This window comes from Streptomyces rhizoryzae (assembly GCF_023155275.1).
Taxonomy (GTDB): Bacteria; Actinomycetota; Actinomycetes; order Streptomycetales; family Streptomycetaceae; genus Streptomyces; species Streptomyces rhizoryzae.
Genome location: NZ_JALMUV010000028.1, coordinates 1 through 57,230, shown reverse-complemented (window position 1 = coordinate 57,230; position 57,230 = coordinate 1). Strand labels below are relative to the sequence as shown.

Sequence of the window (57,230 nt, the reverse complement as noted above, 5' to 3'; positions counted from 1 at the left end):
GCACGACTACCTCGTCGAGCGGCTGACCGGCCAGGCCGTCACCGACCGCGGCGACGCCTCCGGCACCGGCTGGTGGGCGTCCGCCACCGGGGCGTACGACGCGGAAGCCCTGGAACTGGCCGGGCTGTCCGCCGGGATGCTGCCCCGGGTGGCGCTCCCCGGCGAGGCGGCCGGCACCGTACGGTCCGGTGAACTCCCGCTCCCGCACGGCGCGTTGGTGGCCGCCGGGACGGGCGACAACATGGCGGCCGCGCTCGGCCTGGGCCTGCGCCCCGGCCGGCCGGTGCTGAGCCTGGGCACCTCCGGCACGGTCTTCGCCGTCGCCACCCGCCGGCCCGCCGACCCGACCGGCACCGTCGCCGGCTTCGCCGACGCCCGCGGCGACTGGCTCCCCCTGGCCTGCACCCTGAACTGCACCCTCGCCGTGGACCGCGTCGCGGCGCTGCTCGGCCGCGACCGCGAGGCCGTCGAAGCGGGCGGCAGCGCCGTCCTGCTGCCTTACCTGGACGGCGAGCGCACCCCGAATCTGCCGCACGCCACCGGCCTGCTCCATGGGCTGCGCCACGACACCACTCCCGGCCAGCTGCTCCAAGCCGCCTACGACGGCGCGGTGTTCACCCTGCTGCGGGCGCTGGACCAGGTGCTGGCCGGCGAGGCCGCGCCGGACGCGCCGCTGGTCCTGATCGGCGGCGGGGCGCGCGGCGCCGCCTGGCGGGAGACCGTACGGCGGCTCTCCGGCCGCCCGGTGCTCGTCCCCGAGGCGGACGAACTGACCGCGCTGGGGGCGGCGGCGCAGGCGGCCGGGCTGCTGCTGGGCGAGGATCCGGCGGCGGTGGCCCGCCGCTGGGGCACCGACCGCGGCGCGCACCACCCGGCCCGGGAGCGGGACGACGCGGCGTGGGAGCGGCTGGCGGCGACGCTCACGGACGGCGCGGCCCTCCTGGGAGGCTGACCCGCCCGGCCCTCCCCGGCCACGGCCCACCCTGCCCGCCACCGGAAAGCGCTAAACCCTTTCCATGGAAAGTTAATTCCATGCCACCCCATCGAGCGATTGTGCCGATAAAAACAGCGCCACTATCTTCGGTGCGGCGGCGAGCTGCCGGCGGACATTCCCGTGTCCGCCCGGGCGTTCACCCGCCGCAGCCTCCACGAGATAGGTGACATGGTGACGATTGCCGGCGAGACTCTGCCCGGAAGCGCCGAGGAAAGCCAGAATTCCAGCCTGACGACCGCGGCCGCGCGGAATCTGGCGACGACCACCAAGACCGCGCCGCAGATGCAGGGGATCACCTCCCGCTGGCTGCTGCGGCTGCTGCCCTGGGTCCAGGTCTCGGGCGGTACGTACCGGGTCAACCGCCGGCTGGCGTACACCGTCGGCGACGGGCGGATCGACTTCGCCATCGACGGCAGCTCGGTCGCCATCATCCCCGAGGAACTCCGGGAACTCCCCGCGCTGTGGGAATTCACCGACACCGAGGTGCTCGCCGCCCTCGGCGAAAGGTTTACCCAGCACGAGTACGCCCCCGGTGAACTGATCGCCCGGGCCGGCACCCCGCACGACCGGGTGGTGCTGATCGCGCACGGCCGGGTCGACCGGATCGGCACCGGCAAGTACGGCGACGACACCGTCCTGGCGGCGCTGGCCGGCGGCGACCACCTCGGCGACGCCCCGCTGGCCGCCGCCGACGGGCACTGGGAGTTCAGCTACCGCGCGGTGACCCGGGTGACGGCGCTGACCCTGACCCGCCAGGACGCGCACGAGGTCATCGGCCGCTCCCCCGCCCTGCGCGACCACCTCGCGGCAGGCGCCCAGACCACCGGGCGGCCGGCCAACGCCAGCGGCGAGGCCGCCGTCGCGGTCGCCTCCGGCCACCACGGCGAACCCTCCCTGCCCGGCACCTTCGTCGACTACGAGCGGTCCCCGCGCGAGTACGAACTCAGCGTCGCCCAGACCGTCCTGCGCACCCACACCCGGGTCGGCGACCTCTACAGCGACCCGATGAACCAGGTCGAGGAGCAGCTGCGGCTCACGGTGCACGCCCTGCGCGAGCGCCAGGAGCACGAAATGATCAACAACCGCGAGTTCGGCCTGCTGCACAACGCCGACCTCAAGCAGCGCATCCCCACCCGCAGCGGCCCGCCCACCCCCGACGACCTCGACGAACTCCTCGCCACGGTCTGGAAGGACCCCGGCTTCCTGCTGGCCCACCCCAAGGCGATCGCCGCGATCGGCCGCGAGTGCAGCGCCCGCGGGCTCTACCCGGCCGCGGTGGACGTCATGGGCCACTCGGTGCCGTCCTGGCGCGGGGTGCCCCTCTTCCCCTGCAACAAGATCCCGGTGACGAAGGAGGGCACCAGCTCCATTCTGCTGCTGCGCACCGGAGAGGAGAAGCAGGGCGTCGTCGGACTGCACCGCAGCGGAATTCCCGATGAATACGAACCGAGCCTTTCGGTGCGCTTCATGGGAATCGACGACCAGGCCATCGCGAACTACCTCGTCAGCGCCTACTATTCGGCGGCGATTCTCGTCCCCGACGCCCTGGGCGTCCTGGAGGACGTGGAAATCGGACACTGAGCGGAAACGCCCCGAATTCCCCTCCCTCCGCCCCGCATCCCCATCCTTTCACGCAATGGCGCCCCGCGATGGCCTTCTCGCCACGCCGTTCACGCACCGCCGTTCACGTAAAGCGACGTCCGCGTACAACGACGTCCACGTACAACGACGTTCACGTACCAACCGGAACAGGTGACCCTCCGTCATGACCACATCCGTGGACCCCACGTCCGGCCCGCAGACCGAAGGCACCGAGCCACAGCGCTCCAGCCTGGACACCGGGGCCGCCCGCAATCTGGCGACCACGACCAAGACCCCGCCGCAGATGCAGGGCATCTCCTCGCGGTGGCTGCTGCGCGTCCTGCCCTGGACGCAGGTCTCCGGCGGCACCTACCGCGTCAACCGGCGGCTGACCCACACCCTGGGTGACGGGCGGGTGGAGTTCGTCACCGAGGGCGCCGACGTCCGCGTCATCCCCCAGGAGTTGCGGGAACTGGCCCCGCTGCGCGGCTTCACCGACGACCCCACACTGCGGGAACTGGCCGGCCGGTTCGCCCAGCGGGACGTCGTCCCCGGTGACGTCATCGCCGAGCAGGGCACCCGCGCCGACCGCGTCATCCTCATCGCCCACGGCAAGTTCGAACGGCTCGGCACCGGCAAGTACGGCGACGAGACGGTGACCGGGGTACTGGCCGACGGCGACGCGGCCGGCGAGGCGGCCCTGCTCGGGCCGGACGCAGAGTGGGAGCACACCGTACGGGCGGTGACCCGCGGCACCGTCCTGACCCTCTCCCGCGCCGACTACGAGGAGGTGCTGGGCCGTTCCGAGGCCCTCCGCGCCCACCTCGACGCCTTCCGCACCGCACTCGTCCCGGCGCAGAACAAGCACGGCGAGGCGGCCATCGAACTCGCCGCGGGCCACGTCGGCGAACCGGAGCTGCCGGGCACCTTCGTCGACTACGAGCGGTCCCCGCGGGAGTACGAACTCAGCGTCGCGCAGACCGTACTGAAGATCCACTCGCGGGTCGCCGACCTCTACAACGACCCGATGAACCAGCTGGACCAGCAGCTGCGGCTCACCGTGGAGGCGCTGCGCGAGCGCCAGGAACACGAAATGATCAACAACCGCGAGTTCGGGCTGCTGCACAACGCCGACCTCAAGCAGCGCATCCACACCCGCAGCGGCCCGCCCACCCCCGACGACCTCGACGAGCTGATCTCCCGCCGCCGGAAGACCCAGTACCTGCTGGCCCACCCGCGGACCATCGCCGCCATCGGGCGCGAGTGGAACGCGCGCGGCATCTACCCCACGCCCGTCGAGATCGACGGCACCCCGGTGCGCGCCTGGCGCGGCATCCCGCTGCTGCCCTGCAACAAGATCCCGGTCAACCCCGACCAGACCAGCTCGATCCTCGCGATGCGGGTCGGCGAGGAGAACCAGGGCGTCGTCGGCCTGCACCAGACCGGCATCCCCGACGAGTACCGCCCCGGCCTCTCGGTGCGCTTCATGGGCATCAACGACCAGGCCGTCATCAAGTACCTGGTCAGCGCCTACTACTCGGCGGCGGTCCTGGTACCGGACGCCCTGGGCGTCCTGGAGGACGTCGAGATCGGCCACTGAGGCGAACGGGGGCGGGGGATGAGGGAGGGGGCGAGGTCGGCGGAGCGGGCGGGAGGCTCGGTCGGCCGCCCGCTCCGCCGGCTCCTCAGGGGCCGGCGGCTTCTCAGGGGCCGCCAGCTCCTCAGGGGCCGGAGCGTGGCACCCGGGTGACGCCCATACGGGCCCTTGTGTCCCCCGCCGCCCCTCCCCCGGGAACCTCTCCGCCGGCGTCCCGCACGCCTCTCCCCTGCGCAATCAGGGGAGTTGGACGGCCCGCTCCCCTCCCGGTCCTTCTTTGGTCAAGCCATTGACACAACGGCCATTCCCTTGGCAGGGCGCGCACCGTTGCGCATGATGAACGCACCGGCCTGTGCGTGACATGTACGCGACCACCCCCTCGGTCCTTGTCAGGAGTTCACATGGAGCCCGACCAGCACTCCCCGGCCCGTCGGCGGCTGCTCACCGGCGCCGCCGCCCTCGCCGCGGCCGCCGCCCTCACCCCCCTCACCCCGGCTGCCGCCTCGTCCCGACGCAAGCGGACCGCGAGAGCCAGACGGGCCGCGAGCTACCCGCCCGTCCACTGGGACCCGGCCAGTTCCGCCAACTACACCGCCGCCAACCGGCCGACCCAGTACGCCATCGACACGGTCGTCATCCATGTGACCCAGGAGACCTTCGCGGACACCCTGCGGCTCTTCCAGGACCCCGCGCACAAGGCGGCCGCGCACTACGTCGTCCGCTCCTCCGACGGCTACACCTCCCAGTGCGTCCGGGAACGCGACGTCGCCTGGCACGCCGGCAACTGGAGCTACAACACCCGCAGCATCGGCATCGAGCACGAGGGCTGGATCGACGACCCGAAGTGGTTCACCGAGGCGATGTACACCCGGTCCGCCCTGCTCACCGCCGCCATCTGCGACCGCTACGGCATCCCCAAGGACCGCCGGCACATCATCGGCCATGTCGAGGTCCCCGGAACCGACCACACCGACCCCGGCCAGTACTGGGACTGGGCCTTCTACATGGACCTGGTCAAGGGCGCCTCCCTCTGGGGCGGAGGCGGCTCCCTGAACTGGTGACCCCCTGCCGGGTACTCGTGGCCCCCTGCGGAGTCGGGCCTGCTGAGCGGGACTGCTGAGTCGGGGCCGCCGAGCCGGGGCGGATCCGGGAATCGGGGCCGCGCCCCACACAGCGCGGCCCCGACTTCCGGCCACCCGCCTCTCTCCCCCCGACGCACCCGACCCCGACAGGGACGCGATGCACACGCCCGGCCGCAGCCGGGGCGCACAGAGCCCCACGCACACAGCCCCACCCCTGCCACTTCCGCGACAGATGCCACCGCCTGGCGCGTAGCGCATGACACGCCCGGGACCGCATGACACGGCACGGACCGAACCGGACGACGCTGCGGCGGGCCGGGGCGGATGACGCCACGCCGGCCGGGTGACGCGCGCGGGCCGGGCGACACGGCACCGCCCCGTTCCACGGGTGTTCGGAATCCCGCCACCGGCGGGTCATAGTGAGCGCCGCCCCACCTGTCAGAGTTGACGCGACGTCAGGAGGCTGCCGTGAAGCAGCGGTTGGGTTCAGTGCGGACGGCCGCGGTGGCGGTGGTCGCGTGGGGCGTCCTGGTGGGCGGCGGCGCGGCGGGCACCGCCCGGGCGGCGGCCGACGACGGCTTCGAGCGCTCCGCGCCGGTGCGGCTGGCGCCCGGGGTGTCCTACGGCGAGTTCCGGATGGCGCTGCCCCGCGGCACCGTCCACGGCCACCTGCTGACCATCGACCTGTCCGCCCCGTCCGTCTCGGTGGACCTGCTCGGCCCCGGTGCCGTCGCCGCCCGCGCCCCGGTGTCCGAGCTGGCCGGGAACCGGCGCGCGGTCGGCGCGGTCAACGGCGACTTCTTCAACATCAGCGAGGCCCAGCACCCGGGCGTCGAGGTCACCGGCTCCTCGGTCGGGCCCGCGGTGTCCTCGGGCCGGGACCTGAAGGGCCCGGTGCCGGACGGGCAGCGGTTCGGCCCGCCGCTGCCGCCCGGCGCGACCACGAACGACGTGCTCACCGTCGGCTACGACCGCCGGGCCCGGCTGGACCGGCTCACCCTGCACGGTACGGTCCGCGGCCCCGCCGGCGCCTGGCCGCTGCGCGGGCTGAACCAGTACGCGCTGCCGGAGGACGGCATCGGCGCCTACACGTCCCGCTGGGGCCAGGTGTCCCGGGAGCGCGCGGTGTGCGGCACCGACACCAACCGGGCCGCGGGCTGCGACACCGACACCGCCGAGGTCACCGTCCGCAACGGGCGGGTGGTGGAGACCGCCGAGCGGCCGGGCGCCGGGGTGATCGAGCCGGGATCGGTGGTGCTGGTCGGCCGCGAGGCCGGCGCCCGGCGGCTGCGCGCGCTCCGCCCCGGCGACCGCGTCCGGGTCAGCCACCGGCTCGCCGCCGGGCTCCCGGGCCGGCTGCGGTGCGCGGTCGGCGGCTTCCCCGTGCTGCGGCACGGGCGCCCGGCCGACGGCCTGGACACGGTCGCGGTGACCATGCGCACCTCGGCCGGGATCGCGAACCGCGGCCGGACCCTGTACCTGATGGCGCTGGACGGTGAGAAGGGCCGGGACCAGACCGGCCTCACCGTGCGCGAGCTGGCCGATCTCATGGCACGGCTCGGGGCCCAGGACGCCCTGAACCTCGACGGCGGCGGCTCCTCGACGTTCGTCACCAGGGGCCGGGACGGCGCGGAGCAGGTGCGCAACCACCCGACGGACGGGAAGGAACGCCCGGTCGCCAACGCCGTCGGCGTCTTCTCGGGCAGGGCCTGGTCGGACGGGTCGGACGGGTCGGACGGGTCGGACGGGGGTGATGGGCCCAGAACGTGACCGGGTGCACGACGGGCGCGCGCCGGGTTCACGACGGGGGCGGGCAGGGCTACGGGCCCAGGCCCCAGGAGCCAGGGCGGGCGAGGCTGCGGGCGCGGGACGCGGGGGCGGCAGACGCGGGCGCTGGAGGGCGCGGGGCGGGGCGCGGGCTGTCCGGCCGTCCGGGCCGGCCGGCTGTCCGGGCGGCCGGGCGCCCGTGCTGCGTGCGCCTGCCAAGGGGGGACACGGGGGGACGCGTGTCCGCCGGGCCGGGCCGTGTGTGTGCCGGGGCCGCTTGCCTTTTGCTTCCTTGTTCGGCAACGATTACGGAGAGTGATTAGTTCCTGGAGTTTCGTAATCGGCAAGGGGGTGCCGGGGGGCGTCAGGGGCGGACGCCGCTCACCACTTCGGCGGCGCCGGCGAGGCCGTGGTGGATGTCGGGGGCGAGACTGCTGCCCGCCAGGTAGAAGCCGAGCAGTCCGCACACGATGGCGTGCGAGATCTTCAGTTTCCCGCTGCGCAGGAAGATCACGACCAGGATCACCAGCAGCAGGATGACCGAGATGGAGACAGCCATGGACACAACACCTCCTCGTCCGCCGCCCGAACGGGCGGTAAGCGGTGGCCAGTTTGGCGCATTGCGGGGGATGTCCGGTTCGCGGCGGGGTGCTCCAAACAGGTGGTCCTGGGGAGAAGGGGGAAAGAGGGAGGAGGGAGGGGCGTGGGGGAGGTGTGCGGGGGCAGTTCCCGGTGTCGGTAAAGAAGTGGCATGGATCACCCCACCCCTCGCAACGCGGCGGGGGCCCTGACCGTCTTAGCGGCCGACATTGCCGCCGCTCCCGCACCATCGACGGAAAGCCGCCCATGAGCCAGAGCCCCGCCCGGTCCTCGCGGCCGTTCCGGCCGTCCCGGTCGCTGTGTGCCGCCTTCGCGCTGATGCCGGTGCTCGGCTTCGGCACGCTGGCGGCGTGCGACGCGGCCAAGGCGTCGGCGTCCCCGGAGCGGCCGGTGAAGGTGGCACTGGGGTCGGCCGGCGGGCACCCGACGGTGCAGGCCGGCGACCAGCTGCGGGTGAGCGCGGACGGCGGGGTGCTGACCGAGGTGACGGTGACCGATCCGCGGGGCCGGCAGCTGGTCGGCGGGTTCAGCCGGGGCGGGACGGTGTGGACGTCGCGGGCCAAGGCCGCGCCGGACACCAAGTACTCGGTGCTCGCCCTGACCCGGGACCCCGGCGGCGCCCGCAGTGCGGCCAAGGAGTCGCTGACCACCGGGAAGGTGGCCAAGCGGAACCGGCTGACGTTCACCCCCCGCCCGGGCGGCGCGGTGGTGCGGGCCGGCGATCCGATCACGCTCACCTTCGCGTTCCCGGTACGGGACCGGGCGGCGGTGGAGCGGCGGCTGGAGGTGGTCACCGACAACCGGACCGAGGGCGCGTGGAGCTGGGAGTCCGCCGGTGGCCGGGACCGGATCGTCTGGCGGCCGGAGGGCGGCTGGAAGCCGGGGACGAAGGTGATGCTGCGGGCCGAGCTGAACGGCGTGGACTCCGGCGGCGGGCGGTTCTTCACCAAGGATTACGGGTTGCGGTTCACCGTGGGCCGCGGTCCGGCCGTCAAGGCGGACCTCGATGCTGACGCGTACATCACACCCGGACTCGGACTTACGCCTGCTTTATGGCAAGGTCCAGGTGGGTGACCCTGTGGTGGTCGCCCAACCCTCCCTGCGAGGGACAGACAACCCAGGGGACGGGGCCGGAGACCGGAAGGTCGCCCGGTCGCAGCGGCAGTGGGCCGGAGGCGGAGAGCGCGCGCCTCGTGTCGGGCTGCCGACCCCTTTTCAGAGCCTAATGTGACGGAATGAGCACCGTGCAGGACCAGGATCAACTCACGGGGTGGCGGCGCTTCCGGCGCCGCGTCCCCAATGGCTTCGCCATCATCTTCAGCGTGCTGGGCCTTTTCTGTGCCCTGACAGCGCTGATCGGGCCCCTTCGGCGCGCACTCCACTCGGTGATCTACTGGCTGGACACGCTCACGATCCCGGTGGCCCCGAACTTCGCTTACGCCGCGTTCCTCTTCCTCCTGGCCGCCGCGATGACCGCGCGGAAACGGGTGGCGCTGTGGTTCGTGGTCGCGTACATGGTGCTGAACGTCCTCGCCGACGCGCTGTTCCTGGCCGCGGGGTACTGGGAGTTCGGCTTCTCGCTGGTGCTGTGCGCCGGGGCGCTGGTGCTGCTGCTGGTCTCGCACCGCGAGTTCTACGCGATCACCCGGCGCGGGGCGTTCCTGCGGGCCGCGCTGGTGCTGGCCGGCGGGCTCGTGGTGGCGGTGCTGATCGGCTGGGGGCTGGTGTCGCTGGCGCCCGGTTCGCTGGAGCGCGGCGGCGGCAACCGCCTGCTGTGGGCGGCGAACCGGGTCTGCGGCGGGCTGGTCGGCGGCCGGATCGTCGAGGGGCACCCGGCGCACTGGATCGGCACCCTGCTGGGACTGCTGGGTGCGCTGGCGCTGCTGAACGCGGCGGCGGCGCTGTTCCGTTCGCAGCGGATGGAAGCGGCGCTGCACGGTGACGAGGAGGCCCGGATCCGGGCGCTGCTGTCGAAGTACGGCAGCCAGGACTCGCTGGGGTACTTCGCGACCCGCCGGGACAAGGCGGTGGTGTTCTCGCCGAGCGGCAAGGCCGCGGTGACGTACCGGGTGGAGGCCGGGGTCTGCCTGGCCAGTGGTGATCCGGTCGGTGACCGGGAGGCGTGGGGTCCGGCGATCGACGCGTGGCTGGACGTGGCCGGCCGGTACGGCTGGCAGCCGGCGGTGATGGGGGCCAGTGAGGACGGCGCGAAGGCGTTCGCGCGGGCCGGGCTGGGCGCTCTCCAGCTCGGTGACGAGGCGATCCTGCACATCCCGGAGTTCGACCTGGACGGCCGGGACATGCGGGTCACGCGGCAGGCCGTCAACCGTGTGCAGCGCACCGGGGCGACGTTCCGGGTGCGGCGGCACGCGGAGCTGACCGAGGCGGAGATGCAGGAGGTCATCCACCGGGCGGATGCCTGGCGGGACACCGAGACCGAGCGTGGTTTCTCGATGGCGCTGGACCGGCTCGGGGACGAGCAGGACGGTGACTGCCTGCTGGCGGAGGCGTTCGACGGCGACGGGAAGATGATCGCGCTGCTGTCGTTCGTGCCGTGGGGCAAGGACGGCATCTCGCTGGATGTGATGCGGCGCGACCGCAGTGCGCCGAACGGCGTGATGGAGTTCATGGTCGCCCAGCTGTGCGCGCAGGGCGGGGCGCTGGGGGTGCGGCGGATCTCGCTGAACTTCGCGGTGTTCCGGTCGGCGTTCGAGGAGGGTTCCCGGATCGGTGCCGGTCCGGTGCTGAAGGTGTGGCGGCGGCTGCTGCTGTTCTTCTCGCGCTGGTGGCAGCTGGAGGCGCTGTACCGGTCGAACTCGAAGTACCACCCGGAGTGGTACCCGCGGTTCCTGTGCTACGCGGATGCCGGTGCGCTCGCCCGGATCGCGCTGGCGTCGGGTATCGCCGAGGGCTACGTGGCGGTGCCGAGTCTGGGCAAGCTGTGGGGCAAGGGGCACCAGAAGCGGGTGCTGGCCCCGGCGAGCACGGCGGGTCTGCCGTCGCTGGACGAGCTGGGTCTGGTGGAGTCGGAGCCGGCCACGGCGGAGGAGCAGCGCGAGCGGGAGCTGGCGGCGCTGCCGGAGCAGGTGCGGGTGCGGCACCGGAAGCTGGAGCGGCTGCGGGACGCGGGCACCGATCCGTATCCGGTGGGCGTGCAGCGGACGCACACGCTCGGCCAGGTCCGCGAGGAGTACGGCGAGACCGCGGCGGGGGCGCGTACCGGCAAGACGGTGACGGTCGCCGGGCGGGTGCTGCTGGTCCGGGACCACGGCGGGGTGCTGTTCGCGGTGCTGCGCGACTGGTCGGGCGATCTTCAGGTGGCGCTGACCCGGGCGGACAGCGGCGCGGAGCTGCTGGAGCGGTTCGGTACGGATGTGGATCTCGGTGACCACATCGAGGCCGAGGGCGAGGTCGGGGCGAGCGACCGCGGTGAGCTGACGGTGTTCGTCACCGGGTGGCGGCTGACGGCGAAGTGCCTGCGGCCGCTGCCGGACAAGCGGCGCGGACTGTCGGATCCGGAGGCGAAGGTCCGCCAGCGGTATGTGGACCTGGTCGTCTCGCCGGACGCGCGGGACACCGTGCGGGCCCGGAGCACGGCGGTGCAGGCGCTGCGGCAGGGGCTGATCGACCGGGGTTACCTGGAGGTCGAGACGCCGATGCTCCAGCAGATCCACGGTGGTGCCAACGCCCGTCCGTTCCACACCCACATCAACGCCTACGACCTGGACCTGTATCTGCGGATCGCGCCGGAGCTGTATCTGAAGCGGCTGTGCGTGGGCGGTATGGAGAAGGTCTTCGAGATGGGGCGGACGTTCCGGAACGAGGGCATCTCGTACAAGCACAATCCCGAGTTCACGATGCTGGAGGCGTACCAGGCGTTCGCCGACTACGACGTGATGCTCGACCTGACCCGGGAGTTGATCCAGGGTGCGGCGGTCGCCGCGTTCGGCAGCGCCACGGCCCGCAAGGCGGACAAGAACGGGCGGCTGGTCGAGCACGACATCTCGGGTGTGTGGCCGGTGAAGACGGTGTACGGGGCGATCTCGGAGGCGCTGGGCGAGGAGGTCACCGCGGACACCGAGCCGGATGTGCTGCGGCGGCTGTGCCTGGGGGCGTCGGTGCCGGTCACTCCGGAGATGGGCCGGGGCGACGTGGTCCTGGAGATGTACGAGCGGCTGGTGGAGGAGAAGACCACGCTGCCGACGTTCTACAAGGACTTCCCGACGGATGTCTCGCCGCTGACCCGCCAGCACCGGAAGGACCCGCGGGTGGCGGAGCGCTGGGACCTGGTGGCGTTCGGTACGGAGCTGGGTACCGCGTATTCGGAACTGACCGATCCGGTGGAGCAGCGGCGGCGGTTGACCGCGCAGTCGCTGCTGGCGGCGGGCGGTGACCCGGAGGCGATGGAGCTGGACGAGGACTTCCTCCAGGCGCTGGAGTACGCGATGCCGCCGACGGGTGGTCTGGGGATCGGTGTGGACCGGCTGGTGATGTTCCTGACGGGTCTGTCGATCCGGGAGACGCTGCCGTTCCCGCTGGTGCGGAGGCGCTGACGCGCCGGGCCTGGGGCCTCGGGCGCCGGGCGGGCTGGATTCTTTCCGGCCCGCCCGGCGCTTTTCGTGTGTGCGGGTCTTCTCCTGTGGGCGTGTGCTCCGCGTGCCGGGCGGTTTCGCCGTGGCGGACGGGGGGGGCGTGGGTCACGGTGCGGTCCTGCTGAGGGCGTGGTCGGCGACGGCGGGGTCGAGCCAGCCGCGGTCGGTGAGTTCGGTGACGAAGCGGCGGTAGGCGGGGAGGTGGCGGGCGGTGCGGTCGGGGGCGGGGCGGATCTCGGTGCCGGGGCGGAGCATGGCGGCGGCGGTCGCGGCCCGGCCGGTGCCGGCGGAGGTGGCGGCGAGGACGGCCATGCCGAGGGCGCTGTCGGCGTGTTCGGGTACGTGGACGGTGCGGCCGAGGACTTCGGCGCGCAGCCGGCACCAGTAGGTGTTGCGGGCGGCGCCGCCGGTGTAGGTGAGGGGGCCGGCGGTGGGGGCGCCGAGGTGGTCGAGGTAGTCGAAGCAGAGGCGTTCCAGGCAGGCGACGCCGAGGAGGTAGGCGTGGAACTCGGCGGCGCGGGTGGGGGTGGCGCCGAGGATGAAGGGTTCGGCTTCGGGGGCGCGGAAGGGGAAGCGTTCGCCGCCGGTGGAGACGAGGGGGTAGGCGACGGCGTCGGGGTCCTGGGCGGCGGCCTGTTCGGTGAGGACGTCGAGGTTCTCGCCGTGGAAGTAGTGGGAGATGACGCCGGCGCCGCTGTTGGAGGCGCCGCCGGGCAGCCAGGTGCCGGCGGGGCCGCGGTGGCAGTGGACGAGGCCGGCGGGGTCGCGGACGAGGTGGTCGCTGGTGCCCTTGAGGACGAGGGTGGTGCCGAGGGCGGCGTTCCAGGCGCCGGGGGTGAGGGCGCCGGCGCCGATCTGGGCGGCGCAGTCGTTGGTCATGCCGGCGACGATGGCGGTGCCGGCGGGGATGCCGGTGGCGTCGGCGGCTCCGGGGGTGACGGTGCCGAGGACGGTGCCGGGGCGGACGACGTCGGGCAGCAGGCCGGTGGGGATGGCGAGGGTGTCGAGGACGTCGTGGGGCCAGCGTTCGTCGAGGAGGTGGTAGCCGGTGGTGAGGGCGTGGCTGGTGTCGCTGGGGAGTTGGCGGCCGGCGAGTTGCCAGGCGATGAGGTCGGTCTGGTGGAGGAGGCGGGAGCCGGTGGCGAGGGTGGGGTCGTGGTCGAGGAGCCAGCGGAGTTTGGGCAGGGCCCAGGTGGGCGGCATGGTGCGGTAGCCGAGGTCCCGCCAGAGGTGGGCGCCGGCCGCGGTGCAGGTTGCGGCCTGGTCGGTGGCGCGGCCGTCGTCGTACATGAGGGCGGGGGTGCGGGGGGTGCCGTGGGGGTCGGTGAGGAGGATGGTGCCGGAGGTGCCGTCGAGGGCCAGGCCGCGGATGCGGTGGGGGTCGAGTCCGGTGAGGGCTTCGCGGCAGGCTTCGGCGAGCGCGGGCCACCAGGTGGCGGGGTCCTGTTCGTGGCGGTTGCCGGTGCGGTGGCCGGTCAGGGGGCGGGCGGCGGTGGCGAGGAGGGCGCCGGTGCCGTCGACGGCGAGGCAGCGGGCGCTCCGGGGGCCGAGGTCGAGGCCGAGCCAGATGGCGTCGGGGGGGGGGGGGGGGGCGTGCGGGTCAGACACGGATGCCTCCAGGGGCGGGGGGCTGGGCGGGGTGGTGCGTGGGGTCGGTGCGGCGGGGGGCGTGGGGGGGTGGCGGGGTGCGGGCGCCGGGTGGTGCGGGCGGGGTCGCGTCGGCCGGTGGCGCGGGCGGGGTTGCGCGAGGCGCCGGAGTCCTGGTGGAGGGCGGTGGAGCAGGCGGCGTGTGCGGGGTGGGGCTGCCGGGGGCGCCGGAAGGGGACGTAGGTCTCGGCGGCGCGCTGGAGGCCGGTGGCGAGGCGGGAGACGGCGATCTCGCTGCCCTGGTCGTCGGAGACCGCGGACGTGGTGGCGGTGGTGCCGGCCTCGATGGTGCGTACGGACATCGGCGGGGTCCTTTCACACCGGGCGGAGGCGGGTCGGTAGGCGGCGGGCCGGCCGGGTGCGGCTGCTTCCGGCCCGTCGGGCGGCCGGACGGCCGGACGGCTTGAGGAAGAGGGAATCAGCGCTGATATCGGTACGTATCCCGTCAGAGTAGCGCCGGTGCGCGGTGCTGGACGGGCCTCCCGCGTTGTCGGGTCTTCCGGCGTGGGGGGTGGCTGTGGGGCGTGGCGCGGGGCGCCGTGGGGCGCTGGGGGCGGGGGCCGCTGCGCGGGGCGGTGGGTGGGGTGTACGGACCGCTGCGCGGGGCTGGGCGCGGGAGGGGTGCCGCTGCGCGGGGGTGCGGGTCGGGAGCGCGGGGGTGGGGGGTGTGGTGGCGGGTCGGAGGGGCAGGCGGGGCCGGGCGTCTCCGGGTAACGGGAGCGAACGCCTTCGGGTGCCGGGCTGCTCCGGGTGCCGGGCGCCTTCGGGTGCCGGGCCCGAGCGCCCCGGGTGCCGGGCTGCTCCGGAATATCCGCCGCGGTCCCGGGCGTTGGGGCCCCGCAGGGGGGCTTCGCCACCCCTACGGGATCCGTTCGACCCACCCCCAGGGGCCCCGCCCCGAGGGCCCCCGGGGCCCCGCCCACGAGCCGCCCCCAGCGGCGCTCCTCCCCCGCCCCGCGTCCTACCCCAGCCCCAGCACCCCCGGGTCGGTCGCGAGGGGGCGCAGGGCCGCGCGGGGGTCGGGGACGAGGCGGCGGGCGGTGAGGTCGAGGATGCCGCAGACCGCGCTGATCTCGGCGGCGGGGGTGCCGTCGGCCTTGCGGACGGTCTGCTCGATCGTGAACGTCTTTCCCTCGCTCCACACGAACCGGCAGCTGACCTCGACCTCGTCTCCGGCGCGGAGTTCGCGCCGGTAGCGGATGGTGGTTTCGAGGGTGACCGGGCCGATACCGCCGGCCACCAGCGTGGCCTGGGGGATGCCGGCGGCCTGGAGGGCGGACCAGCGGGCGTGTTCGGCGTACTGGAGGTAGACGCTCTGGTTGAGGTGGCCCTGGGTGTCGGTCTCGTAGCCGCGGACGGTGACCGGCACGGCGAACGGCGCGCCGCTTCCGCCACCGGCCCCGGTCGCCGCCGGCGCGTCGGCGCCGGCCCCCGTGATCGCCCTGTCGGTGCCGGCCCCGGTGGTCGTCTCTTCGGTCACGTCCGCTCCTGTCTCCCCATGGGTCACGCGCGGCCCATCGTAGGCGGCGGTGATCAGGCGGCGCCGGGGTTTGCGGGGGCGGGGGCGAGGTCCGTCCAGTGGACGGTGCGGTCGCACCAGCGGTGCAGGAGGGTGCGGTCGTGGCCGACGGCGAGCACGCCGGCACCGGTCTCGCGGCGGTAGGTCTCGACGACGGCCACCAGGGCGGCGGTGGTGGAGGCGTCCAGCATCGCGGTCATCTCGTCGCAGATCAGCCAGCGGGGGCGCAGGACGAGGGCGCGGGCCAGGCAGGCGCGTTGCAGCTGGCCGTCACTGACCTCGTGCGGGCGGCGGGTGAGCAGGTCGCCGCCGAGGCCGACCAGGGGCGCCAACTCGTCCAGCCGGGAGGCGACTTCGGCCGGGCGGCCGGTGGCGCGGAGGGGTTCGGCGATCAGGTCGGCGAGCCGCAGTCGGGGGTCGGCGGAGAGCCGGGGCTGCTGGAAGAGGACGCCGAAGGCGGTGCGCTGGGCGCGGGGTGCCCGGTGGCGCCAGCCGCGGGCGGGGGTGCCGTCCAGGACGACGGTGCCGGCGTCGGGGCGGTGGAGCAGGGCGGCGACCCGGGCGAGGGTGGACTTGCCGCAGCCGCTGGGGCCGAGCAGGCCGACCGCCTCGCCGGGGGCGAGGGTGAGGGAGACGCCGCGCAGGACGGGCGTGCGGCGGTCGTAGCCGGCGATGATGTCACGCAGTTCGAGCATGGTCGGTCTCCCTGTCGGGCGGCACCGGGTGGTGGCAGGCGACGCCGTCGCGGAGTGCGGGGGGCGTGGCGCAGGCGGGGGTGGCGCGGTCGCAGCGGGCGGCGAAGGCGCAGCCGGGCGGCAGGGCGCCGAGTTCGGGCGGCATGCCGGGGAGGGGGGTGAAGGCACGGTCGGGCAGGGCGTCGAGGAGGGCACGGGCGTAGGGGTGGCGGGGGCCGGGGGTGCCGAAGAAGCGGCGGGCGTCGGCGAGTTCGACGATGCGGCCGGCGTACATCACGGCGACCCGGTCGGCGATGCGTTCGGCGGCCGCCAGGTCGTGGGTGATCATCAGCAGGGCGTGGCCGGCCCGGGTGTGCCGGCGGAGTTCGTCGGTGGTGCGGTCCACCAACTCGCGGTCGAGGCCGGTGGTCGGTTCGTCGGCGAGCAGCAGCGGGGCGTCGCCGGCCAGGGCGAGGGCGGTGGCGGCGCGCTGGGCGAGGCCGCCGGAGAGCTGGTGGGGGTAGCGGTCGAGGTGGTCTGCGGGGAAGGCGGCGCGGGCGGCGGTGCGGACGGCGGCCGCCCGCAGTGCGGTGCCGCGCGGGGTTCCGGTCAACTCCCGCACCGTTTCCTCCAGTTGGGAGCGGACGGTGCGGACGGGGGTGAGGTGGGCGGCGGGGCTCTGCGGGATGAGGCCGATGCGGCGGCCGCGGACCGTGCGGGCCAGTTCGGCTTCGGGGGCGGTGAGCAGGTCGGTGCTGCCGTGGCGGTCGGTGAGGCGGGCGGTGCCGGTGGCCTCGGCGTTGCCGGGCAGCAGGCCGAGGAGGGCCGAGGCGAGGACGGATTTGCCGCAGCCGCTCTCGCCGACGAGGACGAGGCAGCTGCCGGGGGCGAGGTCGAAGGCGGCGTCGGTGACGGCGGCGACGGACCGGCCGCGGGGCATCCGGAAGCGGACGGTCAGGCCGCGGACGGTGAGCAGGGGCGCGGGGGCGGGGTCGGCGGCGGTCACAGCGTGAGCTCCGATCGGCGGCGGGGGTTGAGCCGTTCCCGCCAGGCGCCGGCCAGGCCCGCGACGGCGAGGGTGGGGACGATGAGGAAGAGGCCGGGGAAGAGGGTGGGCCACCAGTCGCCGGCGAGCAGGGAGCTGCGGGCGGCGTTGGCCATGATGCCGAGGCTGGCCTCGTGGGCGGGCAGGCCGAGGCCGAGGAAGGACAGCGCGGATTCGTGCCAGATGGCGTGCGGCACCATCAGGACGGCGGCGAGGCCGGCCTGCGGCAGGACGGCGGGCAGCAGGTGGCGGACGGTGATCCGCCACCGGGAGGCGCCGCCGGTCAGGGCGGCGTCGAGGTAGGGGCGGGAGCGCAGGGAGAGGACTTCGGCGCGGACGATCCGGGCGGTGGACAGCCAGTGGGTGAGTGCCACGGAGAGGATCACGGGCCAGACGCCGGGCCGGAACATGGCGACGATGAAGATGCCGAGCAGCAGGTGCGGTACGGAGGAGAAGAGGTCGACCAGGCGCATGACGGTGCGGTCGGCGGCGCCGCCGAGGGCGCCGGCCAGGGCGCCGACGGCGGTGCCGGCGACGGTGGCGGTCAGGGCGGCGACGACGCCGACGAGGAGGGAGACCCGCAGGCCGTAGACGCAGCGGAGCAGCAGGTCGCGGCCGACCTCGTCGGTGCCGAAGGGGTGGGCGGCGGACGGCGGCCGGAGTTTGCCGGCCAGGTCGACGGCCTGCTGGTCCAGGGGGAACAGCAGCGGGACGAGGAGGACGGCGAGGACGAGGGCGGCCAGGACGGCGGCGGAGGCCCGCAGGCGCAGGGTGTGGCGGGCGCCCGCGGCGCGGCGGGCGCGGGCGCGGGGTGCGGGGGCGGTGGTGCTAGCCATCGAAGCCCACTCTGGGGTCGGCGAGTCCGTACAGCAGGTCGGAGAGCAGGTTGCCGGCCAGGACTGCGGCGGTGGCCAGGGCGGTGAGCGCGGCCAGCAGCGGGAAGTCGACGCTTGTGGCGGCCTGGACGGTGGCGGCGGCGATGCCGGGCCAGCTGAAGACGGTCTCCACCAGGAGGGCGCCGGTGATGAGTTCGGGGACCCGGGAGCCGATCAGGGTGAGGACGGGCAGGAGTCCGGCGCGCAGCGCGTGGTGCCGCAGGACGGTGCGTTCGCGCAGGCCGCGGGCGCGGGCGCCGCGTACGGGGTCCTCGTCGAGGGCGTCGGCGACGCCCTGCCGGACGTAGAGGACGAACCACGGGAGCTGGGAGGTGGCCAGGACGAGGACGGGCAGGGCGAGGTGGCGGGCGATCTGGCCGGCGGTGGCGGTGGCGCTGCCGGTGTCGGTGAGGCCGCCGGCGGGGAGGATGCCGAGCTGGAGGGCGCCGAGCCAGACCGCGAGGAGGCCGAGCCAGTAGGGCGGGGCGGCTTCGAGGACGTAGGCGGTGGCGGTGACGGCGCGGTCGAGGAGGCCGCCGCGGCGGCGGGCGGCCAGGACGCCGAGGGCGGTGCCGGCGGCCACGGCGAGGGTGAAGGCGAGGGCGCACAGCAGGACCGACCAGCCGAGGCGTTCGCCGATGACCTGGGAGACCGGGGCGCGCAGGGCGGCGGAGTCGCCGAGGTCGCCGGTGAGGGCGTGGGTGAGCCAGTCCCACCAGCGGCCGAGCAGGGGGCGGTCGGCGCCGAGGTTGTGGCGGATCTGGTCGAGGTTCTCCTGGGAGGCGGTGAGGCCGGCGGTGCCGGCGTAGGCGCGGACCGGGTCGAACGGGGAGGCGGCGGCGATCGCGAAGACCCCGAGGGTGACGGCGAGGAGGACGGGCACGGCGGTCAGGGCGCGCCGGGCCGCCATCCGCGCCATCGGTCCCCAGGGGAGGGCGGCCAGGGGGTGGCGGGTGGTCACGTGGCGGGCTGCCAGTCCTCGACGTTCCACCAGGGGCCGGAGGCCAGGCCGTGGTCGTGCGGTTCGACCTGGGTGGTGAGGTGCTGCCAGCGGTCGTCGGTCACGTAGAGGTGGTCGACGTGGGTGAGGAAGAGGTAGGCGGGGTCCTTGGCGAGTTCGCGCTGGACGGCGTCGTAGGCGGCCTTGCGGGCGTGCCGGTCGTCGGTGCGGCGGGCCGCGACGAGCTGGGCGTCGACGGTGGGGTGGCGTACCGGGACATGTTGTTGAAGCCGTCGCCGGCGAGGGAGGAGTGCAGGAGGAGGTACTGGTCGAAGTCGGGGTCGGCGGGGCTGCCGCCGCCGGCGAGGACGGCGTCCTGCTTCATGCGGGGTTCGATGGCTTCCCAGGTGCCGGATTCGACGGTGACCTCGATGCCGGCCTTCTTGGCGTCGGAGGCGAAGGCGAGGGCGTGTTCCTGGCGGAGTTTGTCGCCGGAGAGGTACCAGAGGGTGAAGGCGGCGCGCCGGCCGTCCTTGGCGCGGATGCCGTCGGGGCCCTTCGTCCAGCCGGCGTCGTCGAGGAGGCGTTGGGCCTTGTTCGGGTCGTGGGGGCGTTCGGTGCCCTTGGCGAACCAGGGGCTGTCGGTGGGCACCGGCCCGTAGGCGGGCTTGCCGGCGCCGCTGAGGATGCCCTTGACCATGGCCTGGCGGTCCACGGCGAGGTCCAGGGCCTGCCGGACGGCGCGGTCGGCGGTGACGGGGTTGGCGGTGGGGAGGGTGACGTTGCGGTAGTCGAAGGTCGTGGCGGCGAGGGTGGTGCGGTGCTTGTCGCCCTTGAAGGTGGCGGCGAGTTCGGGCGGGAGGATGGCGCCGTCGAGGTCGCCGGAGCGCAGCCGGGTGGCGCGGACGTCGTCGTCCTTGATGATCGCCATGGTGAGGTGCTTGACCTTGGGTACGCCGCCCCAGTAGTGGGGGTTGGCGGTGAAAGTGAGCTTCTCGCCCTTGGACCAGGCGGTGAGGGTGTAGGGGCCGGTGCCGACGGGGTGGGTGGTGAAGGAGCCGGTGTTGACGTCCTGCGTGCCGGCGATGTGGCGGGGGGCGATGGGCAGGACGGTGCGCTCGGCGAAGGGGGCGTAGGGGTACTTGAGGTGGAAGACGACGGTGTGGTCGTCCTTCTTCTCGACCTTCTCCAGGGCGTCGAGTTCGGCCTTGGAGGCGTTGTTGGTCTTCTCGTCGAGGATGGTGTCGTAGGTGAAGACCACGTCGTCGGCGGTGAAGGGGGTGCCGTCGCTGAAGGTGACGCCCTTGCGGAGGGGGTAGGTGTAGGTGGTGCCGCCGTCGGTGACGGTGGGGAGGGCGGCGGCGAGGGCGGGCTTGAGGCGCATCTGCGCGTCGTGGGTGAGCAGCCCGTCGAAGATCTTGGAGTTGCCGTCCTTGCCGTAGCCGAGGAGCGGGCTGAGGGTTTCCGGTTCGTAGGCGATGCCGACGACGGCGGTGTCGGCGGGTTTGCCGCTGCCCCGGCCGGTGTCGGGGGCGGCGCAGGCCGCCGCGGTGAGCGCCAGGGTGGCCGCCAGCGCCGTGGTGGCGCCTCGCCGTATGGACCGGGACGTCATGCCCCACCCTTCTTGAAGATCGACTGTTGTTGCGCATCGCTCGCAGGAGCGGTTGCCATTAAAACAGTCGTAAAGGTGTGGTCATGAACCGGTCCCGGGTGGCCCCGGTGTGCTTCGGGGGCCGGGGCTCCCGGGACCGGGCCGGGCGGCGGCGGGGCCGGCGGGGTGTCAGGGGGCGCCGGTGACCAGCTTCAGGCCCCACTTCCGCAGCGGCTCGCCGACCGGCTGGAAGATGGTGACGGTGTCCCCGCCGATGTCGCAGGTCGCCGCGCCGCCGCCGGAGTGCACCCCGACGGCCTTCGGGGCGCCGGGCTGGGAGACGTACGAACCGCCCGAATCCCCCGCCGCGGAGCAGGCGTTGGTGAAGGAGAGTCCGGAGATGACGGTGGTGCCGTAGTCCACGGTCTGGTCGGTGCGGGTGATCTCCCCGCAGTGCCAGCCGCTGGTCTGACCCGAGTGGCAGATCGACATCCCGACGATGCCCTCCTGCGTGCCGGTGACGGCGACCGGACTGCCGCCCTGGCCGGCCACCGCCGGACTCAGCTGCCAGCCGGGCTGGTCGACGGCGACCAGCCCGAAGTCGCCCTCGAAGGCGTTGACGCTGTGCGTACCGCCGGGGTTGGAGGTGCCCAGGCGGCTGCCGTCCTTGCCGAACGCCGGCTGGTTGGCCTTCAGCGTGCAGTGGCCGGCGGTCAGAAAGCCCCGGAAGGCGCCGGGGCCGGTCACCGAGAAGCCGATCGAGCAGATCCCGTCGGCGCCCGGCATCCAGCGCTCCCCGCCGATGACCGTGCCGTTCTGCTGGCGCGGCGCCTGGTCGCTGCGCTCGACGGTGACCGGGACCCGCGCCCGGACCGCGATCCGCCGGACGTCGCCCTCGAAGCCCGCGGTGCGCCGGGTGCGGGTGGCCCGGTCGACCCGCACCACCACGCCGTTGGCGCGTTCGTCGATGCCCCAGCCGGTGACGCCCGGTACGCCCCGGCCGGCCCGTTCGGTGATCCGCCGCACCACCGCGCGCAGCGCCGCCCGGTCGTGCCGGACGGTCTTGGGCACCGCGCCGGCGGCCCGGACCCGGCGGGCGTCGGCCGGGCCGGTGACCGCGACGACCAGCCGGCCGGACGCCTTGTCGAACCACATCCCGGCCGGCGGCGCGGCCAGTGCCCGGCGGACCGCGAGGGCGGCGTGCTGCGCCTCGGCCTCCTGGGCGAGGCGGGTCCGGGCCTGGGCCGGGGAGAGTCCGAGGTCCCGGCGCATCGCGTCGAGCATGCCGCGCGGGGTGGGCCGGGGGCCGGGGCCGGACTGCGGCAGGGCCCGCGCCGGGCCGTTCGGGGCGACGGCCGCCAGCACGGCGGCCGCGGCCGCGCTCCAGAGCGCGGCCTTGCGAATGCGGCGTTCCATCGGGGGTCTCCTCGCGGTGTCGGGTACCCGCCCTCCGGCGCGGGCCGGACCGGGCGGGTGCAGGGGTCGGCCCTAGACGAGACTCCTGGACACCGCGGCGGGGGGCACGGGGAGCGCCCCCGGGCGGCGGGGCGGCGGTCCCCGGCCGGCCGGTCCCAAGTCCCCGCCGTGCGCGGCCCGGTCAGGCGCCCGGCGCCGCCCCGGGCACCGCGCAACGTCCCCTGCTCGGCCGCCCGCCATCCGGGAGCGGGGCCACCTGAATGACCGTCAGGGTGGCTGCGGCGGCGGCCCCGGGCACGGTGACGCCCCCGGGGGCGGGACCGGGGGCGTCACCGTACGGGGCGCGGGGCGGCGGGGTCGGGGGCGGGCAGGGGGCGCGGAGCCGCACGGGGTGTGCCTCAGGGGCGGACGCGGGGCCGGGCGCGGGGGCCGGACGGGGCGCACCCGAGGACCTGGCACGGGGCCGGGCGCGAGGGCCGGACGGGCTGCGCCTCAGCACCGGGCGCCAGGCCGGGCACGGACCGCGGGCGCGGGCGCAGCGGGTTCAGAAGCCGCCGCCGAAGCCCCCGTCGCCGCCGCCCCCGAAGTCGCCGCCGTCGCCGAAACCGCCGCCGTCGCTGAAACCGCCGCCGAAGCCACCGGGGTCGAAGTCCGCGCCGGTGACGTCGCCGCCGTCCGGGCCACCGTAGCCGCCGAGGTCGGCGCCGTACGCGGGGGTGGTGAGCATCAGGTGGCCGAGCACGGTGCCGGCCAGCAGCCCCGGGAGCAGGCCGCCGCCGAAGTAGCCGCCGGCCCAGGGGGCGTAGGCGGGGCCGGCGTCCCAGTAGGGGCGGTCGCCGTAGGGGGTGCGGACCGTGCGGGCCAGCGGTTCGCGGCCGTCGTCCAGGCGGGCCCGGTCGGCGGCGCAGACCGGGACGGTGCGCTCGGCGCCGCCGGGCGGCGCCCAGACCGCGTCGGTGACCGAGGGGCCGTGCCGGGGGTCGAAGAAGCACGGCAGCCGGCGCTCCGGCAGCGGCCGGCCGGCGCGGCGCGCGGCGAGGGTGGCGAGTGCGAAGCGGCCCTCCTCCAGCCGGCTGGTCACGGCCCGCACGTCGCCGGGGTGCCGGGCGGCGGCCATCGCGGACTTGGCCTCCTCGTAGGCGTCCAGGGCGCGGGCGTAGTCGGCGCGCATCGCGTCGTCGGCGCCGGGCTCGCCCGGGTCGAAGTCCAGCCGGTCCAGTTCCTCGCCGAAGGCGGTGATGTCCTCGTCGACCACCACCCGCAGCTCCTCCAGGGCGGCGCGCTCCTCCTCCGCGCGGCGGCGGCGGTTGCGGCGGGCGAGGGCGTAGGCGCCGCCGCCCCCGACGGCGATCAGTACGCCGAGGCCGACGGCGGTGCCGGTGCCGAAGCCGCCACCGGTGCCGCCCCAGGAGGCCGGGGCGTGGCCGTGGGCCTCGGTGAGGGCGGTGTCGACGAAGCTGTTGACGCGTTCGCCGGTGGTCGGGTACTGGGAGCGCTTGACGGCGCCGACGAGGTTCTGGACGGCGGTGCGCGGCATCACCCGGGGGTCGGCGCCGGCGTTGAAGCCGCCACCCAGCTCGACGGCGTAGACGCCGCTGATGCCGACCTTGGTGCGCAGGTCGCGCAGGAGGGTCGCGGGCGGGTAGTCGGGGGTGCGGGGCAGGACGGCGACGAAGACCGGTTTGCCGGCGTCCTTGATCTTCCGGGCCAGCGCGTCCGCCTGACTGGCCGAAAACTGACCCGAGGCGCGGGGGTCGACGTAGACCGGCCCCTTGCGCAGGGCGGCCGCCGCCTCGTCCAGTCCTCCCACCGCGTGCGCGCCGGGAGCGACCGCGGTGGCCAGCGCGAGGAGGGCCGCCAGGAGCAGCAGCACCGGTCCGATCAGCACACGGCGGGTCGCGGTCGTCATGGCTCCGACGCTACCCGAACCGCACTTTCCGGACATCCTCGGCGCTTTACGGATTCTTTACCGGCGGGCCGGGGGCGGCGGGGAGTATCCGCCCGCGCGCCGGCCCTGTCGCGCCGGGGCTGGCCATGCAGGTGGTCGCCGGGCGCGGCTTTTTGATGATCAAGGTCGCCGGGGATGTTCCGGCTCGTCCCTCCCCCCGAGGAAAGGAGGACGCGATGGGCAGGGTCGCCGAGACGGCCAACTCCCTCGCCATCGCCGTCGCCGCCACCGCGGTCGGCTGCACGCTGGTCCTCGAACTGGCCCCCACCCGCTCCGGAGCGGAGCAGCCCGCCGCCCCCGCCCCCGCCGCCGCCCGCCCGGCCACTGCGGGCCGCGCCGCGGTCACCGGCCCCGGCCGGCCCGGCCCGGCCGCGCGCGCCGCGATCACCTCCCTGGGCTCCGCGGCGGTCCGCGCCCAGGGCCCGCGGCCCGGCGCGCCGCTCCCCCGGCCCGGCGGCCGGCCGGCGGCCGGGCGGATCCGGGTCCTGGGCCCGGCCGGCCCGGCGGCCCTGCGGGCGAACGGCAGCTTCCCGGTCGCCTGGACCAACACCACCGGCACCGATGTCGACGTGTGGCTGAACGCCGCCGCGGGCCGGGGCCGCATACAGCGGCTGGCGCTGGTCTCCCCGCGGGCCGGCGCCGGGCGGGCCGGCGAGGCGCTCGTGACCCTGCCCGCGGTGCCGCCCGGCCCGGTGTACGCCCTGGAGGTGGCCGCCGGCAACGGCACCACCCGCGCCTTCAGCCGGCCGTTCGCGGTCACCGGCTGACCGGGCCGCCCGCCGACGGCCCGGTGCGCCGCCGGGCTACGGCGCGGGCAGACCGACCGGAGCGGCCAGTGCCTCCCGGTGGCGGCCCGGTGTGCCGAGGGCGAGTTCGTCGCTCTTGGCCCGCTTGAGGAAGAGGTGGACCGGGTGCTCCCAGGTCATGCCGATGCCGCCGTGCAGCTGGAGGCACTCCTCGGCGGCCCGCACCGCCACCGGCGCGCAGTACGCCTGGGCCACCGCGACCGCCACCGGGGCGTCCGGGGTACCGCCGGCCAGCGCGTCGGCGGCGTTGCGGGCCACCGCCCGGGCCGAGGCGAGGTCCAGCCACAGCGCGGCCATCCGGTGCTTGAGCGCCTGGAACGACCCGACCGGGCGGCCGAACTGGGTGCGTTCGCGGGTGTACCGCACAGTTTCGGCCAGGCACCATTCGGCGAGGCCGAGCTGTTCCGAGGCGAGCAGTCCGGCGCCGGTGAGCAGGGCGCGGTCCACGGCGGCCCGCGCCCGGTCCCCGGCGGCCAGCAGCCGGCCGGGAGCCCGGTCGAGGGCGAGGTGGGCAAGCGGCCGGGTCAGGTCGAGCGGGGTGACCGGCTCGGTGCGCACCCCGTCCGCCGCGGCGTCCACCGCGTACAGCGCCGGCCCGTCCGGGCCCAGGGCGGGGACGAGCAGCAGACCGGCGCCGGCGGCGTCGGCGACCGAGGTGACCCGGCCGGTGAGCGCGCCGGCGCGGTCCGCGCGGACGGTGGGCGGGCCGGCCGCGCCGGGCGCCGCGGTCAGCGGGACAGCGAGGGCGCCGGTGGTGCGGCCGGCGGCGAGCCCGGCGAGCGGGCCGGCCACCTCCGGGCGGGCGGGGTCGCAGCCCAGCAGCGCGGTCACCGCGAGGACCGCGCTGGTCAGGTACGGGACCGGCGCCACCGCACGGCCCAGTTCCTCCAGGACCACGGCGGTCTCCCGGGGGCCGGCGCCCTGCCCGCCGAGGTGTTCGGGGACCAGCAGTCCGGCCGCGCCGATCTCCCCGGTCAGGGCCTGCCACAGGGCGCTGTCGTACGGGCGGCCGCTCTCCAGGGAGGCGAGCACCGTGGCCGGAGCGCAGCGGTCGGCGAGCAGGGCCCGTACCGCGGCGCGCAGGGCTTCCTCCTCGTCGGAGTACAGCAGGTCCGGCTCGGCGGCCGGGGGCGCCTGGGTCATCGGGGGAGGTCCTTCCACGCGACGTCCTTGTCGGTGCGCGGCTCGGACGGCAGGCCCAGGACGCGCTCGGCGACGATGTTGAGCAGCACTTCGGAGGTGCCTCCCTCGATGGAGTTCCCCTTGGCGCGCAGATAGCGGTAGCCGGCCTCGCGGCCGGTGAAGTCGACGCCCTCGGGGCGGCGCAGCGTCCAGTCGTCGTAGGTGAGCCCGTCCTCGCCGCGGAACTCCACCTCCCAGCCGCTGATCCGCTGGGCGAGCCGGGCGAACGCCAGCTTCATGCCGCTGCCTTCGGGCCCCGGCTGCCCCTGGGACAGCTGCTGGCGCAGCCGTTCGCCGGTGAGGCGGGCGGCCTCGGCCTCCACCCACAGGGTCAGCAGCCGCTGGTGCAGGTCGTGGGTGCGCAGTTCGGGGTGGTCGCGCCAGGCGGCCGCGGCGACGCCGATCATGCCGCCCTCGCGCGGGAGGCGGGCGCCGCCGATGGCGACCCGTTCGTTCATCAGGGTGGTCCGGGCGACCTGCCAGCCGTCGCCGACCGCGCCGAGGCGGTGCGCGTCGGGGATCCGCACGCCGGTCAGGAACACCTCGTTGAACTCCGCCTCGCCGGTGATCTGGCGCAGCGGCCGCACCTCGACGCCGGGGGCGGTCATATCGCACAGGAAGTACGTCAGGCCGCGGTGCTTGGGGACGGCCGGGTCGGTGCGGGCGACCAGGATCGCCCAGCGCGCCAGGTGGGCGCTGGACGTCCAGACCTTCTGGCCGTCCACCACCCAGTCCCCGTCGCCGTCGCGGACCGCGCGGGTGGCGAGCGCGGCCAGGTCGGATCCGGCACCCGGTTCGCTGAAGAGCTGGCACCACACCTCCTCGCCGGTCCACAGCGGCCGCAGGAAGCGCTTCTTCTGCGCGTCGGTGCCGTAGCGGAGGAGGGTGGGGGCGGCCATGCCGAGGCCGATGCCGATCCGGCCGGGGTCGTTGCCGGGGGCACCGGCGGCGGCCAGTTCGGCGTCCACGACGGCCTGGAGGGCGCGCGGGGCGTCCAGTCCGCCGAGGCCGGCGGGGAAGTGCACCCAGGCCAGGCCGGCGTCGAAGCGGGCGCGCAGGAAGTCCAGCCGGCCGGTGGTGGCCGGCGGGTGCGCGGCGAGCAACTCCGCGGTGCGGCGGCGCAGTCCGGCGGCGTCGGTCATCGGACCGCCTCCGCGCCGGGCAGCACCACCAGGCGGCCGGTGGAGTCCCCGTCGGCGACCCGCTGGACGGCCTCGGCCGCGGCGGACAGCGGGAGCCGGCCGCCGATCAGCGGCCGGATCGCGCCCTGCCCGGCGAGCTTGGTCAGCTCCTCGTGGCAGGCGTCGACGGCGGCCGGGTCGTGGGTGGTGTACAGGCCCCAGTGCAGGCCGAGGATGGCGTAGTTCTTGACCAGGGCGTGGTTGAGGGCGGGGGTGGGGATGGTGCCGCCGGCGAAGCCGACGACGACGATCCGGCCCTCGAACGCGACGCACTTGGCGGACTTGGTGTAGGCGTCGCCGCCCACCGGGTCGTAGACCACGTCGGCGCCGCGGCCGCCGGTGGCGTCCTTGACGGCTGCGACGAGGTCGTCGGTGCGCCGGTCCAGGACCAGGTCGCAGCCCAGTTCCCGGGCGGTGCGGGCCTTTTCGGGGCCGCCCACGACGCCGATCACGCGGGCGCCGGCGGCCTTGCCGAGCTGGACCGCGGCGCTGCCCACCCCGCCGGCCGCGGCGTGCACCAGCAGCGTCTCGCCGGGCTGGAGCCGGGCCCGGCGGTGCAGGCCGAACCAGCCGGTCTGGTAGCCGATGTGGAGGGCGGCGGCCTCGGCGTCGTCCAGCGCCTCGGGGGCCGGACGGACGGTGTCGGCGCCGGCCACGGCCAGTTCGGCGAAGCCGCCGCCGGGCAGCGGCGGCTGGGCCAGGACGCGGGTGCCCGGGACGGCGCCGGTGCCCTCGCCGGCGGCCACGACCTCTCCGCAGATCTCCACGCCGGGGGTGAACGGGAGCGGCGGCCGGACCTGGTACTGACCCCGGCACAGCAGCGCGTCGGGGAAGTTGACGCCCGCGGCCCGTACCCGCAGCAGCAGCTGGCCCGGGCCGGGCTGCGGGTCGGGCACCTCCTCCAGCCGCATCACCGCTCGCGGTTCACCGTTCGCGTGTACCCGCCATGCCTTCACCTGGTGCCTCCACAGACGTGCGTCGTTCGGCCGGTGCGGGGCCGGGCGCGGCCCCCGCCACGGCGCATACTAAGCGGTCGGTATCCGCCGGGGAACAGTTCCGGCCGCACCCGCCCGGAGGGTGTGCGGGCCGGCCCGGACGCCGCCGGGCGGGAGCCTGCCAACGGCAGGGGCAGGCAGCCGGGCCGCCCCGTGCCGCACACTGGCGGGCATGGACACACCCGCCACCGGCCCCTCGGCACTGGGGGACTTCCTGCGCACCCGCCGCGCCCGGCTCCAGCCGGAGGACGCCGGCCTGGTCTCCTACGGGGCGCGCCGCCGGGTCCCCGGGCTGCGCCGCGAGGAGCTCGCCCAGCTCGCCGGCGTCAGCGTCGCCTACTACACCCGGCTCGAACAGGGCCAGAGCCACAACGCCTCGGAGGGTGTGCTGGACGCGCTGGCCCGCGCGCTCCGGCTGACCCCAGACGAGCAGACGCACCTGCGCGAACTGGCCCGCCCGGCGCGGGCCAAGCGCCGTCCCGCGGTGCGCCCGGAGAAGGCCAGGCCCGGGATGCGGCAGCTGCTCACGGCCATCGGGGGCGTGCCGGCCGTCGCCCTCGGGCCGCGCTTCGAGATCCTGGCCTGGAACGGGCTCGGCCACGCCCTGATCGCCGGCCACCTGGATCCCGGGAGCCCCTACCGCCCCCTGGACCGGCCCAACGCCCAGCGGCTGCTGTTCCTCGACCCGCACACCCGGGAGCTGTACCCGGACCGCGAGGAGGAGACCCGGCGCGCCGTCGCCGCGCTGCGGGTGACCGCCGGACAGCGCCCCGACGACCAGCAACTGGCCGAGCTGATCGGTGAGTTGTCGATGAAGAGCACCGAGTTCAGCGCGCTGTGGTCGCGGCACGCGGTCAGCAACTGCACCTTCGGCACCAAGCGGTTCCACCATCCGCTGGTCGGGGAGCTGACCCTGGACTTCGAGATGTTGCAGACGCCGGACGGCTCCGGCCAGGGCGTGCTGGTCTACACCGCGCCCGAGGGCTCGCCGTCCGCCGCCGCGCTACGCCTGCTGGCCGCGGAACGCCGCCCAGACGCCCGGGTCCTCGAACCCGAGCGCCCATAGCCCCGCCCCGCGCACCCCGTACGCGGCGAGCAGCGGCAGCTGCGCCCGGACGCCCCGGGCGTCCTGGTACCACACCTCGTGCCGCCGGCCGTCCCGCACGTAGCGGAAGTGCGGGGTGCCGGCGGCCGCGTCGAAGGCGTACGGGGCGCCCACCCGTTTCCGCAGCGCCTCGGCCTCGTGCCAGGTCAGGTGGGTCGCGCGCCGGCCGCTGCCGGGCACCCAGTCCCAGCCGTAGCCGGGGAAGGCCAGTTCGATGCGGTTCCGGGGGATCTCGGCGGTGGCCCGGCGCAGGATCTCGGCGTACCACCGCGTGGTCGCCAGCGGGCCCGGCTCCCCCAGGGACCAGTGCAGGTCGTAGCCCATGAACCGCACCGTGTCGGCGCGGGCGCCGAGCGCGCGGTAGTCGAAGGCCGCCCCGGCGCCGCGGATCCGCGGCATGACCGTGACCACGCAGGTCCGGCCGCTGCGGTGGAGCCGGCCGCACAGCTCGGCGACGAGCGCGGGGTAGCCGGTGCGGACCCGGGCCCGGTCCGCGGTGCTGCCGGTCACCGCCATGGTCTCGTAGTCCAGGTCGAGACCGTCGTAGCCGGCGCGCTCGACCAGGGCCGCCAGGGCGTCCACGTGGGCCCGGCGGCGCGCCGGGTCGTGCAGCACCTCCCCCATCGCCGCGGCGCCCAGCGTCTCGGTGACCGTCGGGACGACCTTGAGGCCCGCCCGGCGCAGCCCCGCCGCGAGGTCCGCGCGGACCGCGCCCGGCCGCCCGGTCACCGTCCGCTCCCCGGTCGCCTCGTACCAGAACGGGCTGACCGTGCCGAGCAGCCCGGCGTGCGCCACCGCGTCCCGGTAGGCGCCGTCGACGTCGCCCCAGAACGGCAGCCAGGCCGACACCGTCCGCCGCCCGGCGGCCCGTTCCGCCGCGGCCGCCCCGGACGCGGGCAGGGCGCCCGCCACCAGTACCGCGGCCAGCGCCAGTCCGCGCGCCCTTCGCCACCGTGCTCGTCCCATGCCCCGAGCTTCGCCCCGCCCGGCACCTGACGCACCATCAGCGCGGCCGAACGGCGGGTCCGCCCCGGGCTACTCCGCGCCGTCGAGCCGCCGCAGGAACCGGCGGGCCTGCCGTTCGGCCGTACCGGGCGGGTTCCGGGGGCGCGCGGGGTCGTCGTCCGCGAGGAGCGCGAGCCAGACCAGGGCGAGCAGGACGCGGCAGTCCCGCAGGCGGGCGGCCTCGGCCGGGGTGAGGGGGAAGCGGCGCAGGAACGCGGCGGTGTCGAAGGGGCGGGGCACCCAGGCGGAGACGTGCTCGACGAGTTCGGCGAGTTCGTAGGCGCGGTCGCTGCGGCCGGATTCCTCCAGGTCGACCACCCGGACGCGGTGGCCGTCCCAGAGGTAGTTGGCCGAGTTGCCGTCGCCGGCACCGAAGACGGGCGGGACGTTTGGCGGGAGGCCGGGCGGGGCGTCCGGTGCGCCGGGCGCGGCGGCGTCCAGCCAGTCCCGGCCGGCCCGCAGGGCGCGCCGCACCGCCGGGGCGAGCCGCCGGTCCGGCGTCCGCGCGTACCAGGCGCGCAGCCGCCGCACGGTCTCGTGCCGGTGGCCGGGGCGCAGGGGCAGCCGGGCCGGCACGGCGGGCGGGAGGGCGGTGTGGACGGCGCGGACGGCGGCGGCCCAGGCGGACAACTCCCGGTCGCCGAGCACCAGTTGGCGCAGCGGGACGCCGGGGAGCCTGGACATCACCAGGGTGAGCGGGGCGTCCGCCGCCGGGCCGCCCCCGTCCCGGGGGTCGCGCAGGACGGGGGCGAGGCCCGGGGCGTGGGTGGCGAGCAGGGTCAGGGCGCGCCGTTCGCGGGCGTGCGGGCCGGGGCCCTCGGCGGGGCGGAAGCGTTTGACGACCCGGTCGGGGTGGAGGGTGAGGTGGTGGGTGTGCCAGCGGGCCGCCCCGGTGGGCGGTGGGGGCGGCGTCCGGTCGGTGGTCACCGTCCGGACGGTGGCACGGGCCCCGGGCGGTGGCAAGGGGGCGGGTCAGCCGGGGACCGGCCGGGTGGCGGCCCGCTCCTCCGGTCCGCTCCGGACGACGCGGCCGGCGGCGAGCGCCTCGGCGAGGGTGAGGCGGTCCTCGGCGAGGGCGGTGCAGGTGGCGGTGTCCATGCGCAGCACGGCGTCGGGGCGGGGCGCGGGGCCGTCGGCGTAGCGGACGGCGGGGGCAGTGGGGCCGTCGGGGGCGGCGGGGGCCTCCGGCGGGTCGAGGACGAGGTGGAAGGTGCCCTCGTCGAGGACGACGTCGACGACGCGGACCGGGCCGCCGGCGAAGTGGCGGGCCAGGCGGGCCATCAGCGGGACCGCGAACCAGTGGGCGCGGACCGCGTCGGTGGGGCGCCGTTCGGTGAGGGCCGGGGCGCCCCAGTCGGCGAGGGCGGTGAGCGCGGGGAGCAGGGCGCGTCCGCGCGGGGTGAGCTCGTAGACGGAGGCGGCGGCGGGCGGGGCGAGGCGGCGGCGGGTGAGGAGCTTGTCGCGCTCCATGTCCTTCAGGCGGGAGGCGAGCATGTCGGTGCTGACGCCCGGCAGGTCGGCGTGCAGATCGGTGTAGCGCCGGGAGCCGCCGAGCAGCTCCCGGACGATCAGCAGCGTCCAGCGGTCGCCGACGGCGTCCAGGGCCCGGGCGACGGCGCAGTACTGGTCATAACTTCGGCGCGGCATGACACCAGCATAGATGTGTGGTTGGATTTTCCAAGTCCGTAGTGGGGAAATCCAAGTAATCCGTTCGGGCGCTGCCGCGTCCCGCGGTGGGTGCGTCAAGTGGGAGGTCGCCGCGTGCAGTTCAAGCAGTCCAGCAAGATGGCCGACGTCTGTTACGAGATCCGCGGGCCGGTGATCGCGCACGCGGACGCGCTGGAGGAGGCCGGCCACAGCGTGCTGCGGCTGAACACCGGCAACCCGGCGCTGTTCGGCTTCGAGTGCCCGGAGGAGATCCTCCAGGACGTGATGCGCAACCTCTCCCGCGCGCACGGCTACACCGAGTCCCGCGGGATCCGCTCGGCCCGCCGCGCGGTGGCCCAGCGCTACCAGGAGGCCGGGCTCGCGGACGTGGACGTGGACGACGTCTACCTCGGCAACGGTGTCTCCGAGCTGGTCTCCATGGCCGTGCAGGCGCTGGTGGACGACGGGGACGAGGTCCTCATCCCGGCGCCCGACTTCCCGCTGTGGACGGCGGTCACCAGCCTGGCCGGCGGCACCCCGGTGCACTACCTCTGCGACGAGTCCGCCGACTGGCTGCCCGACCTCGACGACCTGGCCGCGAAGATCACCGACCGGACCCGGGCCCTGGTCATCATCAACCCCAACAACCCCACCGGCGCGGTCTACCCGCGCGAGGTGCTGGAAGGGATGCTCGACCTGGCCCGCCGCCACCAGCTCATGGTGTTCGCGGACGAGGTCTACGACCGGATCCTCTACGACGACGCGGTCCACCACCACGCCGCGGTGCTCGCCCCGGACCTGGTCTGCCTGACGTTCAGCGGACTGTCCAAGGCGTACCGGGTGGCCGGCTTCCGCTCGGGCTGGCTGGTGGTCTCCGGCCCCAAGCAGCACGCCGCCGACTACCTGGAGGGCCTGGGCACCCTGGCGTCGATGCGGCTGTGCCCCAACGCGCCCGCGCAGTACGCGATCCAGGCGGCGCTGGGCGGCCGGCAGTCGATCGAGGACCTGGTGCTGCCCGGCGGCCGGCTGCGCGAGCAGCGCGACCGGGCCTGGGAGCGGCTCAACGAGATCCCGGGCGTCTCCTGCGTCAAGCCCAAGGGCGCACTGTACGCGTTCCCGCGCCTGGACCCGGCGGTCCACCCGATCCACGACGACGAGAAGTTCGTGCTGGACCTGCTGCTGCGGGAGAAGATCCAGGTCGTGCAGGGCACCGGATTCAACTGGCCGCGCCCGGACCACTTCCGCATCCTGACCCTGCCGCACGCCGACGACCTGGACGCCGCGATCAGCCGGATCGGGCGCTTCCTGGCCGGATACCGCCAGTAGGGCCGGCCGCCGGGGCCGGGCCGGGCGCCGCCGATCCGCCCGGCCCGGCCCCGGTCACCCGAACGGGCGTATTGATTTTTCACGCTCACCTCCCCCGTCCCACCTGCCCGGTCCCCGCCGCCGGCCCGTCCGCGGCGGCCCGGCGCTCTTGAGCGGACCGCCGGCAGCGGCTTAGGTGGAGGACGGCAAGTCCAGCCGCCCCGGAGGGGAGTGGGAAACGGTGCCCGTACGCCCGGCCATATCGGAAGCGGAACTCGAAGCCCATCTGCGCGGTATCTGCTTCAAGACCGGCCCACCGCGCCGGACCGGCGTCGAGATCGAACTGCTGGTCCACGACGCGCGCAACCCCCGATGTCCGGTCGCACCCGACCGGATGCGGACCGCGGCGGCCGCCCTGCGCGCCCTGCCGCTCGATTCCTCCCTCAGCTTCGAACCCGGCGGCCAGCTGGAGCTCAGCTCGCTGCCCGCCCTCTCCCTGAACGCCTGCGTGGCGGCCGTCAGCGCCGACCTCGCCCGGGTCCGGCCCGTCCTGCGGGAGCTGGGCCTCGGCCTCGCGGGCCACGGCCACAACCCCTGGCACCCCCCGCGGCGGGTGCTCACCGCCCCCCGCTACGACGCCATGGAGGCGTACTTCGACCGGCGGGGCCCGGCCGGGCGGTCCATGATGTGCGGCACCGCCTCGGTCCAGGTGTGCCTGGACGCCGGGCACGAGGAGCCGGGCCCGCTGGGGCTCGGCCGGCGCTGGGTGCTGGCGCACCTGCTGGGCGCGGTGCTGGCCGCCGCGTTCGCCAACTCCCCGCTCGCCGAGGGCCGGCCGACCGGCTACCGCACCACCCGCCAGGCCATCTGGGCCCGCATCGACCCGGGCCGCACGCACGCCCCGGCGCCGGACCCCGATCCGCGCGCCGCCTGGGCCCGCTACGCGCTGGACGCGCCGGTGATGTGCGTCCGGCGCGCCGACGGCCCCTGGGACGCGCCGCCCGGCCTGACCTTCCGCGAGTGGGTCCGCACCGGCGTACCGCGGCCACCGGACCGGGCGGACCTGGACTACCACGTCACCACCCTCTTCCCGCCGGTCCGGCCGCGCGGCCACCTGGAGCTGCGGATGATCGACGCGCAGCCGGGCGAGGACGGGTGGATCGTGCCGCTGGCGGTCACGGCCGCGCTCTTCGACGACCCGGAGGCCGCCGAGTACGCCTACCGCGCCGTCAAGCCGCTGGCGGAGACCGCCGGCCGCGCCCCGGCACCGGGCAACCCGCTGTGGCGGACCGCGGCCCGCGCCGGGCTCACCGACCCCGAGCTGCGCGCTGCCGCGACGGCCTGCTTCGCCGCCGCCGAGGAGGCGCTGCCCCGGATGGGCGCCGCGCCCGCGATCCGGGCCGCGGTCGCGGAGTTCACCGCGCGCTACGTGGCCCGCGGCCGGTGCCCCGCCGACGACCAGCTCGACGCCCTGCGCGCGGCGGGACCGGCGGACGGCCCGCGCCCGGCCCCCGGCACCGCGGCCGGGGACCACCCCACCGCCTGGAAGGACAGCCAGTGACCACCGATCCCGAGCCGATCCGGGAGCGGGCCGCCGCCGCGCTGCTCGCCGCCCGGGACCGCACCCGCCTGCTGACCACCTGTGTGGAGGAAGGGGATCTGATCGCCCAGCACTCCCCGCTGATGTCGCCGCTGGTGTGGGACCTGGCGCACATCGGCAACCAGGAGGAGCAATGGCTGCTGCGCACGGTCGGCGGCCGCGACCCGCTGCGCCCGGACATCGACTCCGTCTACGACGCCTTCGCGCATCCGCGCGCCGAGCGCCCCACTCTGCCGCTGCTCGGCCCGGCCGAGGCGCACGGCTACGCCGCCGAGGTGCGCGGCCGGGTGCTGGACGTGCTGGAGCGCAGTCCGCTGCGCGGCGGCCCGCTGCTGGACGCCGGCTTCGCCTTCGGGATGATCGCCCAGCACGAGCAGCAGCACGACGAGACGATGCTGATCACCCATCAGCTGCGGACGGGCCCGCCGGCCCTCACCGCGCCGGAGCCGCCGGCCGCGCCGCCCGGCCCGCTGCCGCCCGAGGTCCTGGTGCCGGGCGGGCCGTTCCTGATGGGCACCTCCACCGAGCCCTGGGCGCTGGACAACGAACGGCCCGCGCACCGGCGCACCGTCCCGCCGTTCTTCCTCGACACCACCCAGGTCACCAACGCCGCCTACCAGCGCTTCGTCGACGACGGCGGTTACGAGGAGCCGCGCTGGTGGGACCCGGAGGGCTGGGCCCAGGTGCGCGAACACCACCTGGGTGCACCGCTGTTCTGGCGCCGCGAGGGCGGGCAGTGGCTGCGCCGCCGCTTCGGGCTGACCGAAGTGGTGCCGCCGGACGAGCCGGTGCTGCACGTCAGCTGGTATGAGGCGGACGCCTACGCGCGGTGGGCCGGGCGCCGGCTGCCCACCGAGGCGGAGTGGGAGAAGGCGGCCCGGCACGATCCGGCGACCGGGCGGGACCGGCGGTACCCGTGGGGCGACGCGGACCCGGGCCCGGACCACGCCAACCTCGGCCAGCGCCACCTGCGCCCGGCGCCCGCCGGCAGCTACCCCGAGGGCGCCTCGCCGCTGGGGATCCGGCAGCTGATCGGCGACGTCTGGGAGTGGACGGCCAGCGACTTCCTGCCCTACCCGGGCTTCGCGGCGTTCCCCTACCGGGAGTACTCCGAGGTGTTCTTCGGCAGCGCGTACAAGGTGCTGCGCGGCGGCTCGTTCGCCGTGGACCCGGTCGCCTGCCGCGGCACCTTCCGCAACTGGGACCTCCCGGTGCGGCGGCAGATCTTCGCCGGGTTCCGCACCGCCCGGGACGCCGGCCCGACCGCCGCGGACGCGACCTGATGTGCCGTCATATTGCTTATATAGGGCCCGAGTTGCCGTTCGGGAAGGTGGTGCTGACGCCGCCGCACGGCCTGTACCGGCAGTCGTGGGCGCCGCGCCACCAGCGGCACGGGACGGTCAACGCGGACGGTTTCGGCGTCGGCTGGTACGCGCCCGGCGACCCGGTGCCGGCGCGGTACCGGCGGTCCGGGCCGATCTGGGCCGACGAGCAGCTGCCCGACCTGGGCCGGGTGATCCGGACCGGGGCACTGCTGGCCGCCGTCCGGGACGCCACGGTGGCCGGTGCGGACGGCGAGGCGGCCGCCGCGCCGTTCGCCACCGGGCGGTACCTCTTCAGCCACAACGGCGCGGTGGCCGGCTGGCCGGACAGCATGGCGCCGCTGGCCGCCGCGCTGCCCGCCGGGGAGCTGCTGCGGCTGGCGGCGCGCAGCGACACCGCGTTCCTGTGGGCGCTGGTCCACCACCGGCTGGCCGCCGGCGCCGAACCGGGCGACGCGCTGGCCGACACCGTCGCGGAGGTCGCCGCGGCCGCGCCCGGCTCCCGGCTCAACCTGCTGCTGACCGACGGCACCGGCATCGCCGCCACCACCTGGGGCGACAGCCTGCACCACCTGGCCGCCCCCGGCGGCGGCCGGGTCGTCGCCTCCGAGCCCTACGACACCTCCCCCCACTGGACCGAGGTGCCCGACGGCACGCTGCTGCGCGCCACCCGCACCGAGGTCACCCTCACCCCGCTCAAGGAGCCCGCAACGTGAGCCCGCTCAGCCTCACCCGCACCCTGCCCGCCGACGCCACCGCGGCCGCCCTGCGCGCCGATGTGGCCGAGGGCCTGTCCCGCACGCCCAAGCAGCTGCCGCCGAAGTGGTTCTACGACGCCCGCGGCAGCGCCCTGTTCGACGAGATCACCACCCTCGACGCGTACTACCCCACCCGTGCGGAGCGCGAGATCCTGGTGGCCAACGCCGACCGGATCGCGGCCGCCACCGGTGCCCGCACCCTCATCGAGCTGGGCTCGGGGTCGTCCGACAAGACCCGGCACCTGCTGCGCGCCCTGGCCGGGCTGCACACCTACCTCCCGGTGGACGTCAGCGAGTCGGCGCTGCGGGCGGCCGGCGAGGCGCTGCTGGCCGAGCACCCCGGGCTGGCCGTGCACGCCCTGGTCGCCGACTTCCAGCAGGGCCTGGTCCTGCCGGAGGCGCCCGGTCCGCGGCTGCTGGCGTTCCTCGGCGGCACCATCGGCAACCTCCTCCCCGGTGAACGGGCCGCGTTCCTGCGGTCGGTGCACGGCCTGCTGGCGCCCGGGGACGCCCTGCTGCTCGGCACCGACCTGGTCAAGGACGAGGCCACCCTGGTCGCCGCGTACGACGACGACCGGGGGGTGACCGCCGCGTTCAACAAGAACGTCCTGGAGGTCATCAACCGCGAGCTGGGCGCCGACTTCGACCCCGCGGACTTCGACCACGTCGCGCGCTGGGACGCCGGCGAGGAGTGGATCGAGATGCGGCTGCGGGCCCGGCAGGACCTGACCGTGAAGATCCCCGACCTCGACCTGGTGGTGCCGTTCGCGGCCGGCGAGGAGCTGCGCACGGAGGTCTCCGCGAAGTTCCGCGAGGACCGGGTGCGCACCGAACTGGCCGCGGCCGGGCTGGAGTTGACGCAGTGGTGGACCGACCGCGCCGGGCGGTTCGCGCTGTCGCTGGCCGTGCGGACCTGACCGGCCGCGGCCGCCCGGCGCCCGGTGGGTGCCGCCCGCCGGGCCGATGTGGTTCGATGCCCCGGTCGCACATCCGTGCCCGCCCGCCGGGCGGGCGCGGTGCGGACGGACCACAGCGGACGGCACAAAGGGGCGGGGCATGGGGACGGCGCTGGACCGGCGGGGATTCCTCAGGGGCGCGGCGGGGCTGACCGCCGCCGGAGTACTGGCCGGCATCGGCGGCACGGGGGCGGCGGTCGCGGTACCGCGCCCCCGGTCGCGGACTGCGGTCACGGTCCAGGACTGGATGTCCGCGCTGGACGACGCCACGCCCGTGCAGCGGCTGACCGTCCCCGGCACCCATGACTCCGGCGCCCGGATCGGCGGACCCTGGGTGGCCTGCCAGAACACCTCCGTGGCCGAGCAGCTGGCGTCCGGCATCCGGTTCCTGGACGTGCGCTGCCGGGCCGTCGACGGCGTCTTCGCGATCCACCACGGGGCGTTCTACCAGGAGCTGATGTTCGGCGACGTGCTCAACGCCTGCCGGGACTTCCTGCGGGCGCACCCGTCCGAGACGGTGCTGATGCGGGTCAAGCAGGAATACTCGGAGGTCTCCGCCGAGGAGTTCCGCCGGATCTTCGGCAGCTATCTGGACGCCAAGGGCTACCGGCCGCTGTTCCGGCTGGACCCGGGGCTGCCGCAGCTGGGCGAGGCCCGGGGCCGGGTCGTGCTGCTGGCGGACGCGGACGGGCTGGGCGGGGTGCGGTACGCCGACCCGGCGCTGTTCGACATCCAGGACGCCTACATGACCGAGCCGCTCGGGAAGTACCCCAAGGTCGAGGCGCAGTTCCGCAAGGCCGTCGCGCAGCCCGGCAAGCTCTTCGTCAACTACGTCTCGACCGCCGCGCTGCTCCCGCCGCGCTCCAACGCCGACCGGCTCAACCCGCGGGTGCGCGACCTGCTGGCGGGCGAGGGCGGCGCCTGGCAGGGCCTGGGCATCGTCCCGATGGACTTCCCCGGCGAGTACGGCATGGCCCCTGAGCTGATCCGGCACAACCTCGCCGGGCGCGGCGTCACCCTGCTGGCGCAGTAGGCGCGGCGAACGGCCGCCGGACCGGACCCGGGTGGCCCGGCGTGCCGCAGACTGGGCGAAATGTCGGTTTTCGGCGCCGTCCCGCCCGTGCGACCGCCGTACGCGGCGCGGCCGGTGCCGGCTGAGGCACGAGGCGGCACGTGGTGGAGACGAGCGAACGCGGGCCCGGGCCGGCGGCGGGGGACGCACGGGGCGGGGCGGGCGGCCCGGTCGGCACCGGGCGGGAACGGGCCGGGGTACCGCTGCGGGTGACGCTGGTACTGGGGGCGCTGACGCTCGCGGTGGGCGGCACCGCACTGGCCCTCAAGGCGGCGCGGCAGGACCCGTACGTGGCGCCCGGGGACCCGGTGGCCGGCACCTACCGGGCCTCCGCGGCGGCCGGCGACCGGGCGGCCGCCGCGGTGCTGGCCGGCGGGTACCGCGAGCGGCCGGGGCCGCCGGTGGCCGCCGTGCGCCGGGCCGGGGGCGCCGCGGCGCCGCTGCCCGCCTCCCGGCCGCCGGTGGCCACCGCGGCGGCGCCCTCGCCGCCCGTCGGCGCGCTCTTCTCGCCCGGTGACGGCGGCGGGGCCGGCCACTACTGCACCGCGAGCGTGGTGCACTCCCCCGGCGGCAACCTCCTCGCCACCGCCGCGCACTGCGTCCACGACGGCGGTTTCCGCACCCGGCTGGTCTTCGCGCCCGGGCTGCACGACGGGATCGCGCCGTACGGGCTGTGGGTGCCCACCCGGATCGACGTGGACCCGCGCTGGATCGGCGGCCGGGACCCGGACCACGACGTGGCGTTCGTCCGGGTGCGCCGGCACGGGGGCACCGAGCAGCGGATCGAGGACGTCACCGGTGCCGAGCGGATCCGGTTCGACGCCCCGCCCGGCCGCCCGGCGCAGCTGACCGGCTACCCGGGCGACAGCGACACCCCGGTGGTGTGCCGGCACACCGCGGACGCCGAGAGCCCCGGCCAGCTGCGGTTCCCGTGCGCCGGCTTCCCGGCCGGGACCAGCGGCGGCCCGCTGCTCACCGACGTGGACCCGGCCACCGGGACCGGTGTCCTGATCGGGGTGATCGGCGGACAGGAGGAGGGCGGCGACGACACCACGTCGTACAGCAGCCGCTTCGGGGCGGACGTGGCGGCGCTGTACCGGCGGGCGGCGCTGGGCTGAGCGCTCGGCCGGTGCGGCCGGTCAGGCGCCGCCGCGCGGCACCACCATCCGCAGCACGTCCGGCAGCGGGTACCAGTCGGCGGTGGCGAAGCTGGCGTGCGCGGCGGCCAGTTGGCCGACCCGGGCCCGGGCCGCGGCCTCGGTGGGGCGGGTGGCGTCCAGCACCGGCGGGACCTTGTGGGCGTCGGTCATGATGAGCAGGTAGTGGCGCATGTCGTACCAGGCAGTGTCGATGGCGCCGCCCAGGTAGGTCGCGGCGTCGCCGTCGAAGACCACGAACCACGGGCGCAGGGCGGGGTCGGCGTAGCGCTCGCGGGGGTCGCCGGGGGCGGCGCCGTGGACGGCCGGGAAGGCGGTGGCGCGGCCCAACCGCCCCTGTGCGGCGAGGTCCTTGAGGTGGGTGGCGTACTCGACGTCGGTCCACAGCGTGTCGAGCGGGTTGCGCTCCTCGACGGTGCCCGGTATCAGCTCGAAGAGGAACTTGCCGGCCAGGTCGGCGCGGGGCGGCCAGCCGCCGGCCCGGACGGCCTCGTCGAGGGTGGCGTGGCCGGCCGCGAGGTCGCCGGGCCCGTAGACCGCGTCGCCGAGCTTCTGCCGTACCAGCGCGTCGAAATCGGCCGGTCCGCGGCCCTTCTTCGCGTTGAAACCGTCCTTCAGCTCGACCTTGACGAGGATCGGGCGGTGGCCGGGGTGCGCGTCGTGCCAGGCCCGCAGGTCGGCGAGGCAGCCGGCGAAGTCCTGGTTGCGGTCCTTGGTGCGCAGGTCGGCGGCGGTGGCCGCGCCCACGCAATTGCTGTTGTTCCCCAGCGGGTTGCTGTGCGAGACCCGCCAGGAGGCGCCCAGGGCGTTGGTCCACACGTCCACCTCGACCAGGGCGGCGCCGGAGTCCAGGGCGTCGGCGAAGTAGGGGTACTTGGCCTTGTCGTAGGCGTTGTGGACACCGACCGCGGTGGTGGTGTCGTATGTGGTGGTGGGCGTCGTGGTGGCCGTCCCGGCCTGCGCCGGTCCGGTCGCCGCGATCACCGCCGCCGCCGCGACGGCGACCGTCCCCGCGCACCGCTTGCTCGTCATGGGCCCGTTTCCCCCTCGTTGATCCCTGCCGGTCGGGCAGCAGCGTACGGGAGTTGGCGCCCGGCGGGGGGTGCGGGAACGGGCCGGGGCGCGGCCGGCGGCGCCGGACGAGGGCACGGGAGAGGGGTTGCGGTGCGCGGGCAGGGGACGCGGGAGGCGGCGGGCGGCGGACTGCCGTGGGCGGCGGTGGTGCTGACGGGGACGGTGGCGCTCTACATGGCGCTGGTGGCGTTCGGCAACCTCACCGACTTCGGCACCAACCGGGAGTACGTCCGCCACGTGCTGGCGATGGACACCACCTTCCGGGACCCGGACCTGATGTGGCGGGCCGTCACCTCCCGCACGCTCCAGGACGCGGCGTACGTGGCGGTGATCGCCTGGGAGTCGGTGGCGGCGCTGGTGCTGGTGGCGGCCACCGTCCTGGGGGCGGCGGGGCGCGGCCGGGCCGGTGCGGCCGGGCGGGCGCGGGGCCTGGCGACGGCCGGGCTGCTGATGGTGCTGCTGCTGTTCGGCGCGGGGTTCTGGGCGATCGGCGGCGAGTGGTTCGCGATGTGGCAGTCGAAGCAGTGGAACGGCGTCGAGGCGGCCGTGCGGAACGTCACCGTGGCGGGGCTGGCCCTGGTGGTGGTGCGGCTGCCGGGCGCGGCCGGGCGGGCCCCCCGGGGCACCGGGGGGCCGGGCGGCGTGCAGCGGGCGGCGGACGCGGAGCGCGGGGCGGAGTAGCGGCGGCGGGCGCGGTGCGGCCGCGCCCGCCGCCGGTCCCCCGGCCGGTCAGCCCGCCGCGTAGACGTCCTCGATGTAGCGGCCGGACGCGGTCAGTTCGCGCAGCCACGCCTCGGCCTCCTGCTCGGAGGCGCCGGTGCAGGTGCGGTGCACCGCGCGGAAGGCGTCCCGGACCCCGGGCGCCATCCGGCTGCCGTCGCCGCAGACGTAGACCCGGGCGCCGGCCCGCAGCAGTTCCCCCACCTCGTGCGCCTCGGCCGCGATGCGGTGCTGGACGAAGCGGTGGCCGTGCTCGGGCCGGGCGCTGAAGACGGGGTGCACGGTGAGCGCGCCGGCCCCTTCGGCGGCGGCGAACTCCGCGGCGTGCAGGAAGTCGCCGTCGGGGTCGTCGCAGCCGAAGTAGAGCCGCGCCGGGGTGGTCCGGCCGGCCGCGACGCGGTCCGCGACGGCGCCGCGGAACGGTGCCAGGCCGGTGCCGGCGGCGACCATGATCACCGGGGTCTCGTCGGCCGGGTCGAGGCGGAACGCCTCCCGGCAGGGCTGCACCCGGGCGAGCAGGGTGTCGCCGGGCCGCAGGGTGTGCAGGTACGTCGAGCCGGTGCCGCCGGGCAGCAGCGAGACCATCAGGTCGGCGTGGCGGGGGTCGGCGGCGGGCGACGAGGAGAGCGAGTAGTGCCGGACGCGCAGCGGCGGCAGCAGCTCCAGCAGCACCGGCCAGGGCAGCGCGCCGCGCAGCGCCGGATGCGCCTCGATCAGCTCGACGAGGGTGCGCGGATCGTCCTCGGGCAGGTGCTCCAGGGCGTGCCGCTCGGGCGGGCAGGGGTGGTGCGCGGCGAGCAGGGCGAGCCGGCCGCGGTCCGGGCGGGCACCCAGGTCCAGGTGGTGGGTCAGCAGCGCACGCACCGTCAGCGGCCGGTCGACGGGCAGGGTGTCGCGGGCCGGGCGGCCGACGGGCGGGCGCAGCGACAGCACGGTGTCCAGGTCGGCGCCGAGCGCCCGGGCGGCGCGGGCCACCGCCTCCGGGGTGTTGGCGGGCAGGACGGCGAGGTGGTCGGCGGTGCGGTAGGTGACGCCGTCGGGCAGGGCCAGGCGCAGGAAGCGCTTGGGGCGCGGCCAGCCCTCGGCGGTCAGGTCGCGCGCCTCGGTGACGGTCATCGGGACGAGGCCGTGCCGGTCGGCGAGCGCGTCCAGCGGGCCGCCGGTGAGCGCGGTGACGGTGTAGCCGGTGTCGGCGGGGGCGTCCGGTGCGGCGCCGGCGGTGGCCGGGTCGCCGTAGCGGGTGAGCAGCTCGGTGCGCAGCGAAGCCCCGAAGTCCTCGACGGTGCGGGACAGTTCACCGGAGGCGTCGGCCTCGGCGCGGGGCAGCAGCCGTTCGCCGCCGAGCGCGGCCAGCCGGTCGTCGAGCAGGGTGGGGACCTGCTGGTAGGTGGCGGCCCAGTTGCGGTCGCCGACGCCGAGCACGGCGTAGCGGACGCCGTCCGCGGCGCCCTCGGGGGCGGTGCCGAGCCAGGCGGTGAACGCGGCGGCGTCGTCGGTGGGCCGGCCGTTGTAGGAGGCGGCGACGATGACCAGCGGTCGGTCGGTGGGCAGGGCGCCGGTGCGGGCGTCCAGCGGGGCGACCTCGGGGGCGAAGCCCAGGGCGGCGGCCTCGTCGGCGAGCCGCTCGGCGAACTCCCGGCAGGTGCCGTAGTTGGAGCCGTGCAGCAGGAGCAGCCCGGTGTCCTGGGGGACGCGGGTGGGCAGCCCCTCGTCGGGCGCCGCACCGGTGCCGGTGCCGTCTGTCCCGCCGGGCAGGACAGCCAGCGCGGCGCGGAGCGCGGCCCGGTCGGCGGGGGTGCGCGGGGCCAGCGCGAGGGTGAAGCCGTCCGGCTTGAGGGTGAGGGTCTCCTTGACCCGCAGGCGGTAGCCGGCGTGGTCGATCAGCCGGTAGCGGTGGAGCAGCAGGGCCAGCAGCATGGTGGCCTCGTGCAGCGCGAACTGCCGCCCGATGCAGGCGCGTTCGCCGGTGCCGAAGGGCTTGTAGGCGTGCGGGGAGCGGGCCGCCTCGGCCTCGGGGCTGAAGCGGAACGGGTCGAACGCCTCGGGGTTGTCGCCCCAGACCGGGTCGCGGTGCAGCATCGGGGTGAGCACGGTGACCAGTTGGCCGGCGGCGATCGGGTAGCGGCCGCCGAGCACGGTGTCGGTGCGGGCCTGGCGGGTGAAGGCGGCGGCGGTCGGCCACAGCCGCAGCGCCTCGTGGAGCACCTGGCGGGTGAACGGGAGCCGGCCGATGTCCTCGAAGGACGGGTCCGGGTCGGGGTCGTCGCCCCACAGCTCGTCCGCCTCGCGCTGCGCCAGCCGCAGCGCGAGGGGGTCCTTGAGCAGGTGGTAGAGGGCGAAGGAGAGGGCGCCGGAGGTGGTCTCGTGGCCGGCGATCAGGAAGGTGATGACCTGGTTGCGGATGTTGGCCAGGTCCAGCACCGGGCCGCGCCGCGCGGCGTCCTCGCCGGTGGCGGCCAGCATCAGGCCCAGCAGGTCGTCGTCGCGGTGCTCCCCGCTCGCGGTGCGGGCGGCGATCACCTCGTCCACGACGGAGGCGAGGTAGTCGGCGTCCGCGCGGAACGCCGCGTCGGCCGCCGTGTGGTCGGTGCCGGGCGTCCGGGAGAACTTGGTCATGCTCCACCGCAGGCAGCGCACCATCGCCTCGACGAAGGGGTGCGCCGTCTCCCGGGAGAAGGACTCGAAGTCGAAGCCGAAACCGGCCAGCCCGATGGTGTCCAGGGTCATCCGGGTCATGTCGTCGGCGACCTCGACCGGGCGGCCCTCGGCCATCCGCCGGTCCCAGGCGGCCATCACCCGGCGGGCGACCTTGAGCATCGCCGGGTGGTAGGTGCGCATCGAGCCGAGCGCGAAGGCCGGCATCAGGACCTCGTGCGCCTTGGCCCAGTTCGGCTCGTCGTTGTAGGCGGTGAACAGACCGTCACCGGCGAACTCCCGGACGTCCTCCAGGACCACCGACACGCCCTTGGCGAAGCGGGATTCGTCACTGACCTCGGTGACCAGGTCGAGGGAGGACAGGAACAGCGTCTCGCGGGCACCGAACTTCCGCTTGAAGAGCGGGCCGTGGGTCCGGGCCAGGTCCATGGCCTGCTGGAGGGGCGTGCCGCTGATCCCGGTCGCCGTCAGGTCGGCGACCGGCACGCCGGTGTCGGTGGCGCTCTCGCCCTGCTGGGGCGCGATGGTGTCGGTCATACGTCCAGCGTGACCGGCCCGGTGCCCGGCTCCGGCCCGGGGAACTGCATGATTGTGCAGTGGTTTGTCGCCGGCTGGTCTTGCGCGGACGGCGCGGATGCGGCAGGGGCGGCCGGCGGTACGGGAGAAAGGGCGGAAACGGGGCGATGGGCAGGGCGGCGGACGGCGGTGCGCCGGGCGGCGGCGCGGACGGGGACCCGGGGCGGGCGGGGCCGGCGGGCCTGCCGGGGCAGTGCGCGGTCAGCCCGTACCGCGACTACTTCCTGATGCTGCTGGACCGGATGCCGGTGCCGGTCGCGGTGTGCCGGGCGGACGGCGAGGTGCTGATCGCGAATCCGGCGATGGCGGCGCAGTGGGGCGCCGTCCCCGGGCAGCTGCGCGGCCGGAATCTGCTGGACCGGTTCCGGCCCCGGGACCCGGCCCAGATCGCCCGGATCATGGAGGCGCTGCGGCTGGGCCGCCGCTCCCGCTATCCGGTCGAGGTGCGCTGGCGGACCGCGCCCGGGGAGCCGGAGCGGACCGGCGAGCTGACGATCGATCCGGTCGGCGACCCGTCCGCCTCCCCGCCGGCGCTGCTGGCCCTGCTGCGCCAGGACACCGGTGCGGCGCCCGCCGCGCCGCCGGTCCCGCCCCCCGCCAGCCCGGTGGAGGCCCGGATCCTGGCCCTGGCGGCCGGCGGCGCGACCACCGCGGCGATCGGCGGCGCGCTGGGCCTGACCGTCGACGGGGTGAACTACCACCTCACCCGGCTGTCCCGCCGCTGGCGCGTCCAGGGCCGGACCGCGCTGGTCGCCAAGGCGTACGTGCTGGGGGTGCTCGCCGCGGATCGCTGGCCGCCGGCGCCCGCGGCCCCCGGCCCCGGCGGGCCGACCGGCCCCTGAACCCGCGCGCACCGAGGTGCGGATAACCTCGCTGGTGTGGAGGACAACGCAGCCGCGCAGTTCGAGCGCGGAACGGACGGCCCGAAAGTCATCGTCGTCGGGATCGACGGCTCCGACTCGTCGTGGCGCGCCGCGGCCTACGCGGCCGGCCTGGCCCGCCGCCAGGGGTCGAAGCTGGTGATGGTCTACGTCCAGCCGGTGCTGGCGACCGGGGCGGCGATGGGCGCGCCGGTGATGGACACCACCGGCGAGGTGGCCGAGGAGCTGATGGCCGAGATCCGCAAGGCCACCGAGCGGCTCGAAGGGATATTCCGGCTGCGGTGGGAGTTCCACACCCTGCGCGGCGACCCGTACAACGGCATGGTGCAGATGGCCGACGAGCTGAAGGCGGACGCGGTGGTGGTCGGCGCCTCGGAGTCCGCCGGGCACCGCATCCTGGGCTCGGTCGCGGTGCGCCTGGTGAAGGCCGGGCGGTGGCCGGTGACGGTGGTGCCGTAGCCGGCTCCGCTGGTGGCGCGGGCCGGGCTGAGGCACGGTGGAGGGTGGACGGGCGGAGCGCCGCCCCGGCGAGGGAGACCACCGTGAGCGACCACACGTACCGGGTGACCGAGATCGTGGGGACGTCCCAGCAGAGTGTGGACGCCGCGATCCGCAACGGCCTCAAGCGCGCCTCGGACACGCTGCGCAACCTCGACTGGTTCGAGGTGACCCAGGTGCGCGGCAACATCGTCGACGGCGAGGTCGACCACATCCAGGTCGGTCTGAAGGTCGGCTTCCGGCTGGAGGACGCGGGCTGACGCCCCGGGGGCCGATTGGCTCCCCGCCGCCGCGCCGCCTTCGCCCGGCGCGGCCCGCGGTCCATGATGATCCGCCGTCGGACCACGACGGTTGCGTACCGAGCGTACGGAGGGATCATCCATGGCACGCCTGCTGCGCGCCGGTGAGGGCGTCTGGCGCCGGAAGCCCATCGAGCACATCGAGCAGCCGGAGGGCGCCGCCGGCCAGCAGCTCACCCGGGAACTGGGCCTGTGGCAGCTGACCGCGATCGGTGTCGGCGGCATCATCGGCGCCGGCATCTTCACGCTGGCCGGCACGGTCGCCAACGGGAAGGCCGGCCCGGCGGTCCTGGTGTCCTTCCTCATCGCCGGTGTGGCCAGCGCCGCGGCGGCCTTCTCGTACGCGGAGTTCGCCGGGCTGATCCCGAAGGCCGGTTCGGCCTACACCTACGGCTACGCGGTGCTCGGTGAACTGGCCGGCTGGTTCATCGGATGGGACCTGCTGCTGGAGTACACCGCGATCGTGGCGGTGGTGGCGATCGGCATCTCCGGCTACTTCGCCTTCCTCCTGGGGGAGCTGGGCGTGCACCTGCCCGCCTGGATGCTCGGCGCGCCCGGTACCGGCCCCGGGCACCGGGTGGACCTCATCGCGGCGGCGCTCTGCCTGCTGATCGCCTATCTGCTGACCCTGGGCATCAAGAACGCGGCCCGCTTCGAGACGCTGGTGGTGGGGCTGAAGGTCCTGGTGGTGCTGGTCGTCGTCGGCGTCGGCTTCTTCCACATCGACACCGCCCACTACCGGCCGTTCTTCCCGTTCGGCGTGAGCGGCGCGTTCACCGGCGCGGCCACGGTCTTCTTCGCCGTCTTCGGCTACGACGCGATGAGCACCGCGGCCGAGGAGTCCCGGGACGCCCAGCGCCACATGCCCCGGGCGATCCTGTACTCGCTGGCCATCTCGATGGTGCTGTACGTGCTGGCCTGCCTGGTGCTGACAGGGATGCAGGACTACCGGGACATCGACCCAAAGAGCGGCTTCTCCAGCGCGTTCAAGTCGGTGGGGCTGGACGCGCTGGCCGATGTGATCGCGGTCGGCGCGATCATCGGCATCCTGACCGTGATGTTCACCTTCATGCTGGGCGTGACCCGGGTGTGGTTCTCGATGAGCCGGGACGGGCTGCTGCCGCGGTGGTTCGCCAAGACCAGCGCCACCCGCCACGTCCCGGTGCGGGTGACCTGGATCGTGGGGGCCGCCGCCGCGCTGATCGCCGGGTTCCTGCCGATCGGCGAGGCCGCCGAACTCACCAACATCGGCATCCTGCTGGCCTTCGTGGTGGTCTGCGTCTCGGTGATCGTGCTCCGCTACAAGCGGCCGGAGCTGCCGCGGACGTTCCGCACCCCGGGCATGCCGGTGGTCCCGGCGCTCGGCGTGTGCTTCTCGCTGTGGCTGGTCACCTTCCTGGCCTGGCAGACCTGGGTCCGGTTCGCGGTCTGGTTCCTGGTCGGCCTGGTCGTCTACTTCTCGTACTCGTACCGCCGGTCGGCCCTGGCCACGGCGGAGGGGCCGGCGCGACGCGAGGGGTGAGGGCCGGCGCGAGCCCCACCGGCGCACCGCGCCGCCCCGCCCTGACGCCTGGCCGGTTCCCGTCCAGGGACGGCCGGCCACCCGCCGCGCGCCCTTGACGCCCCGTCATTCGCCGCCAGGCATGACCCGCTCCGACAGCGTTGTCGGCCTTCGGAGAGCCGAGGAGGTCACCGCGTCTGCGGCATCGAAGTGCGAGGGGCCGGCGTCGCGGTGAGCCTGCGCGGTGAGCCACGCGGCGACGCCGATCGTGTGCGGGTCCTCCGACTCCTGAGCGGCCACTATGCCCCGCTCTGCCACCCTCCACAGCAACGCCGGCTCCGGTTGGTAGGCCAGGAAGAACTGGGCCAGGCTGTAAATTTCCGACAGGGTGGCTGAGCCGCACGCCGCACCGGCCCCGAATCCGCTTGGCGAGCTGCGAGTTGAGCGTCTCCCATGAGGCCAGGGAGCAGCGCGCCCACCACCTCTCGGTGATGCGGGGCGGAATGCCGCGCCGCCCAGGCGTGTTGGAGCCTGGCCCGGATGTGCTCACCTGGGGGTGCCGGTTGGTCGGCAGCGAGAGGGAACCGATCGATGGCATCCCGCACAGCGGCGAGTCGGGGGTGGCCGGGGCCAGTGAAGAGGTCAACGCGCATGCCGTTGGTGCGCCCTGTGAGTTCGGAGAGGTCACGGACCCGCAGCGCCTCGGCGATGCGGAGCATCAGGTCCGGACGGGGAGGCTGCAACTGGCCGTTCTCGACCCGCTTCACCCACGATGTCGACATGCCCACCAGCCCCGCGAGCACGTCCCGTGTCATACCGCGCCGCTGCCGCAGAATCTGCATTCTCTGCCCGAACGCCATGGGTGCTGTGTACGGGTACGGGGCGGCATCGGTCATGGCCTTGCCCCTTTCTGAACAGCTCGACCCTGTCAGGGTATGGGGCGGGCGCCTATTTTGTGCGCGCGTTGTCAGCGACGGTCCGCGTCCTCCTTGCCATGGTCACTGAAGGTGTCGTGTCGAGGCCGACGAGGCGATACGCCGGTTGATGGCCGCGCGTGCCGGCCGGGCACGGTGACCTGAGCGCGGCGGGCGCGGAAACCACCGCGGCCCGGCCGGCGGGGTGCCGGTCCGGCCGCGGGACCCGTGGCCCGGGGGCCGGTGGGGCTCAGCCCTGGATCGAGTGCCAGAACTCGTCGAAGGACATCAGGCCGTCGCCGTCGGTGTCCCGGGCGTTGATGACCGCCTCGGCCATCGGGCCGGTGACCAGCGGGTCGCCCATCTCGGCCATGGCGCGCTTGAACTCGTCCGGCGTGACCCGGCCGTCGCCGTCCGCGTCGAACCGTGCGAACGCGGCCCTGGCCTGCTCTATGTCTGCCACGGGTGGTGCTCCTTCGTCGTGCCGCGGCCCGGTCGCGTGCCCGACCGCGGGGTGAACCAACCCGCGTACAGTAGCGGACCCTCAGGACGCGGCCGGGTGGGGGCCGCGGCGGGCGAGATAGGGCGCGGTGCGGCTGCCGGGGGCCGCGGCGACCTCGGCGGGGGTGCCCGCGGCGACGATCCGGCCGCCCTCGGCGCCGCCGCCCGGACCGAGGTCGATGACGTGGTCGGCGCCGGCCACCACGGCCATGTCGTGCTCGACGACCACGACGGTGTGGCCGGCGTCGACCAGGCCGTGCAGCTGGCGCAGCAGCACCTCGGTGTCGGCGGGGTGCAGGCCGGTGGTGGGTTCGTCGAGGAGGTAGAGGGTGTGTCCGCGGCGGGTGCGCTGGAGTTCGGCGGCGAGTTTGATGCGCTGGGCCTCGCCGCCGGAGAGTTCGGTGGCGGGCTGCCCGAGCCGGAGGTAGCCCAGGCCGACGTCCTGGAGGGTGCGCAGGCTGCGGGCGGCGGCGGGGACGTCGGCGAGGAACTCCGCGGCGTCGTCGACGGTGAGGCCGAGCACGTCGGCGATGGTGCGTCCGCGGTAGGTGATCTCCAAGGTCTCGGGGTTGTAGCGGGCGCCGCGGCACTCGGCGCAGGGCGCGTAGGTGCCGGGCAGGAAGAGGAGTTCGACGGCGACGAAGCCCTCGCCCTGGCAGGCCGGGCAGCGGCCGGCCGGGACGTTGAAGGAGAACCGGCCGGCTCGGTAGCCGCGGGCGCGGGCCTCGTCGGTGGCGGCGAAGACCTTGCGGACGGCGTCGAACAGGCCGGTGTAGGTGGCGAGGTTGGAGCGCGGGGTGCGGCCGATGGGCCGCTGGTCGACGCGGACCAGCCGGTCGACGGCCGCCAGCCCCTCGGCGGCGGTGAGGCGGGCGCGGGCGGCCGGTGCGGTGTCGTCGTCGGTGTCGGGGCCGGTGTCCGGGCCTCCTTCGTCCGGGCCGCCGGTGTCCGGGCCGCCGGTGTCCGGGCGGCCATCAGCGGCCAGGTGGTCCCGGACGGTTTCCGCGAGAACCCGGCTGACCAGGGTGGACTTCCCGGATCCGGAGACGCCGGTGACGGCGGTGAAGACCCCGAGCGGGAACGCCGCGTCGAGGTCGCGGAGGTTGTGCAGGGTGACGCCGCGCAGGGTGAGGGTGCCGGTGGGGGTGCGCGGGGTGCGGGCGGGGGGCGGGGCGGGGGTGAAGAGGAAGCGGCGGGTGGCGGACCCCTCGGCGCCGGCGAGGGCGGCGACCGGGCCGCTGTGCACCACCCGGCCGCCGTGCTCCCCGGCGCGCGGGCCGATGTCGACGAGCCAGTCGGCGTGCCGGACCACGTCCATGTCGTGCTCGACGACGAAGAGGGTGTTGCCGGCGTCCTTGAGGCGGCGCAGGACGGTGAGCAGGGCCTCGGTGTCGGCGGGGTGCAGCCCGGCGGACGGCTCGTCCAGCACGTAGACCACGCCGAACAGGCCGGAGCGCAGCTGGGTGGCGAGGCGGAGGCGCTGGAGTTCGCCGGCGGAGAGGGTGGGGGCGGGCCGGTCCATGCTGAGGTAGCCCAGGCCGAGTTCGGTGAGGACCTCGATGCGGGCGAGCAGGTCGCGGGCGAGGGTGGGGGCGGGGTCGTCGCCGGGGCGGGCGGCGGTGCGGCGCAGCACGGCGGCGAGGGAGGTCAGCGGCAGGGCGGTGAGGGCGGCGATGTCCCGGCCCTCGAAGGTGACGGCCAGCGCCTCGGGGCGCAGCCGCCGGCCGTCGCACGCCGGGCAGGGCTCGGCGGTCAGGAAGGCCCGGACCCGCTTGCGCAGCGTCTCGCTGCGCGAATCGGCGAAGGTGTGCAGGACGTAGCGCCGGGCGCTCATGTACTGGCCCTTGTAGGGCCGTTGGATGCGGCCGGCCTCGCGGACCGGGTGGACGGTGACGACCGGCTGCTCGTCGGTGAACAGGATCCACGCGCGGTCGGCCGCCGGGAGGTCGCGCCAGGGGCGGTCGATGTCGTGGCCGAGGGCGGCGAGGATGTCGCGGAGGTTCTTGCCCTGCCAGGCACCGGGCCAGGCGGCGATGGCGCCGTCGCGGATGGAGAGCGCGGGGTCGGGGACGAGGGAGTCCTCGGTGACCCGGTGGACGGTGCCCAGTCCGTGGCACTCCGGGCAGGCGCCGGCGGCGGTGTTGGGCGAGAACGCGTCGGAGTCCAGCCGCCCGGTGCTGCCTTCGGGATAGTCGCCCGCGCGGGAGAACAGCATCCGCAGGGTGTTGGAGAGGGTGGTGACCGTGCCGACCGAGGAGCGGGAGGTGGGCGCGGAGCGCCGCTGCTCCAGCGCGACGGCCGGCGGCAGCCCGGTGATCTCCTCCACCCGGGGCGCGCCGACCTGGTGGATCAGGCGCCGGGCGTACGGGGCGACCGACTCGAAGTAGCGGCGCTGCGCCTCGGCGTACAGGGTGCCGAAGGCCAGGGAGGACTTGCCCGATCCGGACACCCCGGTGAACGCGACCAGGGCGTCCCTCGGGATGTCCACATCGATACCGCGGAGGTTGTGCTCCCGGGCGCCGCGCACCCGGACGTAGGAGTCGGTCATGCCTCCATCATCGGCGACGCCTCCCCGCGGGCCGTTGGGGGTGCCCCGCGGGCGGGAGCCCCCGGGGCACGTCCGTTACGCGGCGGCGGTGGCGGCGCGGACCGCGGCGCGGGCCTCCTCCCACGGGCCGGGGCCGGCGACCACGGCGCGCAGGGCCCGTATCTGACGCGGCGGCAGGCCGCAGGCGAGCACCCCGACGGCCCGGCCGTCCCGGCCGAAGAGGGCCACGGCGCGGCGGGCGGCGCGGTCCAGGACGGTGGTCTCCACCTCGTCGGCGCCGGTGGTCAGACCGTACGCCTGGAGCTTGAGGGCGTACTGGTCGGACCAGAAGTACGGCACCGGGGCGAACGGCCGGCGCTCCGGGGGCGGTGCGCCCTCGGCGCCACCCGGCAGGGCGCCCTCGGCGGCGAGTTCGGCGACGAGGTTGCGGGCGGCGGCCATGGCCTGCTCGGTGGCGTTCATCCGGTGCTCGAAGCGGAGCGGGCGGCCGTGCTCCGGGTGCTCCCAGCGGGCCACGTCGCCCGCGGCGTAGATGCCGGGGGCGGCGGCGCAGTAGGTGTCGCAGCGCAGGCCGTCGGTGATGTCCAGGGCCGGGTCGGTCAGCCAGCCGACCGCGGGCGCGGAGCCGATGGCGAGCAGCACCAGATCGGCAGGCAGCAGCTCGCCGCCGGCCAGCCGGACGCCGCTGACCCGGGGCGGCGCGCCCTGGGCGGCCGTCCGGTCGGCGGCAACACCGACGGCACTACCGGCGGCGACCTCGAACCCGGCCACCTCCGCGGTGAGCAGCCGGACACCGCGGGCCCGGTGCTCCTCGGCGAGCAGCTCCCCGATCCCGCGACCGACCGCGGCGGCCATCGGCACCGGCTCCCGGCCGACGAGGGTGACGTCGTGGCCGAGCTCCCTGGCCACCGCGGCGGCCTCGCAGCCGAGGACGCCGTTGCCGACCACGACCAGGCGGCGGGGGCCGCCGGCCAGATCGCCCCGCAGGGCCAGGGCGTCGTCCAGGGTGCGCAGGGTGAAGACCCCGGCGAGGCCGTCGGCGGCGGGCAGGGTGCGGGCCGCCACCCCGGTCGCGACGATCACACCGGCGCAGGCCAGGCGCTCCCCGCCGGCCAGGGTGAGGGTGCGGGTGGCGACGTCGAGGCCGGTGGCCCGGGTGCCGAGCCGCAGGTCGAGGCCGAGCGGGTCGAGCTGCTCGGCGGTGCGCAGCAGCAGCCGCTCCGGCTCCCAGGCGCCGTGCAGCAGCTGCTTGGACAGCGGCGGCCGGTCGTACGGGAGGTGGGGTTCGTCGCCGATCAGGGTCAGCGGGCCGGTCCAGCCGGCCCGGCGCAGGGCCTCGGCGGCGGTGATACCGGCGGCCGAGGCCCCGACCACGGCGATCGGGCGGTCGGTCATTCCTGGACCTCGATGACGGCTGCCGGGCAGATGGCGGCCGCCTCGCGGACCGCGGCGTGCTGCCCGGCGGGCGGCTCGGCGTCGAGGAGGACGACCACGCCGTCCTCGTCCCGCTGGTCGAAGACCTCGGGGGCGATCAGCACGCACTGGCCGGCGGCACAGCACTTGTCGGCGTCAAGGGTGATCTTCATGGTGGTGGCTCCGTAGGTGTGCGAAGGGCGTCCGTACGGGTGGTTCCGCTGTGGATCATGCCGTACGGGTGGTACGGTGCGGGCGGCCCGGGGGAACCGGACCGCCGCGGGCGGCCCGGCCTCCGGACCGGCGGCCCGGGTCACCAGGTGACGGGCAGGGAGTGGCAGCCGTAGATGGCCATGTCCGTGCGGAACGGGATCTCCTCGACGGGCACGGCGGGCCGCATCGTGGGGAAGCGCCGCAGCAGGGTGGCTATGACGACCTGGAGCTCGACCCGGGCCAGGGCCTGGCCGAGGCACTGGTGGATGCCGTAGCCGAAGGCGACGTGGTGCTGGGCGTTGGCCCGGCGGACGTCGAGGCGGTCGGGGTCGGCGAAGACGGTCTCGTCGCGGTTGGCGGACGGGACCGCGACCACCACGCCCTCACCGGCCTTGATGAGCTGCCCGCCGATCTCGATGTCGGCGGTGGCGACCCGGCGCGGGCCGTTGCGGATGATGCTGTGGAAGCGCAGCAGCTCCTCGACGGCGCCGCGGATCAGGGAGGGGTCCTGCCGCAGCTGCTCGGCGGTCTCCGGGTCGCGCATCAGGGTCAGGGCGCTGAGGCCGATCATGTTGGCGGTCGTCTCGTGCCCGGCGACGAGCAGCAGGGCGGCGAAGGCGGCCACGTCGTCATGGGTGATCTCGCCGGTGCGCTGCTGCTCGGTGATCAGCCGGCCGAGGATGTCGTCGCCCGGCTCCTTCTCCTTGGCGGTCACCAGCGCGTCGAGGTAGTCGCGCAGCTCGACCCGGGCGGACTCGCGCGCGTCCTCGGCGATGGTGCGGGAGAGCAGCTTGCCGGTGAGCCGCTGGAAGACGTCGTGGTCCTCGTACGGGACGCCGAGCAGCAGGCTGATCACGAGGGAGGGGACGGGCAGGGCGAGCGCCTCGACCAGGTCGACCGGCTCGCCGGCCCGGCGCTCCATCGCGTCGCACAGCTCGTCGGTCAGGCGCTGGATCTCCGGGCGCAGCGCCTCGACGCGCTTGACCATGAACTCCCGCGTGACCATCCGGCGCAGCCGGGTGTGCTCGGGCGGGTCCATCCGGATGAAGCCGCGGTTCGCGGTGTTCCCCCCACCGGTCATGCCGCTGAGCGGATAGCCGGGGACGGTGGTGTCGGAGCTGAAGCGGGTGTCGCCGAGGATCGCGCGGATGTCGGCATAGCGGGTCGCCAGCCAGGCCCGGCTGCCGTCGGGGAGCGAGATCGGGGAGATCGGCTCCTCGGTGCGCAGGGCGCCGAACTCGGCAGGGGGGTCGAAGGGGCAGCCGGCCGGGGGCTGGACGGGCAGCGGCCCCGGGGCGGCGGGAACTGTCGTGTCGATCATGTCGGTCATCTCGCTCCTCGCGCGCACACCGGTGGGTGTGCGCCATGAGTCGATCCTTCGCCTAACAAGCGTAAACTTACATGCGTAATGAGCGGGTAAACCCCCCGGCCCTCCGCCCGGAAAGTGACCGAAGGAACACAGGAGGCACGGGAGGGGGAGGAAGGAAGCAGGAGGAGCGGAAGCAGGAGGGCAGGGAGGGAAGAGGGAAGGACGGCGGGCACGCGCAGGGCCCCGGCCGTCGGAACGGCCGGGGCCCCGGGGAAGCCCGGATCGCGTCCGCGCCCGCCCGGGGCGCGCGGAGTCAGCGGGAAATCAGCGCGGAGTCAGCAGGGGAACAGCGGCGGCTCAGCGCTCCAGCAGCAGCTGGAGGATCTCGTCCACGAAGCGGTCCAGCCGGCTGGAGTCCTTGCGGCTCGGCATGACCTGCCAGATCATCACCCGGCCGTGCACCGCCGACCACAGGAGGTACGGCGCCTCGGCGCGCGAGCCGCGCACCCGCCAGCCGGCCTCCTCGCAGGCGGTCAGCGCGTGGTGCCAGCTGCGCACCAGCAGCCCGGCCGGGTGCCCGGCGAGCCGCTCCGGGTCGACCGGGCTCTGCCGGGTCTCGTACAGCAGCCGGTAGTTGGCCGGGTGCGTGATGGCGTAGTGGCAGTAGGCGCGGAGCTGGGCGCGCAGCCGGGCCACCGGGTCGTCCTCGTCGGCCTCCCCGGCGGCGTCGGTCATGGCGTGCGCCAGCCGCTCGTAGCTGACCTCCAGCGTCGCCCAGACCAGCTCGGTCTTGTCGGCGAAGTGCCGGTAGATGCTCGGCGCGGCGACACCGGCCTCGCGGGCCACCGCGCGCAACGACAGCGCGTCCTCGCTGCCGACCTCCTCCAGGAGGCGCTCGGTCGCCCGCAGGAGCTCCTCCCGCAGGCGCTCGCCCTGTCCGCGCGGGTTGCGGGGCCGGACGGCCGCACTCTCGCTCACTGCCCTCCGGTCCTTTCCTGCCTGGCCGATCCGGTGGTCGGCGGGGTCGTACTCCCCCACAAGGGTTTCACACCGCGGCGGCGGACCGCACCGGAGGACCGCGGTCCGCCCGCGGCGGCCGCCGGTCAGCGCCCCCGCACCAGCCCGTCCTCGGCCGCGCCGCGGCTGAGCACGGCCCGGTCGATGCCCGCCCGGACGTCCGCGTACCCGGAGGTGCGGCCCAGGTCGAGGACGCGCAGGGGCGGGCCGGTCTCGGTCAGCAGCGGCACGTACTCGGCCCGGCCGACCCGCCACCGCCCGCCGGGCCGGGCGGGCGGCAGGAACCGGAACCGCGCGGCCGTCCCCCAGTCCCCGCGCTCCCGGCGCATCACCCCGGCGAGTTGATCACCGAGGCCGTAGACGACCCAGACGCCGTGCAGCCGCTCGAACGGCTGGGGGGTGTGCGCGCGGCCACCGCCGAGGATGAGGTCGACGGCGGGGCGGCCGCCGGTGCGGGCGGCGGTGAGGGTGCGGGCCAGGTGGAGCTGCCGGGCATCCGGGGCGGTGCGGTACTCGGCGCCCCAGGAGGCGCTGACGACCACCACGTCGGCGCCGGCGCGGCGGGCCGCCCGGGCGTCGGCGAGGATCCGCGCCGGGTCGAGCGGGCTGACCGACCAGGGGGCGTCCTCCGGGGGCCGGGCGCCGTCGGTGCCGTCGGCGTACGCGAGGTGGGCGACCAGGGCGCCGCCGGGGGCGCGCAGCAGGGCCGGGCGGGCGGCCTCGGCGGCGTCGCGGGCGGTGCCGGCGTGCCGGAGGCCGACCGTGTCCAGCGCGTCCAGGGTGCGGCGGACGCCGTCGGCGCCCTGGTCCAGGGCGTGGTGGGAGGCGGTGGCGCAGGAGTCGAAGCCGGTCGCCTTGAGGGCGGCGGCGATCTGCGGCGGCGCCTGGAGGGCGGGGTAGCCGGTGAACGGGCCGTCCAGCGGGCCGAGCGGCGCCTGGAGGTGGCAGAGGGCGAGGCCGGCGCGGGAGATCAGCGGCCGGACGCCGCGGAGCATCGGCCGGAAGTCGTAGCCGCCGTCCACCGGGGCGTCGTCCTGCGCGGTGTCGAGCACCTCGGGGTGCGTGGGGAGGACGTCGCCGGAGGCGATCAGGGTGAACGGGCGGGCGGGGGGCGCGGTGGCCCGGTGGGCGGTGGCCCGGTGGGGCGGGGTG

Annotated in this window: 46 protein-coding genes and 2 pseudogenes (1 of these 48 running past the window's edge); 22 read left to right on the top strand and 26 right to left on the bottom strand. The window is 75.4% G+C overall.

Annotated elements, in window-relative coordinates:
* The 5 genes from xylB to MUU72_RS21740 all read left to right on the top strand — a co-directional run.
* A protein-coding gene (gene xylB / locus MUU72_RS21760; protein WP_248015020.1) for a xylulokinase crosses the window boundary here: on the top strand, nt 1–952 show its 3' portion. It extends 479 nt beyond the left edge of the window; the window shows 952 of its 1,431 coding nt (coding positions 480–1,431); the start codon falls outside the window, past its left edge; it ends in the stop codon at nt 950–952.
* 210 nt (nt 953–1,162) lie between these two features.
* Nucleotides 1,163–2,575, top strand: a complete 1,413-nt coding sequence (locus tag MUU72_RS21755) for a family 2B encapsulin nanocompartment shell protein (RefSeq protein ID WP_248015019.1) — start codon at nt 1,163–1,165, stop codon at nt 2,573–2,575.
* A 184-nt stretch (nt 2,576–2,759) separates the two neighbouring features.
* Entirely contained in the window at nt 2,760–4,175 is a 1,416-nt protein-coding gene (locus MUU72_RS21750) for a family 2B encapsulin nanocompartment shell protein (protein WP_248015018.1), read from the top strand.
* Nucleotides 4,176–4,573: 398 nt separating this feature from the next.
* A complete protein-coding gene (locus MUU72_RS21745) occupies nt 4,574–5,233 on the top strand; it encodes an N-acetylmuramoyl-L-alanine amidase (protein ID WP_248015017.1) in 660 nt (219 codons plus the stop codon).
* A 489-nt stretch (nt 5,234–5,722) separates the two neighbouring features.
* Entirely contained in the window at nt 5,723–7,024 is a 1,302-nt protein-coding gene (locus tag MUU72_RS21740) for a phosphodiester glycosidase family protein (protein WP_248015016.1), read from the top strand.
* A 361-nt stretch (nt 7,025–7,385) separates the two neighbouring features.
* Here the strand turns inward: MUU72_RS21740 and MUU72_RS21735 are convergent, their stop codons facing one another.
* Nucleotides 7,386–7,580 (bottom strand): hypothetical protein, encoded by a 195-nt coding sequence (locus MUU72_RS21735; RefSeq protein WP_066975668.1) that lies wholly within the window; start codon nt 7,578–7,580, stop codon nt 7,386–7,388.
* Nucleotides 7,581–7,867: 287 nt separating this feature from the next.
* Here MUU72_RS21735 and MUU72_RS21730 point away from each other — a divergent pair, with 287 nt between their 5' ends.
* Together MUU72_RS21730 and lysX are read left to right on the top strand one after the other, a co-directional pair.
* Nucleotides 7,868–8,695: an Ig-like domain-containing protein gene (locus tag MUU72_RS21730; protein WP_248015015.1), complete on the top strand. Its 828-nt coding sequence runs from the start codon at nt 7,868–7,870 to the stop codon at nt 8,693–8,695.
* A gap of 161 nt (nt 8,696–8,856) precedes the next feature.
* Nucleotides 8,857–12,174, top strand: coding sequence for a bifunctional lysylphosphatidylglycerol synthetase/lysine--tRNA ligase LysX (lysX, locus tag MUU72_RS21725; RefSeq protein WP_248015014.1), 3,318 nt, complete (start codon nt 8,857–8,859; stop codon nt 12,172–12,174).
* 144 nt (nt 12,175–12,318) lie between these two features.
* On the opposite strand, the gene MUU72_RS21720 is transcribed toward lysX, so the two are convergent.
* Nucleotides 12,319–13,821 (bottom strand): FGGY-family carbohydrate kinase, encoded by a 1,503-nt coding sequence (locus tag MUU72_RS21720; protein ID WP_248015013.1) that lies wholly within the window; start codon nt 13,819–13,821, stop codon nt 12,319–12,321.
* A 246-nt stretch (nt 13,822–14,067) separates the two neighbouring features.
* Between MUU72_RS21720 and MUU72_RS35375 the strand changes: the two genes are divergently transcribed.
* A complete protein-coding gene (locus MUU72_RS35375; RefSeq protein ID WP_282504416.1) occupies nt 14,068–14,202 on the top strand; it encodes a hypothetical protein in 135 nt (44 codons plus the stop codon).
* A gap of 619 nt (nt 14,203–14,821) precedes the next feature.
* On the opposite strand, the gene MUU72_RS21715 is transcribed toward MUU72_RS35375, so the two are convergent.
* From MUU72_RS21715 to MUU72_RS21680, 8 genes and pseudogenes are all read right to left on the bottom strand, one after another.
* Complete coding sequence (locus tag MUU72_RS21715; RefSeq protein ID WP_248015063.1) at nt 14,822–15,298, bottom strand: acyl-CoA thioesterase; 477 nt, start codon at nt 15,296–15,298, stop codon at nt 14,822–14,824.
* A gap of 95 nt (nt 15,299–15,393) precedes the next feature.
* The gene (locus MUU72_RS21710) at nt 15,394–16,074 is read right to left on the bottom strand and encodes an ABC transporter ATP-binding protein (RefSeq protein WP_248015012.1); all 681 of its coding nucleotides are present in this window, start codon (nt 16,072–16,074) and stop codon (nt 15,394–15,396) included.
* Nucleotides 16,058–16,993, bottom strand: a complete 936-nt coding sequence (locus MUU72_RS21705; RefSeq protein WP_248015062.1) for an ABC transporter ATP-binding protein — start codon at nt 16,991–16,993, stop codon at nt 16,058–16,060. Before MUU72_RS21705 ends, MUU72_RS21710 begins: the two co-directional genes overlap by 17 nt.
* 62 nt (nt 16,994–17,055) lie before the next feature.
* On the bottom strand, nt 17,056–17,934 hold the full coding sequence (locus MUU72_RS21700; protein WP_248015011.1) for an ABC transporter permease: 879 nt from the start codon (nt 17,932–17,934) through the stop codon (nt 17,056–17,058).
* Entirely contained in the window at nt 17,927–18,883 is a 957-nt protein-coding gene (locus MUU72_RS21695) for an ABC transporter permease (protein WP_372503236.1), read from the bottom strand. Before MUU72_RS21695 ends, MUU72_RS21700 begins: the two co-directional genes overlap by 8 nt.
* Before the next feature lie 47 nt (nt 18,884–18,930).
* A pseudogene (locus MUU72_RS21690) lies at nt 18,931–20,525 on the bottom strand (ABC transporter substrate-binding protein).
* Between the two features lie 168 nt (nt 20,526–20,693).
* On the bottom strand, nt 20,694–21,920 hold the full coding sequence (locus tag MUU72_RS21685; protein WP_248015010.1) for a S1 family peptidase: 1,227 nt from the start codon (nt 21,918–21,920) through the stop codon (nt 20,694–20,696).
* A 544-nt stretch (nt 21,921–22,464) separates the two neighbouring features.
* On the bottom strand, nt 22,465–23,829 hold the full coding sequence (locus MUU72_RS21680) for a hypothetical protein (RefSeq protein WP_248015009.1): 1,365 nt from the start codon (nt 23,827–23,829) through the stop codon (nt 22,465–22,467).
* Nucleotides 23,830–24,044: 215 nt separating this feature from the next.
* On the opposite strand from MUU72_RS21680, the gene MUU72_RS21675 reads away from it, so the two are divergent.
* A complete protein-coding gene (locus MUU72_RS21675) occupies nt 24,045–24,635 on the top strand; it encodes a hypothetical protein (RefSeq protein WP_248015008.1) in 591 nt (196 codons plus the stop codon).
* A 36-nt stretch (nt 24,636–24,671) separates the two neighbouring features.
* On the opposite strand, the gene MUU72_RS21670 is transcribed toward MUU72_RS21675, so the two are convergent.
* The 3 genes from MUU72_RS21670 to MUU72_RS21660 are packed head-to-tail and all read right to left on the bottom strand — an operon-like array spanning nt 24,672 to nt 27,993.
* Nucleotides 24,672–25,817, bottom strand: coding sequence for an acyl-CoA dehydrogenase family protein (locus MUU72_RS21670; RefSeq protein ID WP_248015007.1), 1,146 nt, complete (start codon nt 25,815–25,817; stop codon nt 24,672–24,674).
* Nucleotides 25,814–26,998: an acyl-CoA dehydrogenase family protein gene (locus MUU72_RS21665; protein ID WP_248015006.1), complete on the bottom strand. Its 1,185-nt coding sequence runs from the start codon at nt 26,996–26,998 to the stop codon at nt 25,814–25,816. Before MUU72_RS21665 ends, MUU72_RS21670 begins: the two co-directional genes overlap by 4 nt.
* On the bottom strand, nt 26,995–27,993 hold the full coding sequence (locus MUU72_RS21660; RefSeq protein ID WP_372503235.1) for an NADPH:quinone oxidoreductase family protein: 999 nt from the start codon (nt 27,991–27,993) through the stop codon (nt 26,995–26,997). The genes MUU72_RS21665 and MUU72_RS21660 overlap by 4 nt, the downstream gene beginning before the upstream one ends.
* A gap of 211 nt (nt 27,994–28,204) precedes the next feature.
* Between MUU72_RS21660 and MUU72_RS21655 the strand changes: the two genes are divergently transcribed.
* On the top strand, nt 28,205–29,098 hold the full coding sequence (locus MUU72_RS21655) for a helix-turn-helix domain-containing protein (protein ID WP_248015005.1): 894 nt from the start codon (nt 28,205–28,207) through the stop codon (nt 29,096–29,098).
* Here MUU72_RS21655 and MUU72_RS21650 read toward each other — a convergent pair.
* The 3 genes from MUU72_RS21650 to MUU72_RS21640 form a co-directional block, all read right to left on the bottom strand.
* Nucleotides 29,036–30,103: a glycosyl hydrolase family 18 protein gene (locus MUU72_RS21650; protein WP_248015004.1), complete on the bottom strand. Its 1,068-nt coding sequence runs from the start codon at nt 30,101–30,103 to the stop codon at nt 29,036–29,038. The genes MUU72_RS21655 and MUU72_RS21650 overlap by 63 nt on opposite strands.
* A 69-nt stretch (nt 30,104–30,172) precedes the next feature.
* Nucleotides 30,173–31,069, bottom strand: a complete 897-nt coding sequence (locus MUU72_RS21645) for a phosphotransferase (RefSeq protein WP_248015003.1) — start codon at nt 31,067–31,069, stop codon at nt 30,173–30,175.
* A gap of 45 nt (nt 31,070–31,114) precedes the next feature.
* Nucleotides 31,115–31,789 (bottom strand): winged helix-turn-helix transcriptional regulator, encoded by a 675-nt coding sequence (locus tag MUU72_RS21640; protein ID WP_248015002.1) that lies wholly within the window; start codon nt 31,787–31,789, stop codon nt 31,115–31,117.
* A gap of 114 nt (nt 31,790–31,903) precedes the next feature.
* Here MUU72_RS21640 and MUU72_RS21635 point away from each other — a divergent pair, with 114 nt between their 5' ends.
* The 7 genes from MUU72_RS21635 to MUU72_RS21605 all read left to right on the top strand — a co-directional run bounded on the left by MUU72_RS21635 (nt 31,904) and on the right by MUU72_RS21605 (nt 39,920).
* Nucleotides 31,904–33,115 carry a pyridoxal phosphate-dependent aminotransferase gene (locus MUU72_RS21635; protein ID WP_248015001.1) on the top strand — a complete coding sequence of 404 codons (1,212 nt, stop codon included), beginning with the start codon at nt 31,904–31,906 and terminating at the stop codon, nt 33,113–33,115.
* 220 nt (nt 33,116–33,335) lie between these two features.
* Nucleotides 33,336–34,655, top strand: coding sequence for an ergothioneine biosynthesis glutamate--cysteine ligase EgtA (gene egtA / locus MUU72_RS21630; RefSeq protein ID WP_248015000.1), 1,320 nt, complete (start codon nt 33,336–33,338; stop codon nt 34,653–34,655).
* Entirely contained in the window at nt 34,652–35,977 is a 1,326-nt protein-coding gene (gene egtB, locus MUU72_RS21625; protein ID WP_248014999.1) for an ergothioneine biosynthesis protein EgtB, read from the top strand. Before egtA ends, egtB begins: the two co-directional genes overlap by 4 nt.
* Nucleotides 35,977–36,732: an ergothioneine biosynthesis protein EgtC gene (egtC, locus tag MUU72_RS21620; RefSeq protein ID WP_248014998.1), complete on the top strand. Its 756-nt coding sequence runs from the start codon at nt 35,977–35,979 to the stop codon at nt 36,730–36,732. The genes egtB and egtC overlap by 1 nt, the downstream gene beginning before the upstream one ends.
* Nucleotides 36,729–37,691, top strand: coding sequence for an L-histidine N(alpha)-methyltransferase (gene egtD / locus MUU72_RS21615; RefSeq protein WP_248014997.1), 963 nt, complete (start codon nt 36,729–36,731; stop codon nt 37,689–37,691). The genes egtC and egtD overlap by 4 nt, the downstream gene beginning before the upstream one ends.
* 139 nt (nt 37,692–37,830) lie before the next feature.
* Complete coding sequence (locus MUU72_RS21610) at nt 37,831–38,763, top strand: phosphatidylinositol-specific phospholipase C (protein ID WP_248014996.1); 933 nt, start codon at nt 37,831–37,833, stop codon at nt 38,761–38,763.
* A 140-nt stretch (nt 38,764–38,903) separates the two neighbouring features.
* Nucleotides 38,904–39,920: a trypsin-like serine peptidase gene (locus tag MUU72_RS21605; RefSeq protein WP_308403846.1), complete on the top strand. Its 1,017-nt coding sequence runs from the start codon at nt 38,904–38,906 to the stop codon at nt 39,918–39,920.
* A gap of 21 nt (nt 39,921–39,941) precedes the next feature.
* Here the strand turns inward: MUU72_RS21605 and MUU72_RS21600 are convergent, their stop codons facing one another.
* Nucleotides 39,942–40,991 (bottom strand): phosphatidylinositol-specific phospholipase C domain-containing protein, encoded by a 1,050-nt coding sequence (locus MUU72_RS21600; protein ID WP_248014995.1) that lies wholly within the window; start codon nt 40,989–40,991, stop codon nt 39,942–39,944.
* Between the two features lie 132 nt (nt 40,992–41,123).
* Between MUU72_RS21600 and MUU72_RS21595 the strand changes: the two genes are divergently transcribed.
* Entirely contained in the window at nt 41,124–41,714 is a 591-nt protein-coding gene (locus MUU72_RS21595; RefSeq protein ID WP_248014994.1) for a DUF2165 domain-containing protein, read from the top strand.
* A gap of 48 nt (nt 41,715–41,762) precedes the next feature.
* Here MUU72_RS21595 and MUU72_RS21590 read toward each other — a convergent pair whose 3' ends face one another.
* The gene (locus tag MUU72_RS21590) at nt 41,763–44,945 is read right to left on the bottom strand and encodes a cytochrome P450 (RefSeq protein ID WP_248014993.1); all 3,183 of its coding nucleotides are present in this window, start codon (nt 44,943–44,945) and stop codon (nt 41,763–41,765) included.
* 146 nt (nt 44,946–45,091) lie between these two features.
* Between MUU72_RS21590 and MUU72_RS21585 the strand changes: the two genes are divergently transcribed.
* The 4 genes from MUU72_RS21585 to MUU72_RS21570 all read left to right on the top strand — a co-directional run bounded on the left by MUU72_RS21585 (nt 45,092) and on the right by MUU72_RS21570 (nt 48,184).
* Nucleotides 45,092–45,826: a PAS domain-containing protein gene (locus MUU72_RS21585; RefSeq protein WP_248014992.1), complete on the top strand. Its 735-nt coding sequence runs from the start codon at nt 45,092–45,094 to the stop codon at nt 45,824–45,826.
* 36 nt (nt 45,827–45,862) lie between these two features.
* Complete coding sequence (locus tag MUU72_RS21580; RefSeq protein ID WP_248014991.1) at nt 45,863–46,324, top strand: universal stress protein; 462 nt, start codon at nt 45,863–45,865, stop codon at nt 46,322–46,324.
* Between the two features lie 83 nt (nt 46,325–46,407).
* Nucleotides 46,408–46,623, top strand: a complete 216-nt coding sequence (locus MUU72_RS21575) for a dodecin (protein WP_248014990.1) — start codon at nt 46,408–46,410, stop codon at nt 46,621–46,623.
* Nucleotides 46,624–46,744: 121 nt separating this feature from the next.
* On the top strand, nt 46,745–48,184 hold the full coding sequence (locus MUU72_RS21570) for an amino acid permease (RefSeq protein WP_248014989.1): 1,440 nt from the start codon (nt 46,745–46,747) through the stop codon (nt 48,182–48,184).
* A 150-nt stretch (nt 48,185–48,334) separates the two neighbouring features.
* On the opposite strand, the pseudogene MUU72_RS21565 reads toward MUU72_RS21570, so the two are convergent.
* From MUU72_RS21565 to MUU72_RS21530, 8 genes and pseudogenes are all read right to left on the bottom strand, one after another.
* Nucleotides 48,335–49,023, bottom strand: a pseudogene (locus tag MUU72_RS21565) (helix-turn-helix domain-containing protein); the annotation flags it as partial.
* 304 nt (nt 49,024–49,327) lie between these two features.
* Nucleotides 49,328–49,540: an EF-hand domain-containing protein gene (locus tag MUU72_RS21560; RefSeq protein ID WP_248014988.1), complete on the bottom strand. Its 213-nt coding sequence runs from the start codon at nt 49,538–49,540 to the stop codon at nt 49,328–49,330.
* Nucleotides 49,541–49,621: 81 nt separating this feature from the next.
* Entirely contained in the window at nt 49,622–52,126 is a 2,505-nt protein-coding gene (locus MUU72_RS21555; protein ID WP_248014987.1) for an excinuclease ABC subunit UvrA, read from the bottom strand.
* Between the two features lie 75 nt (nt 52,127–52,201).
* Nucleotides 52,202–53,521: an NAD(P)/FAD-dependent oxidoreductase gene (locus MUU72_RS21550; protein WP_248014986.1), complete on the bottom strand. Its 1,320-nt coding sequence runs from the start codon at nt 53,519–53,521 to the stop codon at nt 52,202–52,204.
* The gene (locus MUU72_RS21545; protein ID WP_018542928.1) at nt 53,518–53,712 is read right to left on the bottom strand and encodes a ferredoxin; all 195 of its coding nucleotides are present in this window, start codon (nt 53,710–53,712) and stop codon (nt 53,518–53,520) included. Before MUU72_RS21545 ends, MUU72_RS21550 begins: the two co-directional genes overlap by 4 nt.
* Nucleotides 53,713–53,852: 140 nt before the next feature.
* Entirely contained in the window at nt 53,853–55,082 is a 1,230-nt protein-coding gene (locus MUU72_RS21540) for a cytochrome P450 (protein WP_248014985.1), read from the bottom strand.
* Between the two features lie 336 nt (nt 55,083–55,418).
* Complete coding sequence (locus MUU72_RS21535; RefSeq protein WP_248014984.1) at nt 55,419–56,039, bottom strand: TetR/AcrR family transcriptional regulator; 621 nt, start codon at nt 56,037–56,039, stop codon at nt 55,419–55,421.
* 125 nt (nt 56,040–56,164) lie between these two features.
* Nucleotides 56,165–57,230, bottom strand: a 1,066-nt coding sequence (locus MUU72_RS21530) for a CapA family protein (protein WP_248014983.1), incomplete at its 5' end; no start/stop codon positions are given.

Bases quoted from the DNA above. Each gene is read 5' to 3' on its own strand.
- MUU72_RS21695 (WP_372503236.1), bottom strand. From the start codon at position 18,883: ATGGCGGCCCGGCGCGCCCTGACCGCCGTGCCCGTCCTCCTCGCCGTC.
- MUU72_RS21650 (WP_248015004.1), bottom strand. From the start codon at position 30,103: ATGGGACGAGCACGGTGGCGAAGGGCGCGCGGACTGGCGCTGGCCGCG.
- MUU72_RS21670 (WP_248015007.1), bottom strand. From the start codon at position 25,817: ATGACCCAGGCGCCCCCGGCCGCCGAGCCGGACCTGCTGTACTCCGAC.
- MUU72_RS21570 (WP_248014989.1), top strand. From the start codon at position 46,745: ATGGCACGCCTGCTGCGCGCCGGTGAGGGCGTCTGGCGCCGGAAGCCC.
- MUU72_RS21590 (WP_248014993.1), bottom strand. From the start codon at position 44,945: ATGACCGACACCATCGCGCCCCAGCAGGGCGAGAGCGCCACCGACACC.
- MUU72_RS21610 (WP_248014996.1), top strand. From the start codon at position 37,831: ATGGGGACGGCGCTGGACCGGCGGGGATTCCTCAGGGGCGCGGCGGGG.
- MUU72_RS21600 (WP_248014995.1), bottom strand. From the start codon at position 40,991: ATGACGAGCAAGCGGTGCGCGGGGACGGTCGCCGTCGCGGCGGCGGCG.
- MUU72_RS21540 (WP_248014985.1), bottom strand. From the start codon at position 55,082: ATGACCGACATGATCGACACGACAGTTCCCGCCGCCCCGGGGCCGCTG.
- MUU72_RS21640 (WP_248015002.1), bottom strand. From the start codon at position 31,789: ATGCCGCGCCGAAGTTATGACCAGTACTGCGCCGTCGCCCGGGCCCTG.
- MUU72_RS21750 (WP_248015018.1), top strand. From the start codon at position 2,760: ATGACCACATCCGTGGACCCCACGTCCGGCCCGCAGACCGAAGGCACC.
- MUU72_RS21705 (WP_248015062.1), bottom strand. From the start codon at position 16,993: ATGCCCCGCGGCCGGTCCGTCGCCGCCGTCACCGACGCCGCCTTCGAC.
- MUU72_RS21555 (WP_248014987.1), bottom strand. From the start codon at position 52,126: ATGACCGACTCCTACGTCCGGGTGCGCGGCGCCCGGGAGCACAACCTC.
- MUU72_RS21745 (WP_248015017.1), top strand. From the start codon at position 4,574: ATGGAGCCCGACCAGCACTCCCCGGCCCGTCGGCGGCTGCTCACCGGC.
- MUU72_RS21665 (WP_248015006.1), bottom strand. From the start codon at position 26,998: ATGACCGACGCCGCCGGACTGCGCCGCCGCACCGCGGAGTTGCTCGCC.
- MUU72_RS21585 (WP_248014992.1), top strand. From the start codon at position 45,092: ATGGGCAGGGCGGCGGACGGCGGTGCGCCGGGCGGCGGCGCGGACGGG.
- egtC (WP_248014998.1), top strand. From the start codon at position 35,977: ATGTGCCGTCATATTGCTTATATAGGGCCCGAGTTGCCGTTCGGGAAG.
- MUU72_RS21655 (WP_248015005.1), top strand. From the start codon at position 28,205: ATGGACACACCCGCCACCGGCCCCTCGGCACTGGGGGACTTCCTGCGC.
- MUU72_RS21700 (WP_248015011.1), bottom strand. From the start codon at position 17,934: ATGGCTAGCACCACCGCCCCCGCACCCCGCGCCCGCGCCCGCCGCGCC.
- MUU72_RS21545 (WP_018542928.1), bottom strand. From the start codon at position 53,712: ATGAAGATCACCCTTGACGCCGACAAGTGCTGTGCCGCCGGCCAGTGC.
- MUU72_RS21710 (WP_248015012.1), bottom strand. From the start codon at position 16,074: ATGCTCGAACTGCGTGACATCATCGCCGGCTACGACCGCCGCACGCCC.
- MUU72_RS21735 (WP_066975668.1), bottom strand. From the start codon at position 7,580: ATGGCTGTCTCCATCTCGGTCATCCTGCTGCTGGTGATCCTGGTCGTG.
- MUU72_RS21550 (WP_248014986.1), bottom strand. From the start codon at position 53,521: ATGACCGACCGCCCGATCGCCGTGGTCGGGGCCTCGGCCGCCGGTATC.
- MUU72_RS21675 (WP_248015008.1), top strand. From the start codon at position 24,045: ATGGGCAGGGTCGCCGAGACGGCCAACTCCCTCGCCATCGCCGTCGCC.
- MUU72_RS21685 (WP_248015010.1), bottom strand. From the start codon at position 21,920: ATGGAACGCCGCATTCGCAAGGCCGCGCTCTGGAGCGCGGCCGCGGCC.
- MUU72_RS21730 (WP_248015015.1), top strand. From the start codon at position 7,868: ATGAGCCAGAGCCCCGCCCGGTCCTCGCGGCCGTTCCGGCCGTCCCGG.
- MUU72_RS21755 (WP_248015019.1), top strand. From the start codon at position 1,163: ATGGTGACGATTGCCGGCGAGACTCTGCCCGGAAGCGCCGAGGAAAGC.
- MUU72_RS21680 (WP_248015009.1), bottom strand. From the start codon at position 23,829: ATGACGACCGCGACCCGCCGTGTGCTGATCGGACCGGTGCTGCTGCTC.
- lysX (WP_248015014.1), top strand. From the start codon at position 8,857: ATGAGCACCGTGCAGGACCAGGATCAACTCACGGGGTGGCGGCGCTTC.